Origin of the sequence: Lentzea rhizosphaerae, from assembly GCF_042649515.1 — a bacterium.
In the GTDB taxonomy this organism is placed as follows: Bacteria; Actinomycetota; Actinomycetes; order Mycobacteriales; family Pseudonocardiaceae; genus Lentzea; species Lentzea aerocolonigenes.
Map to the genome: position 1 here is coordinate 111,012 of NZ_JBHRZI010000021.1, position 57,671 is coordinate 168,682.

The 57,671-nt window shown below is 69.3% G+C and carries 40 protein-coding genes, 1 pseudogene and 1 riboswitch (1 of these 42 only partly in view); of the genes and pseudogenes, 22 read left to right on the plus strand and 19 right to left on the minus strand.

From position 1 onward, the window contains the following. The first annotated feature begins 322 nt into the window (after nucleotides 1-322). The 3 genes from ACFOWZ_RS25735 to ACFOWZ_RS25745 all read left to right on the plus strand — a co-directional run bounded on the left by ACFOWZ_RS25735 (nucleotide 323) and on the right by ACFOWZ_RS25745 (nucleotide 3,773). The gene (locus ACFOWZ_RS25735) at nucleotides 323-1,105 is read left to right on the plus strand and encodes a hypothetical protein (RefSeq protein WP_382376448.1); all 783 of its coding nucleotides are present in this window, start codon (nucleotides 323-325) and stop codon (nucleotides 1,103-1,105) included. 75 nt (nucleotides 1,106-1,180) lie between these two features. Further along, complete coding sequence (locus tag ACFOWZ_RS25740) at nucleotides 1,181-2,533, plus strand: gamma-glutamyltransferase (RefSeq protein WP_382376449.1); 1,353 nt, start codon at nucleotides 1,181-1,183, stop codon at nucleotides 2,531-2,533. 64 nt (nucleotides 2,534-2,597) lie between these two features. After that, a complete protein-coding gene (locus ACFOWZ_RS25745; RefSeq protein ID WP_382376450.1) occupies nucleotides 2,598-3,773 on the plus strand; it encodes an MFS transporter in 1,176 nt (391 codons plus the stop codon). On the opposite strand, the gene ACFOWZ_RS25750 is transcribed toward ACFOWZ_RS25745, so the two are convergent. After that, complete coding sequence (locus ACFOWZ_RS25750; protein ID WP_382376451.1) at nucleotides 3,751-4,860, minus strand: hypothetical protein; 1,110 nt, start codon at nucleotides 4,858-4,860, stop codon at nucleotides 3,751-3,753. The genes ACFOWZ_RS25745 and ACFOWZ_RS25750 overlap by 23 nt on opposite strands. 335 nt (nucleotides 4,861-5,195) lie before the next feature. Between ACFOWZ_RS25750 and ACFOWZ_RS25755 the strand changes: the two genes are divergently transcribed. Next, nucleotides 5,196-6,110 (plus strand): hypothetical protein, encoded by a 915-nt coding sequence (locus tag ACFOWZ_RS25755; RefSeq protein WP_382376452.1) that lies wholly within the window; start codon nucleotides 5,196-5,198, stop codon nucleotides 6,108-6,110. Continuing rightward, complete coding sequence (locus ACFOWZ_RS25760; RefSeq protein ID WP_382376453.1) at nucleotides 6,107-6,637, plus strand: histidine phosphatase family protein; 531 nt, start codon at nucleotides 6,107-6,109, stop codon at nucleotides 6,635-6,637. Before ACFOWZ_RS25755 ends, ACFOWZ_RS25760 begins: the two co-directional genes overlap by 4 nt. Here ACFOWZ_RS25760 and ACFOWZ_RS25765 read toward each other — a convergent pair. Continuing rightward, entirely contained in the window at nucleotides 6,624-7,778 is a 1,155-nt protein-coding gene (locus tag ACFOWZ_RS25765) for a metallophosphoesterase (RefSeq protein ID WP_382376454.1), read from the minus strand. The genes ACFOWZ_RS25760 and ACFOWZ_RS25765 overlap by 14 nt on opposite strands. A gap of 145 nt (nucleotides 7,779-7,923) precedes the next feature. Between ACFOWZ_RS25765 and ACFOWZ_RS25770 the strand changes: the two genes are divergently transcribed. Beyond that, nucleotides 7,924-8,313, plus strand: coding sequence for a hypothetical protein (locus ACFOWZ_RS25770; RefSeq protein ID WP_382376455.1), 390 nt, complete (start codon nucleotides 7,924-7,926; stop codon nucleotides 8,311-8,313). A gap of 186 nt (nucleotides 8,314-8,499) precedes the next feature. Continuing rightward, entirely contained in the window at nucleotides 8,500-11,490 is a 2,991-nt protein-coding gene (locus tag ACFOWZ_RS25775; protein WP_382376456.1) for an amidohydrolase family protein, read from the plus strand. Nucleotides 11,491-11,663: 173 nt separating this feature from the next. On the opposite strand, the gene ACFOWZ_RS25780 is transcribed toward ACFOWZ_RS25775, so the two are convergent. Beyond that, nucleotides 11,664-11,861 (minus strand): hypothetical protein, encoded by a 198-nt coding sequence (locus tag ACFOWZ_RS25780; protein WP_382376457.1) that lies wholly within the window; start codon nucleotides 11,859-11,861, stop codon nucleotides 11,664-11,666. 105 nt (nucleotides 11,862-11,966) lie between these two features. Here ACFOWZ_RS25780 and ACFOWZ_RS25785 point away from each other — a divergent pair, with 105 nt between their 5' ends. Continuing rightward, nucleotides 11,967-12,905, plus strand: coding sequence for an aminoglycoside phosphotransferase family protein (locus ACFOWZ_RS25785; protein ID WP_382376458.1), 939 nt, complete (start codon nucleotides 11,967-11,969; stop codon nucleotides 12,903-12,905). Here the strand turns inward: ACFOWZ_RS25785 and ACFOWZ_RS25790 are convergent. The 3 genes from ACFOWZ_RS25790 to metH all read right to left on the minus strand — a co-directional run bounded on the left by ACFOWZ_RS25790 (nucleotide 12,896) and on the right by metH (nucleotide 19,548). After that, nucleotides 12,896-14,818 (minus strand): putative bifunctional diguanylate cyclase/phosphodiesterase, encoded by a 1,923-nt coding sequence (locus tag ACFOWZ_RS25790; protein WP_382376459.1) that lies wholly within the window; start codon nucleotides 14,816-14,818, stop codon nucleotides 12,896-12,898. The two genes, ACFOWZ_RS25785 and ACFOWZ_RS25790, sit on opposite strands and share 10 nt — an antisense overlap. Further along, nucleotides 14,815-15,849 carry a sugar ABC transporter substrate-binding protein gene (locus tag ACFOWZ_RS25795; RefSeq protein ID WP_382376460.1) on the minus strand — a complete coding sequence of 345 codons (1,035 nt, stop codon included), beginning with the start codon at nucleotides 15,847-15,849 and terminating at the stop codon, nucleotides 14,815-14,817. Before ACFOWZ_RS25795 ends, ACFOWZ_RS25790 begins: the two co-directional genes overlap by 4 nt. A gap of 126 nt (nucleotides 15,850-15,975) precedes the next feature. Continuing rightward, nucleotides 15,976-19,548 (minus strand): methionine synthase, encoded by a 3,573-nt coding sequence (gene metH, locus ACFOWZ_RS25800; RefSeq protein ID WP_382376461.1) that lies wholly within the window; start codon nucleotides 19,546-19,548, stop codon nucleotides 15,976-15,978. A gap of 13 nt (nucleotides 19,549-19,561) precedes the next feature. Further along, nucleotides 19,562-19,643: riboswitch (S-adenosyl-L-homocysteine riboswitch) on the minus strand. A 64-nt stretch (nucleotides 19,644-19,707) separates the two neighbouring features. Here metH and ACFOWZ_RS25805 point away from each other — a divergent pair. After that, a complete protein-coding gene (locus tag ACFOWZ_RS25805) occupies nucleotides 19,708-20,538 on the plus strand; it encodes a patatin-like phospholipase family protein (protein ID WP_382376462.1) in 831 nt (276 codons plus the stop codon). A 113-nt stretch (nucleotides 20,539-20,651) separates the two neighbouring features. Beyond that, the gene (locus tag ACFOWZ_RS25810; RefSeq protein ID WP_382376463.1) at nucleotides 20,652-22,340 is read left to right on the plus strand and encodes a glycosyl hydrolase family 8; all 1,689 of its coding nucleotides are present in this window, start codon (nucleotides 20,652-20,654) and stop codon (nucleotides 22,338-22,340) included. Nucleotides 22,341-22,371: 31 nt separating this feature from the next. On the opposite strand, the gene ACFOWZ_RS25815 is transcribed toward ACFOWZ_RS25810, so the two are convergent. Genes ACFOWZ_RS25815 through ACFOWZ_RS25835 form a run of 5 tightly spaced genes read right to left on the minus strand, consistent with a single transcriptional unit; the run spans nucleotide 22,372 to nucleotide 26,433 of the window. Then, nucleotides 22,372-22,716 carry a hypothetical protein gene (locus ACFOWZ_RS25815; RefSeq protein ID WP_382376464.1) on the minus strand — a complete coding sequence of 115 codons (345 nt, stop codon included), beginning with the start codon at nucleotides 22,714-22,716 and terminating at the stop codon, nucleotides 22,372-22,374. Continuing rightward, nucleotides 22,713-23,297 (minus strand): toll/interleukin-1 receptor domain-containing protein, encoded by a 585-nt coding sequence (locus ACFOWZ_RS25820; RefSeq protein WP_382376465.1) that lies wholly within the window; start codon nucleotides 23,295-23,297, stop codon nucleotides 22,713-22,715. Before ACFOWZ_RS25820 ends, ACFOWZ_RS25815 begins: the two co-directional genes overlap by 4 nt. Next, nucleotides 23,279-23,758 (minus strand): nucleotide exchange factor GrpE, encoded by a 480-nt coding sequence (locus tag ACFOWZ_RS25825; RefSeq protein WP_382376466.1) that lies wholly within the window; start codon nucleotides 23,756-23,758, stop codon nucleotides 23,279-23,281. The genes ACFOWZ_RS25820 and ACFOWZ_RS25825 overlap by 19 nt, the downstream gene beginning before the upstream one ends. Next, entirely contained in the window at nucleotides 23,759-24,913 is a 1,155-nt protein-coding gene (locus ACFOWZ_RS25830) for a tetratricopeptide repeat protein (protein ID WP_382376467.1), read from the minus strand. A gap of 2 nt (nucleotides 24,914-24,915) precedes the next feature. Beyond that, nucleotides 24,916-26,433: an Hsp70 family protein gene (locus tag ACFOWZ_RS25835; protein ID WP_382376468.1), complete on the minus strand. Its 1,518-nt coding sequence runs from the start codon at nucleotides 26,431-26,433 to the stop codon at nucleotides 24,916-24,918. 176 nt (nucleotides 26,434-26,609) lie between these two features. Between ACFOWZ_RS25835 and ACFOWZ_RS25840 the strand changes: the two are divergent. From ACFOWZ_RS25840 to ACFOWZ_RS25880, 9 genes and pseudogenes are all read left to right on the plus strand, one after another. Further along, nucleotides 26,610-26,933, plus strand: a pseudogene (locus tag ACFOWZ_RS25840) (serine hydrolase domain-containing protein); the annotation flags it as partial. A 28-nt stretch (nucleotides 26,934-26,961) separates the two neighbouring features. Then, nucleotides 26,962-27,285 (plus strand): hypothetical protein, encoded by a 324-nt coding sequence (locus ACFOWZ_RS25845; protein WP_382376581.1) that lies wholly within the window; start codon nucleotides 26,962-26,964, stop codon nucleotides 27,283-27,285. A gap of 61 nt (nucleotides 27,286-27,346) precedes the next feature. After that, on the plus strand, nucleotides 27,347-28,231 hold the full coding sequence (locus ACFOWZ_RS25850; protein WP_382376469.1) for a DUF5829 family protein: 885 nt from the start codon (nucleotides 27,347-27,349) through the stop codon (nucleotides 28,229-28,231). Between the two features lie 98 nt (nucleotides 28,232-28,329). Then, on the plus strand, nucleotides 28,330-30,837 hold the full coding sequence (locus ACFOWZ_RS25855; RefSeq protein WP_382376470.1) for a helix-turn-helix transcriptional regulator: 2,508 nt from the start codon (nucleotides 28,330-28,332) through the stop codon (nucleotides 30,835-30,837). Nucleotides 30,838-30,877: 40 nt separating this feature from the next. Beyond that, complete coding sequence (locus tag ACFOWZ_RS25860; protein ID WP_382376471.1) at nucleotides 30,878-31,852, plus strand: alpha/beta fold hydrolase; 975 nt, start codon at nucleotides 30,878-30,880, stop codon at nucleotides 31,850-31,852. A 69-nt stretch (nucleotides 31,853-31,921) separates the two neighbouring features. Next, a complete protein-coding gene (locus ACFOWZ_RS25865; protein WP_382376472.1) occupies nucleotides 31,922-34,606 on the plus strand; it encodes an AfsR/SARP family transcriptional regulator in 2,685 nt (894 codons plus the stop codon). A 106-nt stretch (nucleotides 34,607-34,712) separates the two neighbouring features. Beyond that, on the plus strand, nucleotides 34,713-43,496 hold the full coding sequence (locus ACFOWZ_RS25870; RefSeq protein ID WP_382376473.1) for a LamG-like jellyroll fold domain-containing protein: 8,784 nt from the start codon (nucleotides 34,713-34,715) through the stop codon (nucleotides 43,494-43,496). Continuing rightward, on the plus strand, nucleotides 43,474-43,980 hold the full coding sequence (locus tag ACFOWZ_RS25875) for a hypothetical protein (protein WP_382376474.1): 507 nt from the start codon (nucleotides 43,474-43,476) through the stop codon (nucleotides 43,978-43,980). The genes ACFOWZ_RS25870 and ACFOWZ_RS25875 overlap by 23 nt, the downstream gene beginning before the upstream one ends. A 15-nt stretch (nucleotides 43,981-43,995) precedes the next feature. Continuing rightward, the gene (locus tag ACFOWZ_RS25880; RefSeq protein ID WP_382376475.1) at nucleotides 43,996-48,366 is read left to right on the plus strand and encodes a ricin-type beta-trefoil lectin domain protein; all 4,371 of its coding nucleotides are present in this window, start codon (nucleotides 43,996-43,998) and stop codon (nucleotides 48,364-48,366) included. 51 nt (nucleotides 48,367-48,417) lie between these two features. Here ACFOWZ_RS25880 and ACFOWZ_RS25885 read toward each other — a convergent pair whose 3' ends face one another. From ACFOWZ_RS25885 to ACFOWZ_RS25905, 5 genes are all read right to left on the minus strand, one after another. Next, nucleotides 48,418-49,737: a M28 family peptidase gene (locus ACFOWZ_RS25885; protein ID WP_382376476.1), complete on the minus strand. Its 1,320-nt coding sequence runs from the start codon at nucleotides 49,735-49,737 to the stop codon at nucleotides 48,418-48,420. A gap of 243 nt (nucleotides 49,738-49,980) precedes the next feature. Beyond that, on the minus strand, nucleotides 49,981-51,144 hold the full coding sequence (locus tag ACFOWZ_RS25890; RefSeq protein ID WP_382376477.1) for an HNH endonuclease signature motif containing protein: 1,164 nt from the start codon (nucleotides 51,142-51,144) through the stop codon (nucleotides 49,981-49,983). Between the two features lie 81 nt (nucleotides 51,145-51,225). Next, a complete protein-coding gene (locus ACFOWZ_RS25895; RefSeq protein ID WP_382376478.1) occupies nucleotides 51,226-52,224 on the minus strand; it encodes a YbaB/EbfC family nucleoid-associated protein in 999 nt (332 codons plus the stop codon). Nucleotides 52,225-52,391: 167 nt separating this feature from the next. Then, the gene (locus ACFOWZ_RS25900) at nucleotides 52,392-53,684 is read right to left on the minus strand and encodes a PepSY-associated TM helix domain-containing protein (protein ID WP_382376479.1); all 1,293 of its coding nucleotides are present in this window, start codon (nucleotides 53,682-53,684) and stop codon (nucleotides 52,392-52,394) included. A 62-nt stretch (nucleotides 53,685-53,746) separates the two neighbouring features. Continuing rightward, on the minus strand, nucleotides 53,747-54,259 hold the full coding sequence (locus ACFOWZ_RS25905) for a hypothetical protein (protein WP_382376480.1): 513 nt from the start codon (nucleotides 54,257-54,259) through the stop codon (nucleotides 53,747-53,749). Between the two features lie 73 nt (nucleotides 54,260-54,332). Between ACFOWZ_RS25905 and ACFOWZ_RS25910 the strand changes: the two genes are divergently transcribed. Continuing rightward, on the plus strand, nucleotides 54,333-54,731 hold the full coding sequence (locus ACFOWZ_RS25910; RefSeq protein WP_382376481.1) for a GNAT family N-acetyltransferase: 399 nt from the start codon (nucleotides 54,333-54,335) through the stop codon (nucleotides 54,729-54,731). On the opposite strand, the gene ACFOWZ_RS25915 is transcribed toward ACFOWZ_RS25910, so the two are convergent. Both ACFOWZ_RS25915 and ACFOWZ_RS25920 read right to left on the minus strand, forming a co-directional pair. Then, entirely contained in the window at nucleotides 54,728-55,036 is a 309-nt protein-coding gene (locus ACFOWZ_RS25915; protein ID WP_382376482.1) for a hypothetical protein, read from the minus strand. The two genes, ACFOWZ_RS25910 and ACFOWZ_RS25915, sit on opposite strands and share 4 nt — an antisense overlap. 15 nt (nucleotides 55,037-55,051) lie before the next feature. Beyond that, entirely contained in the window at nucleotides 55,052-55,624 is a 573-nt protein-coding gene (locus ACFOWZ_RS25920) for a PadR family transcriptional regulator (protein ID WP_382376483.1), read from the minus strand. A gap of 57 nt (nucleotides 55,625-55,681) precedes the next feature. On the opposite strand from ACFOWZ_RS25920, the gene ACFOWZ_RS25925 reads away from it, so the two are divergent. Next, nucleotides 55,682-56,077: a nuclear transport factor 2 family protein gene (locus ACFOWZ_RS25925; RefSeq protein WP_382376484.1), complete on the plus strand. Its 396-nt coding sequence runs from the start codon at nucleotides 55,682-55,684 to the stop codon at nucleotides 56,075-56,077. On the opposite strand, the gene ACFOWZ_RS25930 is transcribed toward ACFOWZ_RS25925, so the two are convergent. Beyond that, the gene (locus tag ACFOWZ_RS25930) at nucleotides 56,078-56,545 is read right to left on the minus strand and encodes a nucleotidyltransferase domain-containing protein (RefSeq protein WP_382376485.1); all 468 of its coding nucleotides are present in this window, start codon (nucleotides 56,543-56,545) and stop codon (nucleotides 56,078-56,080) included. It lies immediately after the preceding gene. Nucleotides 56,546-56,725: 180 nt separating this feature from the next. On the opposite strand from ACFOWZ_RS25930, the gene add reads away from it, so the two are divergent. After that, nucleotides 56,726-57,671 carry the 5' portion of an adenosine deaminase gene (gene add / locus ACFOWZ_RS25935; RefSeq protein WP_382376486.1) on the plus strand. Its footprint extends 59 nt past the window's final position, so only the first 946 of its 1,005 coding nucleotides appear in the window; the start codon lies at nucleotides 56,726-56,728; the stop codon falls past the right edge of the window.

The window sequence follows — 57,671 nt, forward strand, 5'->3', positions numbered from 1 at the left end:
CGAAGTCCTCAGTCCACCCGATATGTCCGGTGAGAGCGTGCACACGCGCCAGGTGTTGTTGATGAACGGAACTTTCATCGACCTGGGGTGGATGAAAGTTCCGTTCATCCACCACCACAGGGCTCATCTCGGCAGCCAGGTCACTCCCGTGCCGACGCCGTCCGCCTCGCGCTCAAGCTCCGATGAATCGTGTCAAATTTGGTCATACTGTGTCACTTTCGTTGACAATGCAGTGCGAGACCTCCTACCTTCAGTGAGGGCATCGCTCCGCCGCCCGATGTGCTCCCCCTGTCGTACGCCGCCAGGAAGGACGCACCGAACGATGGAATCGCGCATCACCCGCAGGGCGGCTCTCACCGCTGCCGCCCTGATGCTCGTCAACGTGAACCCCGCGCAGGCAGCGCCCGCGTGGCATCCGAACCCCTCGACCGACGGCCTCAGGGCGTTCGAGGGCATCGAGGTCGACCGCGGCAACAAGTTCCCCGAGCGCAAGGGCAAGTACATCGTCGTCCAGGGCGACCACTACCGGTTCAACATCTGGAAGAACGACCGCGACACCACTGGCGGCGGCGACCGTCAGCGCACCGAGTCCAAGGGGATGGTGAGCGGCGGCAACGCGCTGAAGATGAAGAACGGCGAGACGTGGGTCATCTCGTACGAGATGTACATGCCGTCGTCGTTGCACGGCACCAGCAAGTTCACGCACATCTTCCAGACCAAGACACCCTCCACCAACGGCGGCCCGTGGACGACCTTGTCGCTGAGCCGCAGCGGTAGCACCGAAACGATCCGAGCGCGCGCGTTCAGCACGTCCGGCGCACCGGACATCGCCTCCACGAACCTGGCCCCGCTGCGAGACAAGTGGGTCACGGTCGAATGGACGATCACGCCCGGTTCCAGCGGCACGGTCGGTTTCGTGCTGCGCAACGGCACGGGCGCCAACGCGCCGATCGCGGTGCAGGGCAAGCGTTCCGGCGTGAGGATCCCGGACGAAGGTGACTACGTGCGGCCGAAGTGGGGCATCTACCGGTCGGTGGAGAGCGCCTCGTCGGACATCCTCGACACGTACATCAACTTCCGGAACTACACCGCCACGAAGAAGTAGACACGCCGGGGTCGGGTGGCCCGCTGATCGCGTACGGGTCTACCGTTGTTTGCCTTCTCTTCATGGAGGTCGACGGTGCGAGGCGCGATCGCTGCGGGCCACCCGCTCACCGCACAGGCGGGAGCGGCGATGCTGCGCGCCGGGGGAAACGCCGTGGACGCGGCCGTGGCGGCGATGCTGACTTCCTGCGTCACGGAACCGCTGCTGACCGGGCTCGGCGCCGCCGGGTACATGATGATCGCGCCGGCCGGCGAAACCCCTGTGCTGCTGGACTTCTCCGCCGCGGCCCCCGGCCGCGGCCGCACCGGCGACAGGGCTCCCCTCGAACCGATCACCGTCCACTTCGGTGACGCGCAGCAGGAATTTCACGTGGGACCGTCATCCGTCGCGGCCTACGGCCTGCCCGCCGGTGCCGCGAAGGCCGCCACCTACGGCCGGGCGCCGCTCGACGAGCTCGTCACCGTCGCGGTGAAACACGCCCGGGAAGGCCACCGGGTCAACCGGTACCAGGCCTACGTCACCACGTTGCTGCTGCCGCTCGCCCACAGCGCGGGCCTGAACGCCTTCGAGGAAGGCGAGCTGCTCGTCCAGCCCGAGCTCGCCGAAGCTCTCGAACGGCTCGGCAAGGACGGTGCCGCGCCGTTCTACACCGGTGACATCGCGGCCGCGATCGCCGGCACGATCGGCGGGGACGGCGGCGATCTCACCCGAGCGGACCTGGAGGCCTACGAGGTTGCCGTCAGGGAACCGTTGCACGTGCGGCACCGCGGCCGTGACATCCACACGAACCCACCGCCGGCCGCTGGCGGTGCGTTGCTCACGCAGATGCTGGAAGCGTTGCCGGACAACCCTTCGCAGCAGGACCTCATCCGCGCGATGGCCACGCCGAAGACCCACCTGAACCGCCTCGGCTCCACCACGCACATCTCGGTCCTCGACGCCGACGGCACGGCGTGCTCGGTCACGACGACCAACGGCGCGGGCTCGGGCATCTCCATCGCCGGCGTGCACCTGAACAACATGATGGGCGAGGAGGACCTGTCACCCGACGGGTTCTTCAGCCACGCGCCCGGCGACCGGCTGCCGTCGATGATGGCGCCGACCGTGGTGACCAACGGCGGCGGCGCCGAGCTCGTGCTCGGCAGCGCCGGTTCCAGCCGGATCTGCGGCGCCATCCTGCAGGTGCTCGTGAACGTCCTCGACCGCGGCATGCCCGCCCAGGAAGCGGTCGACGCGCCACGCCTGCACCTGAGCGGAGATCATCTCCACGTCGAACCGGGAATTCGACCGGAAAGCGAACTCCCGGTGACGAGATTCCGTGCCCCGAGCATGTTCTTCGGCGGCTGCCAGGTCGTCGAGATGACCGGATCCGGCCTGCTCAGAGGTGGTGCAGATCACCGTCGGGACGGCTCGATCGTCGTGGTGTGAGATCTTGCCCGCATAATGGGATATCCGTTTTCCTGATTCACGAGTCAGGACGCACGATGGAGCGGTGACGGCTCTTCGCGAGAGAACATCCTCGCCGCTCCTTTCCCGCACGTTCCTCCAACTCTCCGTCATCAGTGTCGTGTCCGGCGTCTCCATGGCGTTCGCGATGCCGTTCAACTCGCTGTTCCTGACCTCGGAGATCAAGGTCACCCCGGTCCAGCTCAGCGTCTTCCTGCTGGCGAGCCCGCTCGCGTCCGTGGTGGCCAGCACGATCATGGGCAAGCTGTCGGACGGCCGGGTGCAACGCCGCTACCTGCTCGTGGCCGGCGGTGTCGCCGGTGCGATCGGCTACAGCCTGTTCGCCGTCCTGCGCGACTACTGGTTCCTGCTCGGCACGTCCGTGGTCTTCGTGGCGATCACGTCGTCGCTGCTCCCGCAGATCTTCGCGTACGGCCGCGCGGTGTCGCGGGGACCGTCGATGATGGTCAGCGTCCTGCGCACGCTGCTGTCCGTGGCGTGGGTGGCCGGACCGCCGCTGGCCGCGCTGATGGTCGCCAAGACCGGCTGGGTCGGCCTGTTCACGGCCACGGCGCTGCTTCAGCTCGGTGTCGCGGTGCTCGCCTTCACGCTGCCGGTTCCCGTTGCCGTGCCGGAGGAGAAGGCCGAGGAGGAAGCCGGGCCGTCGCGTGCCGGCATGTCGGTCGTCGCGGCTGCCTTCGTGTTCCTCCAGGGCTCGGTCGGGCTCGCGGTGAGCGGTCTGCCGTTGTTCGTCACGACCCAGCTGCACGGCACGGCGGGAGACGCCGGACTCGCGATGGGGCTGTGCGCGGCGCTGGAGATCCCGATGATCCTGTGGTTCGGGTCGCTGGCGAACCGGATGTCCCAGCACAAGCTCGTCCTCGCGGGCGCCGTGATCGCGTTGGGCTATCACGGCTCGATGCTGCTGACGGACTCCGTCTGGCAGGTGCTCGCCCTGCAGCTGCTGCACGCCACCGTCATCTCGCTCGTGATGGGTGTCGGCCTCACGTACTTCCAGAGCCTCGACCCCGCCCGTCCCGGCCGCGCCTCGACGATGTTCAGCAACACCCAGATCGTCGGCGGCATGATCGCGGGCGCGCTCACCGGCCTCTCCGCGCAGCTCGGCTTCCGCTGGATCTACGGGTTCAGTCTGACGATGGTCGCGCTCGGACTGGTGCTGCTGCTCGTCGCGGGCAGGCTCACTGGATCGTCGAGGCGGTGACCTTCGGCTTCTCCCCGGTGCCGAGGTAGAAGATCCCCTTGACGGTCTCGAACCCGAGGCTCGGGTTGCGGCGCAACGTGGAGCCCTCGACCGACATCGAGCCCGAGTGGTCGTTGCTGACGAAGAACACCGCGCCACCACCCTCGTTGGCCTGGTTGTCCTCGATCAACGACCCGGCGATCCGCAGCGTGAACGTGTTGCCGTCGTTGTAGATCGCACCACCGCTGCCACCGCCCGGCGTGCCTGCGCGCGCGGGGTTGGCGCCACGGCCGATGGCCTTGTTGCCCTTCATCAGGCTGTTGAGCACCACCCACGACGCACCGATGCTGCTCAACGCACCGCCGTTGGAGCACACACCGCCTTCGAACGTGCTGCTGGTGATGTAGATCGGTACCTTGTCGGCCCAGTCGGTCACGCGGATCGCGGCACCACCGAGATCAGGACCGTTGGTGTCGCACCTGTTGCCGGCGAACCGGGAGTTCACGACCTTGAGCTGACCGCCGCGCACCATCACCGCGCCACCGCCCCCGCCGTCGGAGCTGTCACCGGTCGAGTTGCCGTCGGCGAGCGTGATGTTCTGGAGCACCAGCCTCGGTGCGTTGTGGTCGAGCACCCGGCGCTGTCCCTGACCGCTCAACGTGATCCGGCCGCCGCCGTCGAGGACGGTCTTCGCGCGGACCTTCGCGGTCGCGGCCAGCGGGATGGTGAGCGGGTTCGGCCCGCAGTTGAACGTGACGACCCCACCGGCGGCGACCGCGTCGATCACGGCCTGCGACGTGCAGGTGGCGGGCGCGCCGGTGCCGATCACGCGGGTGGGCTTCGAGGCGTCCTCCGCGGCGGCTTCCGGTGGGACGGCGGCGGTGCCGTTCGGGTTGCCGAACTTCGCGACCGGTGGCGGCGGAGGTGGGGGAGCGGCGGACGACGGGGGAGCGGCGCTGCTGCTGCTCGGCGGTGGCGTCACCACGGACACGGTCTGCGATGGCGACGCCGTGGGTAAGGACGGACCGGGGACCGGGGAACCCTGGATCGTCGTGCCGCAGCCGGCCACGAAGGCGGCGAGCAGCACGACTGCCTGTCTACCTGACATGGCGGGCACCCTAAACCTCCTGGCACAGCGGGCAAAGCACCTCGCGAATCGCCACGAGATCAAGGCGTTCTGCAGGTGTTTCCCGACCGTGACCCGCGAAACCGGCACAAGATCCGGTTGTTCACGTTCCCAGAACCGGTGTCCGCAGGTGCGGGACGGTCGTTAGCCTGACTCACGAGTCAGCTTTCATGCCTCCGCTGGTCCGGTCGTTGTGACGGAACGTCGACAAAATGGCGTATCGGCCTACACGGCGTGCGGTTAGTTGCATCCAAATGACACGTTCGTGAAAGAACCACGCGTTCGGGTGGCCCTGTGTCCCTGGCACACTGCGCTCCGTGCCCACCCACTTCCCCGACGAACCACCGACCGAGCGCCACCTGGCGCCCGACCCGGCGTTGATGGAGGCCGCCCGCGCCAGGGGTCGCGAACGCTGGGCCGCTGCCGGTGACGTGCCGGTGCCGGAGGAGAAGCCGCCGGGCCACCCGCTCAAGCCCCGCATCGCCGCGATCGCGGCCATCGCCGCACTCCTCGTCCTCGCGGGAGTCGCCATCCTGACGTTCAGCGGTGGATCGGGTGACGGCGGTGCGGACGTCGCACAGCCGTCGCAGAGCTACATTCCCGGCCTGATCACGCCGCCGGAGGAGCTGCCGGAGGAGTCGCAGCCGAACAGCGCGAACCCGACGCTCGCCTCGTCCATGCTCGGCCTGATCCCCACGACGACGACGGCGGCCGCACCGCCGCCCGCCACCGACGGCAACCGCGCGCCCAGCGGTGCCAAGTCCTTCACGACCGGCCCCGGCTGCGGCGGCTACACCAGCGTCGGCCTGTACCGCGACGGCAGGAAGGGCTGGGTCGACCACGGCGACGGCAAGTGCGGCTCGACGTTCGTGTCGGTCCCGATGTCCGGTGACGCCCGGCGCGACGACAACTCCGCGTACGGCATGTGGACGTTCTCGGTCTCCGGCACGTGCGACGTCTCGGTGTTCATCCCGAACGGCAACCTGGAGGAGGTCGGGGGTAACCCGACCGTGTACTACGTCTTCGACCGCAACGGCGTCGGCGGCACCCCGATGGCGTCGTTCGCGATCAAGCAGGTCGAGAAGCGCGGCCAGTGGGTGAACGCGGGGAAGTTCAAGGCCAGCGGAAACCTCACCGTGCAGCTGCTCACCCGAGGTCAGGACTGGAACAACTCCGGACCCACCTACGCCCATCACGCCGCCAGCGCGGTCAAGGCAGACTGCACGGCGTGACGAGAGATCTGCATCTGGTCCGGCACGGCGAGGCGACGAAGGACGAGTCACGGCTGACCGCGCGCGGTCGCAAGCAGGCCGAGGCGGTAGCGGAACGGTTGCGGGGCACGGGTTTCGCGGCCGTGCACCACGGTCCGCTGCCCCGTGCGGCGGAGACGGCGACGATCATCGCCGGCGTGCTGCGCGTGCCCTGCCGGGTCGAGGCCGCCGCCGGTGACTACGTGCCGCACTTCGTGCCCGACCACGACGAGTTCTTCGACCAGTTCCCCGAGTCGGAACGCACGCGCGGCCCGGCACTGGCGCACGAGGCGGAGACGCGGTTCGCGCGGCCCGGCGACGGCCCGGTGCTGGTCGTGACGCACTCGTTCCTGATCAGCTGGCTGGTCCGCGACGCGCTCGACGCACCGCCGGAGCGGTGGCTGACGCTGAACCACGACAACGCCGCGCTGACCGTGATCCGTTACACGACCGGCAGGTCACCGCGGCTCGTCAGGTTCAACGACGGCGGGCATCTCAGCGGGATTTGAGCGTCAGCAGCGTGATCTCGCTCGGTGCGAACACGCGCATCGGCGGGCCCCAGAACCCGGCGCCGCGGCTGGTGTAGAGCTGCGTGCGGTCGCTGTGCCTGCTCAGACCGGCGACGACGGGCTGCTGCAACCGCACCAGGTAGTGGAACGGCCAGATCTGGCCGCCGTGCGTGTGCCCGGACAGCTGCAGGTCGACGCCCGCGTCGACGGCCTTGCGGATCTCCGACGGCTGGTGCGCGAGCAGCACGACCGGGGCGTCGGAGTCGGCGCCGCGCAGGGCCAGGGCGAGGTCGGCGGTGTGGCCGGGCTCGCCGGAGTGGTCGGCGGTGATGTCGTCGATGCCCGCGAACACCAGCCGGGCACCGTCGCGCTCGAGCGTCTCGTGCTCGTTGTGCAGCGCCTTCCAGCCCAGTCGGGTCATGAGGTCGATCCAGCCCTGCGCGTTCGAGTAGTACTCGTGGTTGCCGGTGATGTAGAAGCGGTGCTTCGCGTTCACGTCACCGAGCGGGCTCGCTTGCTCCAGGCGCTGCTCGGCGGTGCCGTCCGCGATGTCACCGACGTGCACGGCGACGTCGGCGCCCAGGCCGTTGACCGCGTCGACCACGCCCCGCGACCACTTCGCGCGGTTGATGGCGCCGTAGTGGGTGTCGGTGATGACGGCGACGGTCAGGCCGTCGAACGCGGGGTCGAGGCGCGGGAGGGTGACGTCCTGGCGCTTGATCCGCGGCACGCGCATGGCCTCGTAGACGCCGTAGACCGTCACGGTGACGATGATTCCGGCCAGCAGGACCGCGATCAGGCGGGAGCGGAACGGGTTCTCGACGCCGCCGAGCGCGAGGGCGAGCCTGAGCACGTCGGTGATCAGCGTCCAGACGAACGCGATCCAGACGAAACCGAGCAAGAACTGCGAGATCCGCGCGGCGCGGTCGCTGGTGCGCTGGGTGAACAGGGCGATCATGGCGACGGCCGCCGCGAAGAACACGACGGCGGCGATCGGCCGGACCGGGTCGGGCCACTGGGCGCTCGCCGCGAACAGTCCCTCGAACGGCACCCAGAACAGCAGTGTCGTGACGGTGAACAGGACGAGCGTGAAGACCACCCGCCGTACCGTGATGCGGGGCCGGGTCGCCGTGGTCGTCATGCGTGTCCTCCTGAGTCGCTCAAACCCTCTCAACGCACGGAGGCCCCCGTTTGTTCGCTTGAGGTCCGTCACACGCCCGTGACGCAACCGCCGGGGTCACGGGGAGTCCTCCTAGCAAGAACTCCGACGACCTAGAGTGGGCCACATGATCTTCTACACCGACGAGGAGAGCCGGACGCTGCGCACCGCCGTGTACGGCGCGATGCTGCTGGTCTCCCACGCCGACCCCGGCCCCGTGCTGGAGGAGCGGTTCGCCGGCCTGCGCGCTCTCACGAACCTGTCGCCTGACCTGCGCGGCGTACTCGGTGCGGCCCGCCCGTCCGTGCCCGCCGGCACGGACGAGGAGATCGAGCCGGTGGTCCTGGAGGCGCTGCGCTCCTCGATGAAGACGCTCACGGCGCGCTCGCCGGAGGACGCCGCGGACTTCCCGCGCGCCGTGCTGGCGATCTGCCGCGAGGTGGCCGAGGCCGACGGCGTGGTGGTGGACTCCGAGGACGCGATGGTGGCCCGCATCGAGGGTGCGCTCGCGCTCTAGCCCGTTCATTTTTGGCGCGAAAAGCACGTTCGGGCCATCTATCGGCCCGAACGTGCTTTTCGCGCNNTCCCCCGCCAAAAATGAACCGTCCACTGGGTGGGCGCTGCGCCGAATGGCCGATAGCGCTTGCCCGGGGCGGTGGCAGGGTGGATCTCCTATGGGGATCGACATCGGGGGAGCGCCACCATGGAACTGTCGCGTCGTGAACTGCTGACCCGCACCGGCCAGGCCGCCGCCGTCGCCACCGCCGCCTCCACGCTCACCATCGGCACCGCGCAGGCCGGCGCGGGGGTGAAGCTGACGCAGGGCACCAACATCTCGGTGTCGCGGTCGTCCGACGGCAGGTGGCTCGCGATCGACCTGGTCACGGCGATCTGGGTGCTGCCGGCGGCCGGTGGGGCGGCACGCAAGCTCACCGACGAGCTGCAGGACGCCACGCTGCCGTCGTTCGGGCCGGGCAACAGGATCGCGTTCCAGTCCTATCGAGACGGCAACTACCACCTGTACCTGATCGGGCTCGACGGCAGCGGGCTGACGCAGCTCACGCGAGGGCGCTACGACCACCGCGAGCCCGCGTTCTCGCCGGACGGCACGAAGATCGCGTTCGTCAGCGACCGGGCCGGCAGCTACGGCGTGCACGTGCTGGAGCTGGCCACGGGCGCGATCACGCAGCTCACCGGGGTGCCGGACGAGGCAGCGGCGCCGCAGTGGTCGAAGGACGGCAGGCGGATCATCTTCGTCACCGGGAACGCGGCGGTCGAGGTCGTGTCCCTGGACGGCAAGCGCGAGAAGCTGGTCACGGCACCCGCGGGGGCACAGCTGTTCGGTGCCGCGTTCGGGCCCGGCGACCAGCCCAGCTACACGTTGATGCGGCCCGGGCAGGCCGATCTGATGCTCGGGTCCACGGCGGTGGTGACGGGTCAGGACGTCTTCGGGTTCGCGCCCGTGTGGGACGGCGACAGCGTTCTCTACACCGCTGACGGCAAGATTCGGTTGCGCACCAACGGGTCCACGAAGGACATTCCGTTCGAGGTTTCGGTTCCGGTGCGCAAGGTCGAGCGGCACCGTACGAGGAACCTCAGCGGTGGCCCGGTGAAGGGCATCGCGGGACCGGTCGTCTCCAGCGACGGCAAGATCGCGTTCCGGGCGCTCAACGCCATCCACCTGCTGAGCAACGGCAACGTCACCAAACTGACCGACGGCAGGTACTTCGACTCCGACCCCGACTTCTCGCCGGACGGCACCAAGCTCGTCTACGCCAGCGACCGCACGGGCGTCGCGCAGCTGTGGGTCCGCGACCTGAAAACGGGCGAGGACAAGCAGTTCGCGCCTTCCGCCGGTGCGCAGACCACGCCGCGGTTCTCCCCGGACGGCACCAAGGTCGCCTACGTGGACCAGGACGGTCAGGTCTGGATCGCCGACACCGCCGGGCGCAGGCAGATCACCCCGACGCTGTTCCAGCCCGGCCGGCCGACGTGGTCGGCGGACGGCACGGTCGTCGCGCTGGCCGCGGTCAAGCCGTTCTCGCGCCGCTTCCGCGAGGGCACCAGCCAGATCCTCTCCGTCGACCTGGCTTCGGGCGAGCTCAAGTACACCGAGCCCATGCCGTTCCGCTCGATCGCGACCCGCGGTGACGACGGCCCGGTGTGGTCGCCCGACGGCAAACACATCGCGTTCGTCGTGGAGAGCGTCGCCTGGGTGGTACCCGTCGACGCGAAGGGCACCTTCACCGGTGAGCCGCGCCAGGTCACCCGCGAGGTCACCGACTCGCTGGCGTGGCACGGCAACGACGCGTTGGTGTACCTGAACAACGGCAGGCTCAGGAAGTCCACTCTGGACGGGAAGACCTCCACGATCCGGGTGAACCTCAACTGGGCCAAGCCCAAGGCGCCGGAACGGAAGGTCGTCCGCGTCGGCGCCTACTGGGACGGCGAGGCGCACGAGCTCAAGCGCAACGTCGACATCGTCGTGGAAAACGGCTCTGTCAAGGAGATCCGGCCGCAGCACGGCCGTGCCGACGTCGACGCGTCCGGACTGACCGCGATTCCCGGCCTGATCGACGCCCACAACCACTGGCACCTGCGCGGCCGCCAGTGGGGTGCGCGGCAGGGCAACGTCTGGCTCGCCTACGGCATCACCACGGTCCGCTCACCCGGTGACCCGGTCTACCAGATGGTCGAGACCCGCGAGGCCCTCGCGGCCGGAACCCTGACGGGGCCGAGGTTCTACGCCACCGGTGAGGCCGTCGACGGCTCCCGCGTCTACTACAACTTCATGCGCCCGACGCTGTCCAAGGCCCAGCTCGACCTCGAACTGCGCCGCGCGCACGAGCTCGGCTACGACATGATCAAGACCTACGTGCGCCTGCCGGTCGAGCTGCAACGCGCCGCCGTGCAACGCTCCCGCGTCCCGCTGTCGTCGCACTACCTCTACCCGGCGGCCAACCTCGGCATGGACGGCATGGAGCACGTCGGTGCCACCAACCGCCTCGGCTACTCCCACACCGTCAGCCGCCAGGGCAAGGCGTACCAGGACGTCGTGTCGCTGTTCACGAGCTCCGGCATGTCGATGACGCCCACCCTGTTCCACAACCGTGCGTTGTTCGCCGAGGACAAGTCGCTGGCCCTGGACGAACGCACCCGCGTGCTGTTCCCGCCGTGGGAGTACGAGCGCTACCTCGCCGACGCCAACAGCGGCGGCGGCACCTCGTCGGCCTACGTGCTGCGCAACTGGGTCGAGTTCGCCCTGGCCGTGCACCGCGGCGGCGGCCTGGTCATCTGCGGCACGGACGCACCCCTGGACGCCCCTGCCGCGGCCACGCACATGAACCTGCGCGCGATGGTGAAGTACGGCTTCACGCCACGGGAAGCGCTCATCACCGCGACCCGGAACCCCGCTCGCTGGCTGGGCCTGCCGATCGGCGCGATCAAGCCGGGCTCGCCGGCGGACATCTCGTTCGTCTCCGGCGACCCGCTCGCGGACATCAAGGCGGCGGCGGACGTGCGGAAGGTCATGGTCGGCGGGCGCCTGCACGAGATCGCCGACCTGCTCGCGCCGTACCGGAACCAGCCTCAGCTCATGTCCACTGTGGAAGCGCTGGAACCGCTGGCGTCGGCGAAGAACGAGCACTGGTGGCACGAACCGGAGTGGTCAGAGCACGTGTGCTGCGATCACTGAGCAGCTCGCTGGAAGTCTTGTCCGCACTTGCGGTTGATCTTTATGAGGGGATCGGCCTGGGCGCGGGTGTAGTCACGGAGTTGGTGGTAGGCAAGGTGATCAGCAAACGATTGCGTTCGCCGCCAAGTACAGCCAACCCGCAGGCCCACGCCGTGAGAGCGCATACATCAAGATCAAAGCAGCGTGTTGTTCATCGGCGCTCCCGTCAGCCGGAACCCCGCCGGCTGGACGAGCACCGTCCAGCCGCCGGACGTCAGGGCGCAGACCACGTCGGGATAGCCGTGCTCGTAGTCGTGCAGTGCGCTGATCTGCTCGCCCAGGAACGGTTCGTCGCCAGGATGCGCGTCAGCCCAGGAATGTTTTCGCAGCACGTGATCCCCCAAGATCAGCTCGATCCCCCGACCCTAGCGCGCAGGTCCGAGCGCCGGAGGAGAAATGATCTGCGCTGCCTCGGGCGGTCGTGACACGATCGTGCGATGACCGACTTCGCGACCCCCGAAGACATCGCCCACCGCACTGCGGCGGCCAGGAACGCCGCCGTCGCGGCAGGTCGCGCCCTCGGCCTGGAGATCACCGAGGGCGTGGTCCTCTACGAACTGTTCTCCGTGGTCGTGCATCTGAAGCCGGCACCGGTCGTCGCCCGCATCCCGACCGTCCTGCCGCACACCACGACCCCGGAAAGCCAAGCGCTGCGCCAGCGGCAGGAACTCGACGTCGCGCAGTGGCTGCACGACCAGGGCACTCCGGTGATCCCGCCGAGCCCGCTCGTCCCACGCGAACCCGTGCAGCGCGACGGCTTCTCCATCACCTTCTGGCCGTTCACCGACGAGGACAAGAGCAAAGAACCGGACTACGTCAAGAACTCCGAGCTCACCGCCGACCTGCACGCGGCGCTCAGAACGTATCCGGGCGAGCTCGACTTCCTGTTGTCGGCAGAACCGCTGTTCGTGAAAGAAGCCCTCGACCGCCTCGAAAGCCGTCCCGACGTCGTCGCTCCCGAAGACCTGCGACGGGCTGAGCAGGAGTGGCAGGTCCTGGAACCGCTCGTCACCGACGAGAACGAGTTCCGCAAGGCGTTCCCCGGTGTCGAGCTCCAGCCCGTCCACGGCGACTCGCCGCCCGCCAACATCTTCGCGAGCACCAACGGCCCGTTGTTCTCCGACTTCGAGCTCATCACGCGAGGCCCGGTCGAGTGGGACCTCGGCGGCCTCGGCCCCGAGCACGAGGCCGCCTACGACCGCGGCGCCGCGAAGAACGGGCTGCGGGCACTCGACAAGGGCGTGCTCCGGTTCGTCAACGCCGTCGCCGCGATCCGGGTCATCGCCTACCTGTCGTGCGCGGACCAGCTGCCCGCCATGGTCGAGTTCATGCAGCCGTTCATCAACCAGTGGCGCGACACGGAGCCCTACGCGTGAGCCGCCGCCCGATCTCCTAGCCAGGACACGACTTCCTCGGCGGGCAACGGCTCGCTGAGGAAGTAGCCCTGCACGACGTCGCACCCGGCCTCGGCCAGCGCGGTCCAGGTGTCCTGGTCCTCCACGCCCTCCGCGACGGCCTGCAACCCGAAGTTGCGGGCCAGCGCCACCAGGGCGTGCACGATCGCGCTGTCGCCCGCGTCGGTGCACATGTGCGTGACGAACGAGCGGTCCAGCTTCATCTCGTGCACCCGCATGTTGCGCAGGTAGGAGATCGACGAGTACCCGGTGCCGAAGTCGTCTATCGACAGCCGCACACCGAGCTCGGTCAGGCCGCGCAGGACCTCCACCGCGCGGTCCGGGTCCGAGATGATCGCGGACTCGGTGATCTCCAGCGTCAGCAGTCGCGCGGGCAGGCCGTGGCGCTTGATCAGGTCGGCCACGTCGCCGGGGAACTCGGTGTGGTGCAGGCAGGCCGCGCCCACGTTCACCGACACCGGGACCTCCCAGCCCGCGTCCTGCCACACGCGGCACTGGCGCAGGGCCGCGTCGATGACGTAGCGAGTGAGCGGCTCGATGAGGCCGTTCTCCTCGGCGATCGGGATGAACTCGTCCGGCCGGACCAGGCCGCGGGTCGGGTGCTGCCAGCGGGCCAGCGCCTCGACGCCGCACACCGCGCCCGTGTTGGCCAGTGCCTTCGGCTGGTAGTGCAGGAAGAGCTCGCCGCGGTCGATCGCGTGCCGCAGCTCGGTGACGGCGGTCAGATGCGCGGCGCCGCGTTCGTGCAGGCGGGCGTCGTACACGGCCACACCCGACTTCTCGCGCTTGGCCGCGTACATCGCGATGTCCGCGTGCCGCAGCAGCTCGTGGCCGTCGCCCGAGTCCGACGGGCACAGCGCCACGCCGACACTGCCGGCGATCTCCAGCTCCAGGCCCTCCAGCGTCACCGGCATGGCGAGCGCGGACAGGATCTTGTCCGCGACCATGCGGGCGTTCTCGGCCGAGCCGACGCCGGGCAGCAGCACGGCGAACTCGTCACCGCCCAGACGCGCCACCAGGTCGGTGTCGCGCACGGCCCAGGAGAGCCGGTTCGCGACCTGGCGCAGCAGCAGGTCGCCGCAGTGGTGCCCGAGCGAGTCGTTGACCTCCTTGAACCTGTCCAGGTCCACGATCAGCAACGCGAGCGGCTCGTCCTTCTTGCGTGCCTTCAGCACGGCCTGGTCCATCCGCCGCGCGAGCAGCGTCCGGTTGGCCAGACCCGTCAGGGCGTCGTGGTGGGCCTCGTGCTCGTTCTTGGCGGCCTGGCGCAGGATCTTGCGGCGGTGGCCGAGCAGGACCATGCCGAACAGCGCGACCAGGAACGCGTCCAGCACGAACGCCACGATCTGGGCGATCCGCAGCCGCGCGTTCTGCTCGTCGGCCGCACGCAGGTACTCGGTCGTGTCGAGCCTCTTGGTGCCGATCGTGGAGGAGATCTGGCGGCGCAACGACGAGTGCGCCAGCCCCGCCTGGTCGGCCTGCAGCGGGTCGCCGGACGCGATCACCTTGCGCAGGATGTCCGTGGTCTGGTCGTAGAACGGCAGCAGCTTGGCGGCGGCCGTGGCGTCGGACGGTGTGCCGTTGGCGCTGAGCCACTCGAGCTCACCGCGTGCGGTGCCCACCGAGTTCTGCAACGGCTGGACTGTCTGTTCGGTGCGCTTGGCCTGGAGGTCGCGCAACGCGTTGTCGGCGACGTTGACGTGCTCCAGCACACGGCTCCACCGCTCGCTGGTCTCGTTGAGCTGCCGCACGTGCGCGGTCGTGGACTGCGCGCTCACGCTGCTCCACAGCGCCAGCCCGGCCAGGACCAGCAGCCCGCCCGTCAGTCCCGCCGTCGCCACCCGTGCGGTGCCGCGGCCTTCCCAGAAGCTCACCGTGCCTGCTCCAACGGTCGCACCCAGCTCGCCGGGTCGTCGACGAAGCTGTCGATCTGCGGCTGGAAGAACTCCTTTCGGGCCTTCTCGGACTCCTGCCGGTGCAGGATCCTCTCGAGGTTCGAGGTGGTCACCGTGAGGCCGGGTGTCTCGACCCAGCCGGTGGGTAACGCCGCCCCGTCCTTCGCGTGCCGGGCGAGCAGCCAGCCCGCCACGGCACCCTTGAGGTAGTGCTCCGGCGAGATCGTCGCCACCATCGCGCCGTCCCGCACCGCCTGCAACGTTCTCGGGTCGACCCCGAAACCGCCCACCAGCCACCTCGCCGACTTCTCGGTCCTGAGCGCGGCGAGGTTCACGCCGTCGCAGTCGCCCGTACCAACGAACGCCAGGGCGTCAGGGTTCGCGGCGACCAACCGGCGCCACGCGTCCCGGTTCGCTTCGTCGTCGCGCTGCGTGTCGAACGGCCCCAGCACCAGTACTCCCGGTAGCTTTTCCGCGAACCGCCCTCGAATGCCTTCTGCCCGGTCGTCGAACCCGGCGAGCCCCGGTGCGGTGTTTCCCAGCACCACTGTTCCGGTCGCGTCCGAGGGCAATCGGCGCATCAACTCGTCAGCCAGCTTTTCGCCGAGTTCGTAGTTGTCGTTACCGATGTGCAGTTTCACCCCGGAACTCGCGGTGAGTCGCATGTCCACGCCGAGCACGGCGACGTGCTGACTCAGCGCGTCACCGATCGACGGCGCCATCAGCGCGGGTTCCGACGTGGCGACGGCGATTCCGCCTTTCGCCGCGAGCGTCAAATCGCGGAACAACTCGACTTCCTTGTGCCCGTCCTGCCCAGGAGGCCCGGTCACGGTCGCGCTGACGCCACCGATGCGGCCGACGCCTTCATGAAACCCGCTCGTCATCTCCTGCGCGAACGATCCGCCTGTGCGCTTCACCACGAAACCGACGTGCGGGAGCGCCTCGGACCTGGCGGCGCCACCGCACCCGGCCAACAGCAGCAGGCCCAGCACCAGCACCGCAGCTCGCATGGGGGTGACCTCGGGTCGCTAGGGAAGACGGTGATCGAACTCCGGAGCGGCCGATGCTACATCGCTTGGCACCAAATCGGGATAACGCCCATCAACAACGGGAAGCGCTTTCACGTTGCGGATGCGTCAGGAAGGTTCATAACCCAGGTTCGGGCGCAGCCACTGCTCGACTTCCGCGACCGTTTTGCCGCACCGGCGCGCGTAGTCCTCGACCTGGTCGCGGCCGAGCCGTCCGACGGTGAAGTACTTCGCGTCCGGGTGCTGGAAGATCAGGCCGCTCACGCTCGCCGCCGGCGTCATCGCGAACGACTCGGTGAGGTCGACGCCGACCTCCTCGGCGCCGAGGAGGTCGAACAGCTGGCGCTTGACGGTGTGGTCGGGGCAGGCCGGGTATCCGAGCGCGGGCCGGATGCCGCGGAACTTCTCGGCGTGCAGGTCGGCCAGCTCGGGCTCGGCGTCCGGCTCGAACCAGTCGCGGCGGGCCCGCAGGTGGATCCACTCGGCGAACGCCTCGGCGAGCCTGTCCGCCAGCGCTTTCACCATGATGGCGCGGTAGTCGTCGTTCTTCGCCTCGTACTGCGCGGCCAGTTCGTCCGCGCCGAGGATCGTCACCGCGAAGCCGCCGACGTGGTCTCCTTCCGGGGCGACGTAGTCCGACAGCGAGCGGTTCGGGCGCGAGACCTGCTTCTGCGTCTGCTGCCGCAGCATCGGGATCAGCACGCCGTTGCCGAGCTGGATGTCGTCACCGGCCGAATGCGCGGGCCAGAACCCGTAGACGCCCTTTGCGGTGAAGGAACCATTGGCGATGATTTCGTCCAGCAACGTGTTCGCGTCGTCGAAGAGTTCGCGCGCGACGGGCTGCTCGAGGATCGCCGGGAACTTGCCTTTCAGCTCCCAGGCGAGGAACAGGAACGTCCAGTCGATGAACTCGCGCAGTTCCGCCAGTGACGGGGTCATCGTGCGAGTGCCGGTGAACGCCGGGGTCGGCAATTCGGCGAAATCGACCTTTTCCGAGTTCGCGCGGGCCGCTTCCAACGAGAGCAACGGCAGCTGCTTGCGGTTCTCGTGCTGGTGGCGCAAACGGGCCTGCTCGGCGCGGTTCGCGATGTTCAGCTCGTGCGCGCGCCGGTCGTCCAGCAGGTCGGAGACGACGCCGACGACCCGTGACGCGTCGAGCACGTGCACGACCGGTTCGTCGTAGACCGGGGCGATCTTCACGGCGGTGTGCTGGCGGGACGTGGTGGCGCCGCCGATGAGCAACGGCAGCTTCATGCCGCGCCGCTGCATCTCCTCGGCGACCGAGACCATCTCGTCCAGTGACGGCGTGATCAGCCCGGACAGACCGATGACGTCGGCGTGCTCCTTGATCGCGGTGTCGAGGATCTTCGCGGCCGGGACCATCACGCCGAGGTCGATCACCTCGTAGTTGTTGCAGCCCAGCACGACGCCGACGATGTTCTTGCCGATGTCGTGCACGTCGCCCTTGACCGTGGCGAGCACGACCTTGCCGTTGCCGCCGGCCGTCGACTTGGGCTCCGCGTCCATGAACGGTTCCAAGTAGGCGACCGCGCGCTTCATGACGCGGGCGCTCTTCACGACCTGGGGCAGGAACATCTTGCCCGAGCCGAACAGATCGCCGACGACCTTCATGCCGTCCATCAGCGGACCCTCGATGACGTCCAGCGGCCTCGGCAGCTGCTGACGTGCCTCCTCGGTGTCCTCCTCGATGAAGTCGACGACACCGTGCAGGATCGCGTGTTCCAGCCGCTTGCCGACCGGGGCCTCGCGCCACGACAGGTCGACGACCCGCTTCTGGCCGGGGCCCTTGACGGTCTCGGCGTGCGCGACGAGCCGGTCGGTGGCGTCCTCGCGGCGGTTGAAGATGACGTCCTCGACCAGTTCCAGCAGCTCCGGATGGATGTCCTGGTAGACGACGAGCTGGCCCGCGTTGACGATGCCCATGTCCAGGCCCGCCTTCACGGCGTGGAACAGGAACGCGGAGTGCATGGCCTCGCGGACGACGTCGTTGCCGCGGAACGAGAACGACAGGTTCGAGATGCCACCGCTGGTGCGCACACCCGGACAGCGCTGCTTGATCAGCGGCAACGCGTCGATGAACGCCTTGGCGTACCCGTTGTGCTCCTCGATGCCCGTGGCGACCGCGAGCACGTTCGGGTCGAAGATGATGTCCTCGGCCGGGAAGCCGACCTGCTGCGTCAGCAGGTCGTACGCGCGGGCGCAGATCTCGACCTTGCGTTCGGTGGTGTCGGCCTGGCCCTGCTCGTCGAACGCCATGACGACGACGCCGGCGCCGTAGTCGCGGATCGTGCGGGCCTGCTCCAGGAACGGGCGCTCGCCCTCCTTGAGGCTGATCGAGTTGACCACGCCCTTGCCCTGCACGCAGCGCAGACCGGCCTGCAGCACGCTCCACCGGGAGCTGTCGATCATCACCGGGATGCGGGCGATCTCCGGCTCGGTCGCGATCAGGTTCAGGAACGTCGTCATCGCCTGCTCGCCGTCGAGCAGGTCGGCGTCCATGTTGACGTCCAGCAGGTTCGCGCCGCCGCGGACCTGCTCCAACGCGACCGCGAGCGCGGCCTGGTGGTCGTCGGCCTCGATCAGCCTGCGGAACTTCGCCGAACCCGTGACGTTGGTGCGCTCACCGATCATCACGAACCCGGTGTCGGGGCCGATCTCGAACGTCTCCAGCCCGCTGAACCTGGTGGTGTTGCGGGGTTCGGCGACCTCGCGCGGCTGCTCGGCCCTGACCGCCTCCGCGATCGCCCTGATGTGCGGGGGAGTGGTGCCGCAGCAGCCGCCGACGACGTTGACGATGCCCTTGCTCGCGAAGTCCTTCAGCAGGGCCGCGGTCTCGTCGGGGGTCTGGTCGTAGCCGCCGAACGCGTTGGGCAGCCCGGCGTTCGGGTGGCAGGCGACGTAGGTGTCCGCGAGGCGGGCGAGGTCGGTGACGTGCGGGCGCATCTCCTCGGCGCCCAGCGAGCAGTTCACGCCGACGACCAGCGGCTTCGCGTGCTCGACCGAGTTCCAGAACGCCTCGACGGTCTGGCCCGACAGCGTGCGGCCGGACAGGTCGACGATCGTCACCGAGATCCACAGCGGCAGGTCGGGGGCGACCTCGCGGGCGGCGGTGATGGCGGCCTTGGCGTTGAGGGTGTCGAAGATCGTCTCGATCAGCAGGAGATCGACGCCGCCTTCGTGCAGCGCGGCGATCTGCTCGGCGTAGGAGGCCTTGACCTGCTCGAACGTGACGGTGCGGAACGCCGGGTCCTCGACCTTGGGGGAGAGGGAGAGCGTGACGTTGAGCGGGCCGACCGACCCGGCGACGAACCGGCCGCCGAGCTCGTCCGCGGCCTGCCGGGCGAGCCGCGCGCCAGCGATGTTCATGTCGCGCACGCGGTGTTCGAGCCCGTAGTCGGCCTGGGCGATGGACGTGGCGGTGAACGTGTTGGTGGTCGTGATGTCCGCGCCCGCCGCGAGGTACTGCCGGTGCACGTCGAGCACCAGGTCCGGGCGCGTGAGGTTGAGCAGGTCCGGGTCGCCGACGACGTCGGTGTGGTGGTCGGCGAACTCGGTGCCGTGGTAGTCGGCGGGGGTGAGCTTCACCTGCTGGAACATCGTGCCCCAGGCGCCGTCGAGCACGGCGATCCGCTGGTTCAGCAAGGACTTGAGACCAGCCACGTGCGCTCCCGAGAAGTCGGAAGCGCCCTTGTTTCGTGGTGGTGCGAGACCGAGCGTGGCAGGCGTGGTGGCCTGTTGCAGCGCTTCTCGGCCTCGTGGCCCACGTTACCAAGACCGACCATTCCCCAGGAACCCGTCCCACTCCCTAGGATGACGACCGTGACGGAGAAGCGGGCGTTGGTCCTCGGCGGTGGTGGTGTCACCGGAATAGCTTGGGAGACAGGGGTTCTGCACGGGCTGGCCGAACAGGGCGTCGACCTGGCCGGGGCCGACCTGTTCGTCGGCACGTCGGCCGGGTCCGTGGTGGCCACGCAGCTCGCGGGCGGTGTTCCGCTCGCCGACCTCTACGCGAGCCAGCTCCTGCCGCCGGACGGGGAGATCCCGGCACGGCTGACCCCGTGGATGATCGTCAGGTACGTCCTCTCCTACGCGATGCCCGGAACCGCGGCGGCGAAACGGGCCCGGCTGGGCCGTGCGGCGCTGAAGGCCCGCACGCCGTCCGAGGCGTCGCGGCTGGAGGTCTTCGAGCACCGACTGTCCATTCAGGACTGGCCGGACCGGGCCCTGAAGGTCACCGCCGTGGACACCGCCGACGGGAAGTTCGTCGCGTTCGACCGGGACAGCGGGGTGCCGCTGGTGAAGGCGGTGGCGTCGAGCTGCGCCGTGCCGCTGGTGTGGCCGCCCGTCACGATCGACGGCCACCGGTACATGGACGGCGGCATGCGGTCCGTGGCCAACGTCGACCTCGCCGCCGGGTACTCGCGGGTCGTGGTCGTGGCGCCGTTGACGCGGTCGGCCAGTCCGGCGGCGACCCCGCAGGCGCAGGCCGCGAAGCTCGGCGTGCCGTCGATCGTCGTGAGCCCGGACAGGACCGCGCTGGCGGCGATCGGGCCGAACCTGCTGGATCCCGCGCGCCGCCGCCCGGCCGCCGAAGCGGGTCTGGCGCAGGCCGCGTCGGTCGCCGAGGCGGTTCGCCAGGTCTGGAACTGATCACTGTTCGAACGTGCAACAAGTGGTCGGTACCTCTTGTTCAGGCGTGATGACCTGCTTACCGTCGCCGGACTCGCATTGTCAGCTTTGTTAACCAATTGCTGGAGGCGGTCGTGGGCGGCAGACGATTGGCGTTGGGAGCGCTCGGGCTCGTGCTCGGCCTCCTCACTGCGGGGACGATCAGTGCATCGGCGGCGGATCCACTGGTCTCCCGCGGCAAGGCGGTGACGGCCTCCTCGATCGAGGGGACGGGGTTCGAGGCGAGCAAGGCGGTCGACGGCAGCACGTCGACCCGCTGGGCCTCGGTGGAGGGGCACGACCCCGAGTGGCTCCGCGTCGATCTCGGCACCGCCCACACCATCAGCAGGGTCAAGCTGAACTGGGAGGCCGCGTACGCCAAGGCCTACCGCGTGCAGACGTCACCGGACGGGTCGGCGTGGACCGACGTCTACTCCACCACCACCGGTGACGGCGGCGTCGACGACTTGACGTTGTCCGGTTCGGGCCGCTATGTCCGGATTTACGGCACGGCTCGGGGAACGTCCTACGGCTACTCGTTGTGGGAGCTCGAGGTCTACGGCGTGGACGGCGGAACAACCCCGCCGACGACGACCACGACACCCCCGACGACGACCACGGCGCCACCGTCGGGCCTCGGCTACCCGTTCGGCAGCAGGCAGCAGCCCTACGCCGCCGGCATCCTGCGCCCGTCCGGCAGCACGTCCGCCCTGGACGCCGCCGTGGTCGACTACTACCAGCGCTGGAAGTCCGCGTTCGTGCGGCACAACTGCAACAGCGCCTGGACCCAGGTGCTCGCGACGGACGCCGACCACACCTACGTCGCCGAGGCGCAGGGCTACGGCATGGTCGTCGTCGCCACGATGGCGGGCGCCGACCCGGACGCGAAGAGGATCTTCGACGGCTTCGTGAAGTGGAAGATCGACCACCCGTCGTCGATCGACCCCGACCTGATGGCCGCCGAGCAGGACGACAGCTGCCGCAGCGTCAACGGCAGTGACGCCGCGACGGACGGCGACATGGACGTCGCGTACGGGCTGCTGCTCGCCGATCGTCAGTGGGGCAGCGCCGGCACGTACAACTACAAGCAGCTCGCCATCAAGCACATCAACGCGATCAAGCGCAGCGAGATCAACCCGTCGACGAACCTGCTGCGGCCCGGCGACTGGGCCGACTCGGGCGACCCGCGCTACTACGTGACGCGTTCGTCGGACTGGATGGCCGACCACTTCCGCGCGTTCCGCAAGGCCACGGGCGACTCGGCGTGGGACACGATCCGCACCGCCCACCAGAACCTGATCAAGACGATGCAGCAGAACTTCGCGCCGAACACCGGCCTGCTGCCCGACTTCGTGGAACGGACCAACTCGACGCCGCGGCCGCCCGCCGGTGAGGTGCTCGAGGACCCCAACGACGGCAAGTACTGGTGGAACGCCTGCCGCGTGCCGTGGCGCATCGGAGCGGACGCGGCGACCAGTGGTGACGCCACCTCGCTCGCGGCGGCGCGCAAGCTCAACACGTGGGTGAAGTCGAAGACCGGCGGCAACCCCGGCAACATCAAGGTCGGCTACCAGCTCAACGGCACGCAGATCTCCAGCGACGTCTCGGAGGCCTACACCGCGCCGTTCGCGGTGGCGGCGGCAACCGATCCCGGCAGCCAGGCGTGGCTGGACGCGTTGTGGAACAAGATGGTGGCGACGCCGATCGGCGGGAACGACTACTTCGCGTCGAGCATCCAGCTCCAGGTGATGATCACGGTGACCGGCAACCACTGGGTGCCGTGAGCCGATCACAACCGCCGATCACAGCCGCCGATCACAACCTCTGGCGGAACCAGCGGCGGATCAGGTTGATCGTGACGCCGAGCATGACCAGGTAGGCGATCGACCTGATCCCGTCGCCGGTCGTGTCGCGGCCGCCGGTGTACGCCGACGCGCCGTAGATGAAGAAGATGACGTCGGCGGCGAGCATCACGACGACGGCCCAGCCGGTCCACGTCCGGTACTTCGCGTTGATGTTGGTGGTGCTGTTGTCGATGTTCATCGAGCCAGGGCCCTGGTTGATGTTCATCGGGCCGTCGCCCTGGTTGTTGAAGATGTTGCTGTGGTCGGACGCGCGGTTGCGTGCACTGCGTCCGAAGGGGTCCTCGGGGCGGTTCATCGGGGACCCCCACCGCGCTGGTCGATGTTCATCGCGCCGTCGCCCTGGTTGGCGAAGATCGTGCTGCCCGATGACGCGGTGTTGATCATTTTCCGGCTCGGTCCGCGCTCGGCGGGCGTGTCCCGCGTGCCGCCCTCCAGGTTCTCGATCAGGCCGCGGACGTCGGACTCGAACGTCCGGTGCCGCACCTGCCAGTACATCGAGAGGCCGACCAGCGCGATGTCGGAGGGCAGCTGGGAGGGGGCGGGCAGCGGGGTGTCGTCGAGCAGGATCGGCACGACCGGCATTTCGCGTTCGAACGCCATCCGCAGCTCGGTGCGCACCCAGTCCCGTTCGTCGTCCAGGCAGCGCACACCGTTCTTGTTCTTGATGGTCAGCCACGACGGGCCGATCACCGCCAGCACGACGTCCGAGCGTTCCAGCTCCCGCCGAATCCGCCGCGGGTACACGGCGCCGAGCGGCAACGAGTCGCGGTCGCGGAACACGTTGTCCGGGCCGTAGTGCCGGACGAGCAGGCTGGAGATCGCCGCCGTCGCGTGCACGCTGTCCTTGATCCGGTAGCTCAGGAAGACGCGGCGCACGGCTCACCTCCCGGCACCGGCGTGAACCTGCCGACCTCGACCTCGGCGGCCCGCAGGACCTTGTCGCCGTGCAGGTAACCGCCGCGCAGCTCGCGCAGCACGAGGCCGTCGTGTTCGGCGCTGCCGACCTCGGCGACGCGGACGGCCTGGTGCAGGCTCGGGTTGAACGGCGTGCCGACGCACGTCATCCTGCTGACGCCTTGGCGCACGAGCAGTTCCTCGAGCTCGTTCGAGATGGAGTCGACGTCGCAGCACTGCGGTGCCGAGGAGATCCGGTCCAGCACGAGGATCACCTGCCGCAGCACCGGGGTGAGGATCTGGCGGACCCTCTCCTCGCCGGCCTGGTCGAGCTGCCGGCACAGCTCGTCGTACATCTGCTTCTGCAGCCGGTCGTTGAGCAGCCTGCGCTGGAAGAGGTCGCGCAGCTCGGCCAGCTCCTGCTCGACGGTGCCCGCGTCCACCTAGCGTCCCCTCCGCTCGACCCTGCCGAGTGCGGTCGCCGCCTTGAGCACGTGCTTCCAGTTCGGCTTGTACCGCAGCACGTAGAACAGGCCGCCGATCGCGACGATCATGAGGAAGCCCATGAAGGCGGCGCCGGGGCTGCCGGAACCGATGCCGCTCAGGAACGGCATGATGCCGACGATCAGCAGGGCCAGGAACCACTTGTGCCAGTTGACCCAGTCCCACGTCTGCTTCTGGGCCTTGCTCGCCATCTCGCGCAGCTCCGCGACCATCGTGTTGACGTCGGGGTCGCCGGTCTTGAGGTTCGCGATGTTGTCGGCGCGCTTCGTCACCAGAGACGCCTGTTCCTCGGACAAGATGTAGAAGCCACCTTCGTTGATCACCTCGCCGTAGGCCACCAACGGCCGCAGCTTGCCGAGGTGGTCGAGCAGCTCGTCGTGCAGGGCGATGGCGAGGTAGTAGCGGAACGCCGGGTTGTCCGGGTGCTCGCGCACCACGGACTCCATGATCTCCAGCGCCTTGCCCGCCATGTCGTTCTGCAGGAACACCTGCGCGATCGACGTACGGTACTCGGGGTTGCCGGGGTCGAGCCGCAGCGCTTCCTCGTACTTGCGCATCGCCTGGTGCCACTTGGCCATCGCCGCGTACGCCTCGCCGAGCCCGTAGTGGTAGGCGGCGTTCTGCGGGGACAGGCGGATCGCCTCGGCGAACTCGTACTCGGCGTCACCGGCGTTGCCCATCAGGAACGACGAGTGGGCGCGCAGGAACCAGGCCGCGTCGTCGTTGCCCCGCAGGTTGATCGCCTCGCGGGCGGCGTAGTTGGCCGCGTTCGGGTTGTCCTGGTCGAGGTAGGCGCGGGCGCGGTCGAGCCAGTCGATGCCGTTGCCCGCGGCCGCGGGCCCCTCCGGCGGCCGGTACTCGGCGAGGTCGCGGTCGAACGCGGCCCGTGCCGCCGGGTCGAGCAGCACCTTCTCCGCGCGGTCGATGTCGCGCACGCGTGCCTCGGCCTCGGCGCGGCGGTCCGGGTCGGCGTTGCCCTGGCGTTTGATCCACTGCCTGCGCTGCTTGGTGATGGCCTTGCGGATCTCGTCGGCACTCGCGGTCTGGCCGACCTGGAGCACCTCGTACAGGTTGACGAATCGGGACGTGGTCATGGTCAGCTCACTTCCAGCGCACGGATCTTGTCTGCTGCCAGGTCCTTCTCCGCACCGTCCATGTTGGACACGTCGTGCACCTCGAACGTGCCGAGAGAGCGGTTCGTGGTGAGGTCGGTGACCTCGATGAAGACCGTCTGGTCGATGTCGTAGGCGAACGTCACGTCGACCGGTGCCCCCGCCGGGTAGGAGGGGATGGGCAGGATCTGCTCGCCGATGACCTTGACGAACGACGGGTCCGCGTCGTCTCCCTGCGTCACCGACACCCTGATCTCGGTCTGGTTGTCGGCGACCGTGCGGAACGAGCTCGTGTGCTTGGCGGGAATCCTGGTGTTGGGCGCGATGATGACGACGTTCTCCATGCCGTGGGTGTCGGCGCGCGCCAGCGTCCCGAGGCCCTGCGAGGTGACGTCCCGGATGATGATGGCGGGCAGCGCCGACTTCGTGCCGGTGAGGTCGACGTCGACGAGGTGCGCCTGCACGGCGGCACCGAGCGCGACGACCTCGTCGGGGTTGACCGCGCGCTCGACCTGCTTGCCGGAGAACGACTCCATCATCGTGCGCACCATCGGCATGCGCGTCGAACCGCCGGCGAGCAGCACTCTGTCCACATCGGACCACGACAGGCCGGCGTCCTCCAGCACGATCGCGGTCAGGTCGCGCGTGCGGCTGAGCAGGCTGGAGGTGGTCTCCTCGAACTCCTCCCTGCTCACCTCGATCGTCTTGGTCACCCCGGCGGCGGACAGCACGACCTTGGTCTTAGCGATGGTCGTCAGCGCGCGCTTCGCGTTCTCGGCCTTCTCCCGCAGATCGGCCTCGGTGTGGTCGTCGTCGAGCAGGTCTGGCCCGCCCTGCTCCTGGAACCGGGAGTTGAGCAGCTGCATCAGCGCGTTGTCCCAGTCGAAGCCGCCGAGGTTGCGGTCGCCGTTGGTGGCGATGGTGGTGAACTCCCGGTTCTCGATCCGCATGACGGTGACGTCGAACGTGCCGCCGCCGAGGTCGTAGACGAGGACCGTGCCCGCGTCGGCCGTGTTCAGGCCGTAGGCGAGGGCCGCGGCGGTGGGCTCGTTCAGCACCCGGTGCACGGTGAGCCCGGCGATCGTCCCGGCGTCCTTGGTCGCCCGCCGCGCACCGTCGTCGAAGTACGCCGGCACGGTGATGACCGCCTGGTCGACGGGTCCGCCGAGGTGCAGCTCGGCGTCCTCCTTGAGCCGTTTGATGATCAGCGCGGAGATTTCCTCCGGCCGGAAGGTGACCCCGTCGGTCGTCTCGAAACGCCACGACGGATCACCCATGGCGCGTTTGACGAATTGCACGGTGTCGAGCGGTGCCATCGCCGCCGACCGTTTCGCCATGGTGCCGACGAGGGTGCTGTCGGATTGGAAGAGCACCACGGAAGGCGTGATGTTCTCGCCCTCGCGGTTGGTGATGATCTCCGGTCTGCCCAGCTCACCCATGACCGCCACGGCCGAATAGGTGGTGCCGAGGTCGATGCCGATCAGGTGTCCCAACCTTGGCACCCCATTTCTGTAGCATTCCTCAACATTGCCGCCATGTCATTTCCCGATGGCTCGGACTGATTCCGGGGACTACATCGCGGGCTCTTATCGGGGTGTTAATGGAAATAGTGGACAGATAGTGGACAGTTGTTCGGTGCTTGACCTTGACCCTGGGGCAAGGTTGGAGGCTTTGCGTCATGAACAACGACTTCGTCGCAGAGACCGCCCGCCACTTCGACATCCCGGGCGCCGCCGTCGGCGTCTTCCACGACGGGCAGGAGCACTTCTTCTGCCACGGCGTGACCAGCGTCGAGAACCCGTTGCCGGTCAACGAGAACACGCTCTTCCTGCTCGGCTCGGTCACCAAGACCTTCACCGCGACCGCGATCATGCGCCTGGTGGCGGCCGGCCGGATCTCGCTGGACGCACCGGTGCGCGAGTACGTGCCGGAGCTGAAGCTCGCCGACGACCGCGAGTTCACCGTGCGGCAGCTGCTCAACCACACGTCCGGCCTCGACTGGGGTGCTGGAACGGTTGCGGGAGCTCGGGGTGAGCGAACGGGGCATGCGGATGGAACGCGACGTCTGGGTGCTCATGCAGACCGTCGCACCGGAAGAGGCGTCGGTGTGGCTCGCGGTCAAGACCGAGGCGCTCGCCGATCCCGAGTTCGGGCAGATCTACCTGGCCTACGACGAGGCGTTCGGGTGGTCGCCCGACGACCCGCGGCTGCCCGCGCTGGCCAGACGCGCGGCGGCGTGGCTGTCGTCACGGCCGCCGCTGCCGGTGGCGGATCCGGGGATCACCGCGCTCGCACTGTCGGCGGCCGGGGTGTCGTCGCCGGCGTGGGACCGGATGGCCGCGCTGGCGCGGTGAGGCAGAGTCCGCCACTGTTTCACTTGAGTCCGGCTTGAGCCGACGGTCATACGATCGGCTCATGGGGACTCGTCGGGTGTTGTGCATGATCTTGGCCGTCGCACTGGTGCTGGTCGCTTCCGGGCCGGCCCGGGCAGGAGACCGGCAGTTGTTGTTCTACAACCACGTTTGGGGCACCTTCGACCGCGCCACCGCGGACGCGGTCGAGCACTCCGCCTACCTCAAGCAGTTCGCGGACTTCGAGGTGCGCACGACGAGGGGTGCGGACGGCAAGGTCTGGACGGCCCGCTACCTGCGCGGCCAGGAGACCTACCTGGAGATCTTCGGTCGCGGTGACGTGCCGGGGCAGGACGGCCAGCCGGGTTCCGCCGGTCTCGGGCTCTCGACCGAGCACGACGGCGACCTCGACGTGCTGAAGGCCCGGCTGCGCGCCGCGGGCTCGACGCCGGAGGAGTCCCTGCAGTCGCGCGACTTCGGTGACGGCAAGCCGGTGCCGTGGTACGACGCCGTGTTCCTGACGGAGAAGTACGACAGGTTCGGCGCGTGGGCCATGGAGTACCGCGACGAGTACCTCCGCGACCCGCGCAGCCAGGTCGGGCCCCCGCGGTTCCCCGGTGACGTCAGCCGTGAGCGCTACCTGCCGGACACCTACCGGGACCGGCTCATGCGCAACGTCACGATGATCGGTGTCGCCGTCACGGCCGGGGATCTGGCGGCCGCCTTGCCGTTGCTGCGGGCGGGAGGGTTCGTGCTGTGGACCGAGCCGGGGGCGGTCGTGGCGACGCGGGGCGGCACGACGATGCGGTTCGACGAGGTGCCGCTGGGCCGGACCGGGCTCAAGCGGGTCGAGTTCGAGCTGAACCGCACCCCGGTGCCGCACGTGGAGCGGCTCGGCGCGTCGACGCTGGTCGTGGGGCCGGGGATGCGTGCGGTGTGGACTTTCTGACGGGGGTGGCTTGGCGTGTCGACGCTGGTGGGTGGGGTCGGGCACGTGCGCGGCCTGGTCTGTCTGACACAGTCTGGTCGTTCTGACACAGTTGGGTCATGTCGCTGGTCGGACGTGAGCGGGAACGGGAGCGGCTGGCCGCGCTGGTCGGGTCGGGTGGGGCGCTGCAGATCGTCGGTGAGCCCGGCATCGGCAAGTCGGCGTTGTTGGCCTGCCTCGACGGGCACCTCGTCGTCGGTGTCGAGGCCGAGCAGGACCTGCCCTACGCCGGACTGCACCAGGTCCTGCACCCGTTCCTGGATCTGTCCACTTTGTCCACCGTGCGGCGCGGTGCGTTGGAGGTCGTGTTCGGACTCTCCGACGGTGCTGTGCCACCTGTGCATCTCGTGGGGCTGGCCGCGCTGGAGTTGTTGAGCGCGGCCAGGTCCGTGGTGCTGGTCGACGACGCGCACTGGCTGGACCGGGAGAGCCGGGACGTCCTCGGGTTCGTAGCGCGACGGCTGTCGGGCGCCGTGCTCGTGGTGACCGCTTCGGCACCCGTGTTCGCGGGTGTGTCCACGCTTTCCTTGAAGCCGCTGGATGGTGAGGCCGCTCCTGCATTGCTGGACGCGGTTGCACCGGAGCTGGACGCCGAACGCCGGTCGTGGGTGCTCGCACAGGCCGCCGGGAACCCGTTGGCGCTCAACGAACTCCCGTTCGGCGGCGACTCGCTGGAGGAGACGTTCGCGGCGCGTGTTCTCGCGTTGCCGGCCGAAGTGCGGGCGGAGTTGCTGGTGGCGGCCCTGGGTGGACCGCGGGTCGTTGTGCCGGTCGCCGGGGTGGTCGGCCGGGACGGGGAGTTCCTCCACCCGTTGGTCAGGTCCGCGATCGTGCGGGCGGCCTCCGAAACGGAACGTCAGGAGGCTCACCGGCGACTGGCGGCTGAGAGCGACGAGCCGGATCGGCGGGCGTGGCACCTCGCTGCTGCGGTGACCGGCAAGGACGAGAACGTGGCTCGCCTGCTGGAGAACACCGCGGATCGCGCACTTCGGCGCGGGGGTGCGGCGGCCGCGGTGAGTGCGCTGGAACGGGCGGCGCTGCTGGGCGACAGGTCTGAGCAGGCCCGGCGGCTGCTGCGGGCCGCCGAGCTGGCGGCGGAGGCGGGGCGGCGTCCCGACGTCGAGCGGATCCTGCTCGGTGTGCGCGGGCTGGACCTCACGGCGCGGGAGCGTGCGCTGGTGACGTGGCTGCCCAGCGCGTTCGACGACGGCGTGGGCGAAGGTGCGGCCGGGCCGGGGGAACTGGTGCGGCTGGCGGAGGCCGTGGTGGCTGACGGTGACGTCGAGCTGGGCATGCGGATCTTCTGGAGCGTCGCGATGCGGTGCTTCTGGGTGGAGCCGGGCGCCGCCGTCCGCGAGCGGATCGCCGCGGTGGCGCGCCGGTTGCCGATCGACCCGCACGACCCGCGGATGCTCGCGATGCTGGCCTACGTGTGCCCGGAGTCGCAGGGTGACGTGGTCGTGGCGGGCCTGCGCGGCTCTTTCGACGCCGTGACGTCACGTCTGCTCGGCAGCGCGGCTCTCCAGGTCGGCGCGTTCGAGGAGTCCGTGCGCTTCTCCGTTGCGGCACAACGGGACTTCCGCGCGCAGGGCCAGTTCGGACTGCTGGCTCGCGCCCTCGCCGTCGAAGCGTGGAGCCGAACCCGCCTGGGCGACGTCGCCGCGGCCGAGCCGGTGGCGTGCGAAGCCCTGCGGCTGGCCGAGGAGACGGGCCAGCCGTACATGCGCGGCCTGGCTGAGGCCGTGCGGTCGGAGATCGCCGCCCTGCGCGGCGACTACACGGCGTCCGCTTCACTGGCCGCGTCGGCCGAACGCATCGGCCTGGCCGCCGGCGCCCGCCCGGTGCTGGCGACCGTGCAGCTGGCCAGAAGCCTCGCCGCACTGGGCGAAGGCCGCTACGCCGACGCGTACGCCGCCGTCCGCCGAGTCCACGACCCGGCGGACCCTGCCCATCAGCTCGCGTTGCGCAGGTACGTGCTGCCGGAACTGGTCGAGGCCGCCACCCGCAGCGGCAACACCGACGAGGCCCGCAGGATCGTGGAGGAACTGGACGTCACCACCCGTTCACCCGCACTGGCCAGTGGATTGAGATACGCCCGCGCTCTGCTCGCCAGCGACGACGACGCCGAGGCGCACTTCCAGGCCGCGCTGGACGCCCGCTGTTCGCCGTGGGAACGCGCACGAACCCAGCTGGCGTTCGGCGCGTGGCTGCGCCGGCAACGTCGCGCCGCCCAGGCCCGCCCGCACCTCAAGGCGGCGGTGGAGGCTTTCGCGGCCTTCGGTTTCCGCGACTGGGCGGAACGGGCGCGGGAGGAGCTGCGGGCGTCGGGGGAGTCGCGCAACGGGTCCGGCGTGCTGACCGAGCACGAGCTGACGATCGCGCGGATGGCGGCGGAAGGGCTGACGAACAAGGAGATCGGGGAGCGGCTGCACCTGTCGCACCGGACGGTGAGCACGCACCTGCACCGGATCTTTCCCAAGTTGGGGGTGGCGGTGCGCGCGGAGCTGGTGGAGGCCTTGCTGGCGTACAGGCCCGGCCCCATGACGTACCCCGACACCGTCACCTGACGCTCGCGACCCTCAAACCCGCACCCCTACCGTCGATCCCATGATCAGCAGGCGACAGTTCTCCCAGGTACTGGCGGTAGCGGGCGTAGCGGCACCCCTCCTGACCGCTACCGCCCAGGCGAAGCCCGCCCGGTGGGGCGAGATCAAGCAGGTCAGGACCAACCTGCTGAACATCGGCTACGCCGAGATCGGCCCGGCGGACGGCCCCGTCACGATCCTCCTGCACGGCTGGCCGTACGACATCCACAGCTACCAGGACGTGGCGCCCGCGCTCGCCGCCCAGGGCCGCCGCGTGCTCATCCCGTACCTCCGGGGCTACGGGCCGACGCGGTTCCTGCACGCGCGCACGATGCGCAACGGGCAGCAGGCCGCGTTGGGCAGCGACGTCATCGCGTTCATGGACGCCCTCAAGATCCGCGAGGCGACCATCGCCGGGTTCGACTGGGGTGCGCGGACCGCGTGCATCACTGCGGCGCTTTGGCCGGAGCGGGTCAGGGCGCTGGTGTCGGTGAGCGGGTACCTGATCGTCAACCTCGAGCAGAACCAGGAGCCGCTCAGCCCACAGGCCGAGCTGGGCTGGTGGTACCAGTACTACTTCGCGACAGAGCGCGGGGTGAAGGGGTACACGCAGAACACCTACGAGTTCAACAAGCTCATCTGGAGGCTCGCCTCACCGCAGTGGAACTTCGACGAGGCCACCTACGCCCGCAGCGCCACGGCCTGGCAGAACCCCGACCACGTCGCGATCGTCGTCCACAACTACCGGTGGCGCCTCCAGCTCGCGGAGGGCGAGCACCGCTACGACGGGCTGGAGCGCGAGCTGCAGACCAGGCCCGTGATCGGCGTGCCGACGATCACGATCGCCAGCGACTTCGACGGGCCCAACAAGAGCGGTGCCGCCTACCGCAAGCAGTTCAGCGGGCGTTACGAGCACCGGGTTCTCGACGGCATCGGGCACAACGTGCCGCAGGAGGCTCCGGAGGCGTTCGCGCGCGCCGTGCTCGACGTCGGATGACCTCTACGTCCCGTTCGTCTCATTTTGATCGTCCACAATGGAATTCGCCCGGCATGCCATGATGCGTCCGTGGGGGTTGAGTTCGAGGTCCTGGGCGAGATCAGGGCACGTGTCGACGGTGTGGTGGCGGACCTGGGGGCGGCGCGGCAACGTGCGGTCCTGGCGGCGCTGGTGCTGGAGCCCGGACGTCCGGTGACGGTGGACCAGCTGGTCGACCGGGTCTGGGGCGACCACGCGCCGGGCACGGTGCTGACCAGCGTGCGCAGTTACGTGTCCAAGCTCCGGACGGTCCTGCGCGGTGTGGACATCGTCGGACGGGCCGGGGCGTACACGGTGGACTACGAGCCGGAAGCCCTGGACGCGTACCGCTTCACCGCCTTGCTGGCCGAGGCGAGGAAAGCGACGGATGACGTTGCGGCCCAACAGGCGTACCGGAAGGCTTTGGAACTGTGGCGCGGTGAGCCGTTCGCGGGGCTCGAGACGCCGTGGTTCGCCGGACGGCGGTACGCGCTGGTCGTCGCGCGGCACACAGCCGTGCTCGACCACGTCGACATCCAGCTGAGGCGGGGCGCGCACGCAGAGGTGCTGCCCGAACTGGTCGAGCTCGGGCGTCAGCACCCGCACGACGAACGGGTCGCCGGTCAGCTGATGCTCGCGCTCTACCACAGCGGACAGCAGGCCGAGGCGCTCGACGAGTTCGACCGGACCCGAAGGCGTCTCGCCGACGAGCTGGGCACCGACCCCGGTCCGGAGCTGGCGAGGCTGCACGAACGGATCCTGCGTGCCGAGCTGCCCACGGCGGTGTCGTCGGTGCCGCGGCAGCTGCCCGCACGGCCGCAGGTGTTCGCGGGACGGTTGCGCGAGCTGGACGCGCTGGCCGCCCACCTCGACGGCCGTTCGACGGTGGTCATCTCCGCGATCGGCGGTGCCGGTGGCGTCGGCAAGACGTGGCTCGCGCTGCACTGGGCCCACCAGCGGCTCGACGCGTTCCCCGACGGCCAGCTCTACGCGAACCTGCGCGGGTTCGACCCGCGCACCGAGCCGGTGCGGCCGGAGGTGGTGCTGCGGACGTTCCTCGAGGCGCTCGGTCTGGAGCCGGACGCGATCCCGGTGGACGCCGACGCGCAGGCCTCGTTGTTCCGCAGCGAGCTCGCGCGCCGACGGATGCTGATCGTGCTCGACAACGCCCGTGACGCCGGGCAGATCGTGCCGCTGCTGCCCGGTGCGGGGCCCAGCCGGGTCGTGGTGACGAGCCGCAACCGTTTGGCAGCGCTGGTCTCCGGGCACGGCGCCTACCCGCTGACGCTGGACGTGCTCGACCGGGCGGACGCGCGTGCCGTGCTCGTCGGGCACCTCGGTGAACGCCGGGTCGCCGCTGAACCGGACGCCGTCGCCGCCGTCCTCGACTACTGCGCCGGCCTGCCGCTGGCGCTCGGGGTCGTGGCGGCACGAGCGCTGGTGCAGTCCGAACTGTCGCTGGGCGCGCTGGCCGACGAGCTGCGCGACGAGCAGGCCAGGCTGGACGCGGTCGACACCGGTGACACCGACGTGAACCTGCGCGCAGTGCTGTCGTGGTCGGTGCGCGCGTTGTCGGCGAACGCGCAGAAGCTCTTCGCGCTGCTCGGCCAGGTGCCGGGCGCGGACATCTCCGAGCACGCCGTGGACTCGTTGTTCGGCACACCCGCCGAGGAGATCCTCGACGAGCTGGAGCACGCCCACCTCGTCTCGCAGCACGTGCCGGGCCGCTATCGGATGCACGACCTGGTGAAGCTCTACGCCGCCGAGCAAGCGGTTGCGGGGGAACAGGCCATCGCCCGGCTCGTGGACCACTACCTGCACACGGCACATGCGGGTGAGCGCGCGCTCTTCCCCGAGCGGCGGGACATCGAGCTGCTCGAAGCGGCGCCGGGCACCGTCGTCGACGAGATCAGCGACACGGCCGCGGCCATGGCGTGGTTCGACGCCGAGGAGTCCAACCTGCTCGCGATCGCTCCCGCGATCGGCAGCGGCGTCTGGCAGCTGGCCTGGTCCACGACCACGTACCACACGCGCACCAGCAAGTACGCGGATCGTCTGGAACTGTGGCTGGCGGCGCTCCCGTTCGCGGACGACATGGACGTGCGAACCCTGACCCTCTCGCATCGTTCGGTGGCCGACGCCTACGCCCACCTCGACCGGCACGACGAGGCGATGGACCACCTGCACCGCGCGCTGGCCGCCGCCGAGGCGTCCGACGACCCGATCGTGGAGGGGCACGTCCACTACGGCATCAGCGCCGCGTACGAACAACGCGGGGACTACGAGTCCGCGGTCAAGCACTCGACCGAGGCGCTCCGGCTGTACTCGACGACCACCAACCAGCTGTCGATCGGGCAGGCGCACGCGGCGGTCGGCTGGCACAGCGCGTTGGTGGAGCGTTACGAGGACGCCCGCGAGCACACCGAACGGGCGGTGGAGATGTTCACCGAGCTCAACGCCATGCAGAGTCTGGGGTGCGCGGTCGACACGCTCGGACTGGTCGCCAACAAGACCGGTGACCACGCCAGAGCGGTGGAGCTCGGCCGGGAGTCGGTGCGGATCCTCGGCGAGGCCGGTGACACCGCGCGAGGCGCCGACGTCACGCTGCACCTCGGTGAGGCGCTCATCGCCGCGGGCGACGTCGAAGCCGGTCGCGCCGCACTGGTCCAGGCGCACGAGATGCTGGTCAGCCAGGGCCGCACTGCCGAAGCGGAGCACGTGGCCAAACTGCTCTGACCTGCGAACCAATCTTTCGCCAACCTCCTGAGCCCAAGATCTCGCGTGTTGCGAACTGGGGTCTGGGGGATGAGCGATGAGAACGCGTGGGCTTTGCGCTGCCTTCGTGGCGGTGCTGCTGGTGCTCGGCCTGGCCTCGTCCGCGGTGCCCGTGCTGCCACCGCTGCCGCTCGGTGCCACCGCGTCGGCGCCGCGGCAGAGCAGCGGGTCGGCGGACGGGCTCGAGCCGCGGAGCAGGTCCGGTGACACGGCGACGGCGTTGCAGGCGCCCGCGCACGACCAGGCGCGTCCGCCCGGTGCGGTGCCCGACACCGCGGAGAGACCTCCGGCCGGGCCGCAGCCGGACGTCACCGCGCCGCGCCACGAAAAGCCTGCCGTGGCGCAGAAGCCGGACAAGCCTTCGATCGACGAGAAGGCGAAGGAACGCCCGCAGGACCGCACCGAGAACACCGAGACGTTCGACAACCCCGACGGCTCACGGACGTTGCGCGTCCACTCAGGACAGTCGAACGTTCGCCAGCCCGACGGTTCGTGGGCACCGATCGACCTCGCGCTCGACGAGCGCAACGACCGGTGGCAGCCGAAGAACTCCCCGCGCGCCACCAGCTTCGGCCGCACCTCCCGTGACGCCGAGCTCGCCACCGTCGCGTTCGAGAAGGGCGGGATCTCCTACCGCCTCGACGACGCCGCCGACTCCCGCGGCACCGCCGACCAGCACACGATCACCTATCCCGCCGTGTTCCCCGGCGTCGACCTCAAGCTCACCGCCACCGAACGGGGGATGAAGGAGGACCTGGTCCTCGCCTCGGCCGAGGCCAGATCCTCCTTCGGCTTCACCGTGCGAGCGCGCGATCTGACCCCGCGCCTGGTCGACGGCACGATCGAGCTGGTCGACGGCGACGAGGTCATCGCGTCGATCCCGCGCGGGTTCGCCCTGGACGCCAAGCAGCAGCGCGTCGACACGAACTACGAGCTCACCAAGAACGCCGACGGCACCTGGGCCCTGAAGCTCGTGCTCGACCCGAAGTGGTTGCGGGATCCGGCCCGCTCGTTCCCCGTCGTGATCGACCCGACCGTCAACTCGTTCGCCGCCGACGACAGCACCTACGTCACGCCGAGCGGCAACGGCAGCGGGGCGATCGACCTGCGCACCGGCTACGTCGACGGCCAGCTCTCCCGTTCCTACCTGCACTTCGACCGCAACGCGCTCAACCGCGTGCGCAACCAGTTCGTGCTCGGCGCCGCGCTCGTCGTCGAAGCCGCCTACAGCACGACGTGCGCGGCCCGGTCGGTCTCCGTCTACGAGGTCACGCAGCCGTGGGACGCCGGCGGCATGCGGTGGCCCGGCGCGGCGGTCGGGAAGTCTTTGTCCAGCAAGGCCTTCGCGCACGGCGGTCCGTCGTGCCCCGGTGCGGCGTGGGAGAAGCTGCCGCTCGACTACGACACGATGACGCGCTGGACGCACGGCCAGGCCCTCCAGCACGGACTCGCGTTGCGCGCCTCGGACGAGAAAGACCGCAACGGCATGCGCTTCGGCTCGGTCAACTCGCCGAACAAGCCGTACCTGGAGATCAGCTACGTCCCCGAGGGCGTCTCGTTCGAGGTGACCGACGTGACGCTCCCGTCGGCCAGCCGCGCCGGGAACATGAAGGTCGAGGTCACGAACTTCGGTTCCACGACGTGGACCAGCGGCGGTGGCTGGAAGTTCGGCTACATCATCAACCAGGGCAGCACCAGGATCCGCACCGCCTGCTGCTGGACGCAGAACGTGGCACCGGGCGCCACGGCGCTGTTCGACGTGCCGATCGACCCGATCAACCCCGGTGACTACTCGGTCTTCCTGACCATGTTCAACCCGCAGAACAACGACTTCTTCGTCGCCTACGGGGTGCCCTACGGCCGCTTCGAGATCACCGTCCGCAACACGCCGCCGACGTCGAACCTGCAACAACCCGGCGGTGGCGCGATCGTCCCGACGACCACCCCGACGCTCTACGCGGAAGGCGTGGACGACGACAGGTATCCCGGGAAGGGCCTGACCTACAAGTTCATCGTCTGCACCAACGCCGACCTCGACCAGGGCTGCCAGGAGTCGGGCTGGGGCGGGCAGTCGTGGGCGCCGTCCGGGTTGTTCTGGAACCGCACGTACTTCTGGGGTGTCAAGGTCTACGACACCGTCGACGCCACCCCGTTCTGGGTGAGCGCCAAGGACAACGCGCGGCTCATGTTCACCCCGCGCACCCAGCAGCCGGAGATCACGTCGCACCTCGCCGGCAGCCCCAGCACCACGATCGGGCCCGGCCTCGACCCGCAGATCGGCAACTACTCGGCGGTCGTCACCGACGCCGACGTCGACACCGTCGGCCCGGACCTCACCATCGGCCGCACCTACAACAGCCTGGACCCGCGCCGTGACACCGCGTTCGGTGTCGGTTGGTCGTCCAGAGTGGACATGCGGCTCACCAAGGACCAGGACGGCAGCGAGAACGTCGTCATCACCTACCCGACCGGGCGGCAGGGCAGGTTCGGGCGCAACCCCGACGGCAGCTTCGCACCACCGTCCGGCCAGAACGCCGACCTGGTCCTCAACACCGCGACCGGGCAGTACGTGCTGCGTGACGCCAGCGCGAGCAAGTGGACGTTCGACATCCTCGGCAGGCTCGTCACGATCACCGACCCCGCCGGGCTCACCGAGACGCTGACCTACGACACCAACGACCACGTCACCACGATCACCAACGACACCAGCGGCCGCAGCCTCGCGCTGACCTGGCAGGGAAACCACGTCTCGTCGGTGTCGGCCGCGGCACCCGAGACCGGCGGCCAGCCGCTGACCTGGACCTACACCTACGACGGCGACAAGCTCACCCAGTCCTGCGCTCCAGGCCAGGCCTGCACGACGCTGAAGTACCGCGCCGGATCGCACTACCGCAGCTCCGTGCTCGACGACAGCCCGTACGGCTACTGGCGGCTCGGCGAGACCAGCGGTGACACGTTCGCGAGCGTCGCGGCCCGCAGGCCGGGGACGGACGCGGGGCAGCGGCACGGTGTCGTGCTCGGCGGTGACGGCGCACTGGCGGGAAGTTCGGACAAGGCGGGCACGTTCGACGGCGTCAGCAGCTACGTGACGCTGCCGGACAACATCACCAACCAGACGATGTCGCTGGCGGCCGAGCTGTGGTTCAGGACCACCGCCGAGGGCACGTTGCTGAGCTACGCCGACCAGAGCTTCCCCACGGCGGCGGGCACGTCGACGCCGATCCTCTACGTCGGCACGGACGGCCTGCTCTACGGCGGGTTCGCGCGCCAGAACGCCTCCGGACCGAGGCAGATCGTCACCACCAGGAAGGTCGACGACGGCCAGTGGCACCACGTCGTGCTCTCGGCCGCGATCAACACCCAGACCCTGTACCTCGACGGCACGGCGGCGGGAACGCTCGCCGGGTTCATCGACCACGGCAAGCAGGGCAGGCTGACGCTCGGCGGCGGTAGCGGCAAGGACTGGCCCGCCGGCAACAACGCCGACTTCTACTTCAACGGCGCCATCGACGAGGTCGCGGTCTACCAGCACACGCTGGGCGCCCACGCCGTCAGCCAGCACTACGAGGCGGCCAAGTCGGCCGACGAGCTGACCGAACACCTGCTGCCACAGGACAACCGCAAGTACGTCACCCTCACCTACGACGACGTGAACGATCGCGTCCGCACCCTCACCGACCACGAGGGCCGCACCTGGCAGCTGGACACGCCCGCACGGCAGGACGCGGTGCGCACAGCCGTGTTGCGCGGACCGGCGGGTTACGGCGCGTGGACGTACACGTTCGACGCGGACAACGGCGGCCGGCTCGTCAGCCGCACGCACGACAACGCCACCGCGAAGATCGAGTACAACACCTCGGGCTTCGCGTCCGCGACCGTCGACGAGAACAACCACCGCACCGAGTTCACCACCGACGAGCGCGGCAACGTCCTGAGCACCAAGAGGTGCCGCACCGCCGGATCCTGCAACACCAGCTACGCCACCTACCTCAAGCCCACCGGCCCGCTCGATCCGCGTGCCGACCGGCTGGAGTCCACAACGGATGCCCGCTCGTCCGGGCCGGCCGACACGCGCTTCCGCACCACCTACAGCTACGACGCGCTCGGCCGCCCGACCGGCGTGAAGTACCCGACCCCGAACGGCCTCACCGCGGCGCCGACCGAGAGCACGACCTGGTCCAGCGGCGCGGAAGACGCCGTGGGCGGCGGAAAGGTGCCCGCGGGTCTGTTGATCCGCAGCACGGGCAAACGGAACCAGGTCACCTCGCGGCGCTACACCGCCAAGGGCGACCTCGTCGAGCTCGTCGACCCGGCCGGGCTGACGCAGCGCTACACCTACGACCTGCTGGGCAGGCAGAAGACCGTCAGCCAGGTCAACTCCGGTGGCGCGACGCTCGGCACGTCGACCTACGAGTACACGCCCCGCGGCCTGGTCTCGAAGGTCACCTCGCCGACGATCGTCAACGCGGTCACCGGCGTCAGCCACACGTTGGTCACCACCCACAAGTACGACGCCAACGGCAACACGACCGAGACGACGTTCGCGGACACCACACCCGGCGAGACCGCCCGCACCACGAAGTTCGGCTACGACGCCAGCGACCGGCTGGTGCGCACCGAGTACGCGGACCAGGGCGTGGAAACCCGTTCCTACACCGACAACGGGCTCACCGAGTCGGTCACCGACGTCCGCGGCACCAGGTGGACCACGCGGTTCAACGAGTTCAGCAAGCCTCTCACCCGCATCGCCGAAGGACCGGGGGTGAACCCGGAGAACCCGGACGCCACCTCGCTGACGCTGGAGTCGCGGTCCTACGACCCGGCAGGGCGGCTCGCGTTCGTCACCGACGCCATGGGCAGGCTGACGAAGTACGGCTACTACGACGACGATCTGCCGGCGACGACCCAGGTCGCGAACGTGGTGGTGGACCAGCGTTCCTACGACTCGGCGGGCAACCTCGTCGAGCAGGTCGCGGCGGGTGGCGCGAAGACGACGTCCGCCTACGACCCGGCGGGCAACGTCGTCACGACCACGTTCGACCCGACCGGTCTGAAGCGGTCGGTGTCGGCGAGCTACGACGCCGACGGCAACGCGCTGACGGTCGAACGCCGTGGTGCCGCCGACCCGAACCGCGTCGAGAAGACCGCCTACACCTACGACCTCTCGAACCGGCAGACGCGGGTGGACACCTACGTCGACGCCACCACCGTGCTGTCGACCTCGGCCACCTACGACGAACGCGGGCTCCTGGTCGAGAGCAACGACCGGCGCGGACTCAAAACCACCTTCGAGTACGACCCGTCGGGTGCGCTGTACCGCACCACTTCACCTGGCACGGACGCGTGGGTCGCGGGAGTGCGCACGGCCGGGTTCAAGCGCACGGAAACCATGGGCTACAACGCGTTCGGCGAGATCACGCACTCCCGTGACGCGGCGGGCAACGTCACCACCACCGAACGCGACGTGCTCGGGCGTGCCACGGCGGGCGTGCTGCCCGACTACACGCCGCCCGGTGGCACGACGATCAAGGGCGCCGCGACCCGCACCGAGTACGACCGCGCGGGCAACCCGGTGAAGTCGACCGACGCGTTGCAGCGTGTCCTGCAACGGACGTACGACCCGTACGGGCGCGTGCTGACCGTGACGCTGCCGCAGGTCGGGGACAGCCCGAGCGTCGTCACGATGCACTACGACAAGGTCGGCGAGCTCGTCTCGCAGACCCGGCCGGGCGGAGTGGAGACCAGGTACACCTACGACGACCTCGGCCGTCAGGTGACCAGCACGCAGGTCGACCGCTCGTCGGGCAGGACCGCGTTCTTCACCACGACGACCGGGTACGACGAAGCGAGCAACCCGCTCACCGTCACCAGCCCGCTCGACCACGTCACGTCCTCGACGTTCAACGCCGCGGGCGAGGTGACGTCCACAAAGGACGCGACGAACCGCGAGACCAAGTTCGGCTACGACATCGCCGGGCGCCAGGCCTCGGTCACCGACCCGTCGGGCATCACCGCGGCCACGACCTACGACCTCGCCGGACGTCCCGTACGGGCGGCGACCGTGGTCGGCGGGCAGGAGAAGCGCGCTTCGAGCACGGCGTTCGACCCGGCGGGCAACGTCGTGCAGACGACCAGCGCGCAGGGCCGGGTCGTGGCCTACGGCTACGACGAGCTGAGCCGGGTGGTGCAGCAGATCGAGAAGGTCGACGCGGCCCACTCGATCACCACCTCGACCGGTTACGACAAGCTCGGCAACCGCAGCCGGTTCGTCGACGGCAACGGCCACGCCACGACGTTCACCTACACGCCGTGGGGAATGCCGGAGTCGGTGATCGACCCGCTCGGCGCGACCTTCACGACGTCCTACGACGCGGCCGGTCAGGCGGTCGCGACCAGCAAACCCGGCGGTGTCACGACCGCGAACACCTTCGACGCGCAGGGAAGGCTGACCCTCCAGACCGGTTCGGGCGCGGAGGCGACCTACGACCGCACCTTCGGCTACGACCCGGCGGGACGGTTGAACAGGGTCGGCGGTCCGAACGGTGACAGCACCTACCGCTACGACGACCGCGGCAACCTGCTGGAGACCCACGGCGCGGGCGGCGAGGCGAGTTTCACCTACGACGCCGACGGCATGATGATCGGCCGCGTCGACGTCACCGGCACCGCGACGTTCGCCTACGACGCGGCCGGCCGGCTCGCCGCGGTCCAGGACCCGCTGACCGGCCGGACCGCCGACTACGGCTACGACCTCGGCGGCAGGCTGTCGACCATCGCCGACCGCGTGGTGGCGGCCAAGACGTCCCGCGTCATCACCTACGACGAACTGGGCCGCACGGCGAAGGACCGTGTCGTGCAGTCCATCGACGTCGGCGTGCCGCCGCGCACGCTGATCGGCACCGAGTACGGCTACGACCTCGACAACAAGATCACGTCGAAGAACGGCAACACCTACTCCTACGACGGTGCCGGTCGGCTCGCGTCGTGGACCAGCGGAACCACCACCACGGCCTACGGCTGGGACGACGCGGGCAACCGCACCTCGGTGGGGGACAAGACGTTCGTCTACGACGAGCGCAACCGCCTGACGTCCGGCGACGGCGCGACCTACGGCTACTCGGCCCGCGGCACGCTGCAGACGACGACCCGCGGTGGCACCACGACCACGACGAAGCACGACGCGTTCGACCGCATGACCGCGATGGGCGGGGTGTCGTACACCTACGACAGCCTCGACCGGGTCAGCGACCGCAACGGCACGAAGTTCCAGTACGCGGGCCAGTCGAACGAGGCGGTGACCGACGGCAGCCGTTCCATCAGCCGGCTGCCGGACGGAAGTGCCTTCTCGGACAAGGGCGCCGGGGTCGCGCGGATGCTCTACACCGACCAGCACGGTGACGTGACGGGCCGGTACCTGAGCAACACAGTCGACGGGACGCGCACGTTCGACCCGTTCGGCACGGTCACGGCCTCGTCCGGCGACACGTCTTCCGTTGGCTACCAAGGGGACTGGACCGACTCGGAGTCGGGCGCGGTCAACATGTCCGCGCGCTGGTACCAGCCGGGGACGGGCGGGTTCGTCAGCCGCGACGACTGGACCGTGGATCCTTCGCCGTCCGCGGCGGCGAACCGGTACTCGTACGGCGCGGGCGACCCGATCGCGAACAGCGACCCCGACGGGCACGACTGGATCAGCAACGTCTGCGACCTCGGTGTGAAGGGCAAGGGGAAGGCCGTCGGCAAGTGGGTGAAGCGGGCCGTGAAGGCCGGCACGGTCGTCGGCGTCGTCCTCGACGAGATGATCTGCAACGCCCCGTCCGTCGCAGGAGAGTGCCGCTCCACCATCTACGACTCGATGCACCGCGTCTGCCCCGGCAAGGAGTGGATGGTCCCGCACTACTGGAAGGGCGGCAACGAGGAGCCCATCCGGATCGGTGACTGCCGGTACTTCGTCGGCGGCTGCAAGTCCGGCGGTTCGACCGCCGGCCCAGTGGGTCCCGGAGGTCGCGGCAAGGGCCACAAGGTGGTTCCGCCACGCGTCAAGCCGAAGCCCCCGCCGCCCCCGCCGTGGGTCGACCTCATCGGCCGCCCGCTGCCGCGCCCGCCGCAGGGAGTGGGCCTGGTGCCGGCACCTCCGACCGTCGACCCGACCGGTCCGCTGACCAGGATCATCGACCTCACCGGCAAGTTCCTCGAGAACGCCACCCAGGTCACCGGGGTGCTCGTGGGAGTCGCCCACGAGATCATCTCGACGATCCAGGACTTCTCGGACCTGCTGCCCGATCCGGGTGACGCGAAGGGCGGGGTCGCCGAGGACCTGACCGAGGACGAAGAGAACTGCTTCGAGTCCACACAGGACACCGTCGAGAACGATCCGGCCCAGCAGATCGACTTCAAGGGCCCCGGTGCGTACCCCGGCAAGCGGCGCGGCAAGCCCGCGATGAGGGCCACGGGCGGAACCGCGTGCATCGGTTCTCTCAACGGTGACAAGCGGAAGAGTCCGTTGACCCCGGTCGGCTACATCTCGGGACAACACGACCGCAGTCACCTGATCGGGCACCAGTTCGGCGGCAGCAACAAGCGGATCAACATGGTGCCGCTCGACAAGGAGGTGAACGAGGTGGACATGCTCGGCGTCGAGAACCAGGTCGCGAAGGCGATCGAGGACGGCAACCGCATGTACTACCGGGTGGTCGCGAACTACGCCAAACCCGACGACGCGGTGCCGATGTCGATCACCATCCACGCCCGCGGCAGCAACGGCTTCCGGTGCGACGTGATCATCAAGAACCCGCATCCGGCGACCGGATATCCAGGAGGAAAGCTCAATGGCACCCGCCCGGCCTGTTGACGAACTCGTGGAACTGACGGGGTGGGCCGGCCGTGTCGAGGCCGGATCCGCCTGGGACGCGGTGGAGTCCGCGCTGGGGCTGAGGCTTCCGGCGGACGTGAAGGAGCTCTCTGAGCGGTTTCCCACCGGCACGTTCTGCTCCTTCGTCGAGGTCTACGCGCCGCCGGAGGCCTTCCTCGCGGAGCTGCGGGACGCCCTGGAGCTGCTGCGGGAGCAGGACGAACTGCCGTATCCGGTGCATCCCGCGCCCGGCGGGTTGCTGCCGTGGGCCGGGACGACGGAGGGCCACAGGCTGTGCTGGCTCACCGCGGACCCGGATCCGGACCGCTGGTCCGTCGTCTTCTGCGACGACGAGTTCGAGCAGTGGGGTGAGCATCCCGGCGGTGCGGTCGCCTTCCTGCGTGACCTGATGTCGGGGCGGTTCCGCCACGACCTGTTGGACGAGCACCTCGAAGGGTGCGATCCCGTGTTCGACCAGATCTAGGAAATGGACCCGATGATGAGAACACTGCGACGTGCGGTCATTCTGACCGTTGGGGTCGCGCTTGCGGTGTCCGGTGCGGTCGCGCCGGTGAACGCGGCGCCCAGACCCGCGCTGCCCGTGCACCAGGGGGAGGAGGTCGCGAAGGACAAACGCGGCCGCGTCCTGCTGGAGGTGCGGGGCAGCCGGCTCAAGGAGGCGGCGGCGGTGCTCGGGGGCGAGGTGACCGTGCAGCGGGACGACCGCGCGCAGATCGCCGTGCCGGAGAACCGCGTGGCCGACCTGGTGAAGAACAAGTCCGTTGTGGACGTTCGCCGGCCGGAACGTGCTGTGCCCATGGCGTTGTCCGAGGGCTTCGACGCCTCCGGTGCCCGGCAGTGGGTCACGGCGGGCAAGACCGGGCAGGACGTGAAGGTCGGCGTCATCGACGTCGGGTTCTCGCGTCTGGACGAGGCGAAGGGCGAGGGTGACATCCCCGCCGACGTGCAGGTCGACAACTCCGGCTGTCGCGACGCCACCAAGAACGAGGAGCACGGCACGGCGGTCGCCGAGGTCGTGCACGACATGGCGCCGGGCGCGAAGCTGTTCCTCGCGTGCATCGACGGGCCGCTGGACTTCGGGCCCGCCACTGACTGGCTGCGCCAGCAGGGTGTTCAGGTGATCACCGCCGCGATCGGGTTCCTCACCTCCGGGCGCGGTGACGGCACCGGCGAGCCCGGCAGCCCCGCGGACGTCGTCCGGCAGGCGCGCCAGGCCGGTGTGCTGTGGTCGGTCGCGGCGGGCAACCTCGGTGAGAGCCACTTCAGCGGCAACGCGGCCGACGCCAACGGTGACGGGTTCGTCGAGTTCAGCGGTTCGGCGCAGAACAACGGGTTCACCCTCGGCAACAAGCAGACCGCCACCATCGGCCTGCACTGGGACGCCTGGCCGAAGACCACCGAGGACCTCGACCTCTACGTCATGAAGGGCGCCCAGGCACCGACCGGGCCGTCCGATCCGCAGATCATCGCGTCGTCGCTGAACAACCAGCGCGGCGTCGTGGGCGGCGCCCCGCCGACCGAGGAGGTGACCTTCACCAACCCGGAAAACAGCTCGCAGCCGTACTGGATCTACATCAAGAACAACACGGCGAAGTTCACCACCCGCCTCGACCTCTTCGCCGCCGTTCCGAAGAACGACGATCAACACCCGTTGAGCTTCAACACCCCGGCCGGCAGCGTCACCGAGCCGGCGACCTCGCCGTACGTGATCGCGGTCGGCTCCACCAATCAGGGCACCGGCGTCGTGCCGACCTACTCCGGCCGCGGTCCGACGATCGACGGCAGGACGAAACCGGACATCATCGGGTTCGACAAGGTCACCACCACGATGTACGGCCAGGAGGGCTTCTACGGCACCTCCGCGGCGGCGGCGCACGTGGCGGGCGCGGCGGCGTTGTTCAAGGGCGCGTTCCCGGCGCTCGACGCCTCGCAGATCCAGACCGAGCTGCAGGCGCGGACCAACCCGCGCAAGAACGACAACACGTGGGGCAGCGGCGTGCTGGCCATGGGATCGCCGAGCAACCCTCCGGCCACCACCGGCTCCGCCTACAACCCGTTGCAGACGTCGGTGCAGATCCAGGGCAGGACGTACGCGGCGAACGAGGTCTTCACGCTGCCCGTCCCGAACATCACCAACGACGCCACCGCCGTGGTGTTCAACCTGGCGGCGAAGACCGACGGGTCGTCCGAGGTGGAGAGCGGCATCGACGTCTTCCCCACGGACCCGGCGTCCTCCACGTCCAAGGCCGCGACGGTGCGCGTGCGGCCGGGTGGCGGGTACGTGTCGACCCTGGTCGTCGCGAAGATCGGCCCTGACCGCGCCATCCGGTTGCGTGCGGGGGCCGGCCCGGTGAACGTCCAGCTCGACATGCTCGGCTACTTCAGCCCCACGGCGAACTCGACGTACGTGGCGAGCCCGCAGCCCATCCGCGTGCTCGACACCCGCGGCTACAACGGCAGCCCGCGCGCGACCAAGCTCGGTTCCGGCGAGGTGCAGCTCATCAAGGCCCGTGGTGCCAACGGAATCCCGGACAACGCCACCGCGGTCGTGGTGAACCTGACCGGCAGCGAGTCGACGACCGGCACCGGGTTCGGCCTCTACGCCCAGGACAACTCGGGCACCTCGCTGAACGTCGGCCGCAACGAACGCCGCTCCAACACCTCCATCGTCACGATCGGCGCGGACGGCAACTTCCGGCTGCGCAACGGCGTCGGCCAGGTGCACGCGATGGTCGACATCCTCGGCTGGTTCGTCGCCGGTGGCGGGGGAGCGCGGTACGTGCCGCTCACCGAGGCGACCCGGATCGCCGACACCGCAACGGGAACCGGCGGCCGAACCACCCCGCTGGGCCAGGGCGAGACCACCACGTTCCAGGTGACCGGCGCCGCGGGCATCCCCGCGAACGCCACCTCGGCCGTGCTCATGCCGTCGGTGCAGGACGACCTGCTCGGCACCGCACTGTCGGTGGCACCGGCGGAGATCGGCACCGCGCCGGCCACCGTGATCACGACCAGGCAGCGGGAACGCCTGTCCACCACCGCGTTCACGCCGCTGGGCGCGAGCGGCAAGGTGGCCGTGCGCAACGAACGCGGCAGCTCGTTCGTCTCGCTCGACGCCCAGGGCTACTTCGTCGGCGGGGCACAGGTCGGTGGCGGCGACTGCGCCGCACCGGTCAACGAACCCGGCTACACCAGCGCGTTCGACGGCAGGCTCGAGTCGAACCTGGCGGGGTGGCGGACGGCGGGCACCAATCCGGTGCAGGCGAACGGGTGCGAGCTCATGACGAACTCGTCCCGCGACGTCACGTGGTACGCCGCCCGCACGATGGGCATGGACTACACCGTGAAGCTGGACTGGATGGTCACCAGCTCGACCGCGGAGTCCGGTGTCGTGGTGCTGTTCGACGACCCGGGATCGGTCGCCACGGCGCCCGTGGACCGGGGTGTGCGGGTGCCGATCTCGTCGCTGTCGACGGGCGCGATCGAACCCGGCAAGAAGCAGGACTTCGAAGCCGCCAAACCGGTGGGGCAGTGGAACACCTTCGAGATCACCGTCGCGTTCAACACGGTGACCGTGGTGCTCAACGGCCAGCAGGTCAACCGCCACACGGTCACCGACCTGAACCGCGTGCACAACGACGGCTTCATCGGCCTGCAGAACTCGGGCAGCACCCCGGCCGTCAAGTTCCGCAACGTCAGGGTCAAGCGCAACACCGCCACGCGCAACGGTGAGATCGTCGGCGTCAACAACCGGTGCCTGGACGTTCCCGGGTACAGCACGTCCGTCGTGCAGCTGCAGATGTGGGACTGCAACAACTTCCCGAACCAGCGCTGGACGCTTCTCGGCGACGGCCGCATCACCAACCTCGGCCGCTGCCTGGCGCTCGAGAACGGTGGCACGGCGGCGGGCACGGCGGTGACGTTCCAGAGCTGCCGGGCGGAGAACCTGATGCTGTGGGTGGCCCGCCCGGACGGCACGATCGTCAGCGTCCGCTCGGGCAAGTGCCTCACGCCCGCGAACACCAACGCCGGCGCGTCGTTGAAGATCCAGGACTGCACGGGCGCCGCGACCCAGGTGTGGCGGATTCCGGACCAACATGGTCAGTGGGGCGCGTTCTACGGCCTCGCAGGCAAGTGCTTGGACGTCCACAACAACGACGCGAACAACAAGAAGGTCCAGCCGTGGGACTGCAACGCCGGGGCTGCCCAGTGGTGGAGCATCGTCGGCGACGGCCGGATCGCGTCGTCGGGCCGCTGCCTGGACCAGACGAACGGCGCGGTGTCGCTTCAGGACTGCAACGGCTCTCGCAACCAGAAGTGGACCACCCGGCCTGACGGAACCGTGCTGAACGAGGCGTCGAACCGCTGCCTCACCGCCGCGTCCGCCACGAACGGCGCCGCGTACACCGTGCAGGACTGCACGCGCACACCGTTGCAACTCTGGAGGTTCAGTGCCACGTCCCTGTGGACCGGAGTCCTGGCAGGGATCGGCGGCAAGTGTGCCGACGTCAAGGGTGAGAACCCGGCCAACGGAATCATCTGGCTGTGGACGTGTTTCGGCCCGCCCGGCGAGACCTACGGGGGCATGCCGGACGGAGACATCCGCACCATGGGTGTGTGCACCGACGTCGGTGCTCTCACCAACGGCACCGCTGTCGGCGTCGCCAACTGCCACGGCGGCCTGAGCCAGCAGTGGTCGGTCCGCCCGGACGCCACGATCGTCAACGTCGAGTCCGGCCGGTGCATGGACGTGCAGGCGGGGAACACGGCTGACGGCACGAAGATCCAGCTGTGGGACTGCGTGGGCACCCCGCAGCAACGGTGGTCGGTTCCGCTGAGCGCGAGCTGATCACCGGCGTGGGAGGCGGGCCGAACCCCAGGCCCGCCTCCCACGTTCTGGCTACCTCTGGCAGGCGAGCCGGTACGCGGCCGAGCCGATCAGCTCCAGCGACACCTGGAGGCGTTCCGGGCTGATGTTGTCCCGGATCGTGTCCTCCGGCGTGTGGTAGATCGGTTCCAGCTGCGCCGGCCCGCCCTCGCCGCGCCAGCTGAAGTTGGCCGACGCCATGCCCTTCTCGTGGAACGGCACGTGGTCGCTCGACCCGCGCGCCACCGGTCCGTGCACCCGAGGGTCGTACCCGAGCCGTTGCGCCGCAGCGCGCACGGCGGCGGTCGTGGCGTTGTCGGCGCCGTCCACGGACAGCAGCCAGTACGCCGTCGCCGGGTCGTGGCTCGTGGCGACCATGTCGTTCTGGAAGACGCCCTTGATCCGCGCGATCTCCTCCGGCGCGAGCTGCGAGACGTAGTGCCGCGACCCGAGCAGACCCTGCTCCTCCGATCCCCACAACGCGAACCGGATCGCCTTGTGCGTCGGCAGGTAGCGCAACACCCGCGCGAGCTCCAGGCACAGCACCGTGCCGCTGCCGTCGTCGTTGGCGCCAGGCGAGCCCGGCACGCTGTCGTAGTGCGCGGTCACCATGACAACGCCGTTGTCCTGCCACGGAAAGGTCGCCGGCCGTTCCGCGATCACGTTGTAGGACGTGAGGTTCGGGTGGTGCGTGGTGCTGATCGTCAGCTCACCGGACCCCTGCGCGCGCAGCTTCTCGGTGTGCACCTGGGCGAGTCCGATGACCGGCACGGGGACGTTCCGGTCGAGGGTGGGGGAGAACGCGCTGGACTTGCTCGCCGTCGCGGAGACGCGGCCGAGGACCACGGCCACGGCGCCGCGCTCGATCGCGGCGTGCGTCGGCGCGGGGCCGGTGGGAGCGTTGACGTAGAACGCGATCTTGCCGGTGAGGTCAGGCAGCTGACCGTCGGTGACCTCGACGAACGGTGCTTCGACCGTGACGCCGAGCGCCCCGAACCGCGAGGCACCGGCCTGCCACTGGCCGTTGATCTCGGCCAGGTACTTGTCCGGCACGGTGAACGGCTGGGTCGTCACCTGGTATCGCAACGCCTTGAGCTCGCGCACCAGGTAGTCGCGGGCCCGGTGCTCGGACTCGGTGCCGCCGATCCGCGGGCCGATCCTGTCGCTCAGCACCTTGAGGTGTTCCAGCGCTTTGCGGGCGCGGACCCGTGCCACGACTGGGAAGTCACCGAGGTCCAGGTCGGGCACGTGCGAGGCGCCCGGCTTCTGGCCGGTGGCCGCTCGTGCGCTCGCGGGGTTGGCCACCACGGCGGCTGCTCCGGCCGCTGCGGCGAGGAAGTGACGTCTGCGCATTTCGTCCCCCATCTTCCGATCTCGTCTGAACGTAGGCAGGCGTGGCGTGGCGGGGCAACCGACTAGTGGTTGGTTCCGAGGTGACGGCACGGCTTCGCCGACCCGGCACATGCCCTCCTTCGTCGGGCGTGTGCCGGACCGAATTTCTGTGGTCACCTTGCTGGGGTGGTTGCGGGGCGTGGTCGAGTGCCGTGCGGTGGCCGCCGGTTGCGGTGGTGGTTCTTAGGTGCGGGTTGCGAATTTTTAGAATGGTGGTGGGTCGCCGAGTACTGGTTCGGGGTGGCGTTCGTAGGTTTTTCCTGCGGGGCTGCGGAAGCAGAATCTGCCAGGGTTTGGTTGGCTCACCTGCCAGGCCGTGCGGTGTTTGACGCGGTGGTGTCTGCGGCAGAACGCGCCCAGGTTCGCCGCCGAGGTCGTGCCGCGCGGGAACGGGATCGTGTGGTCGAGGTCGGACTCGTGCGAGGGGTGCATGCAGCCGGGGAAGCGGCAGGTCCGGTCCCGCGTCCAGACGAAGCGGCGCAACGCTGCGGGTGGGCGGTAGGTGCTGGTGCCGAACTCCAGAGCCTCGCCGGTGACCGGATCGGTCAGCAACCGTCGCCACGTGGCGTCTCCGGCGAGGTTGCGGGCCAGTTCGGCGGTGATCGGGCCATAGCCAGCCAACTCGCCGGGCTGTGAGGACAAGCCCATCAGCGTGGCGGCCGAGACGGTCACGTACAGCTCGACTTTGACCGCGCTGGTCTTGTCGGGCGTGGCGAGCAGCAGGTCGGCGAACACGTCCGCGCGAACCTGATCCAGCGTGCGCGGATCAGACGGCGTGTGCGCCTGACGCGCGATCGCGTCAACCCGAGCCGAGCACGCGGCGGCCAGGTGCGCGGGCAGGAAAGCCCAGATTCGCGCCATGTCGTCCTCGACCGCGTCCAGACCGGTGCAGCGCTGCTGCTTGCGTTCCTCAGCGCGCTCCCGGTGGCCTTCCGGGTCGACCTTCATCACCACGCGGCGCGTGAGCTGGCGCATCTGCGCGCCGGTCTGGCCCGCGGCCTTGGCCAGCACGCGGGCCTCCACCTCGGCGGCCAGGTCGGCCGACAGCGGCATGGTCTGGTCGTGCAGCACGCGGGCCTTGTAGAAGTCGATCTCCCCCTTCTCCAGGGCATCGAGCGTCTGCGGCAGCCTGGACGCCAGGTCCAGCGCCAGCGCGATCTGGTCGGTGGTCCAGCGCGACGTCCAGCGCATCGCCGCCGCGATCTCGGCGTCGAAGAACTCCTCGCCCTCACAGGCGATCGCGTACTCCGCGAGCACGCGCAACGACTGCGCCTGGTGATAGGCAATCTGTTTGTGGTGATAATCGAGAGCATCGAGGACCTCGACCGCTTCCATGCCCACAATTTTATTCGTGATCAAAAACCGCAAAGGGGGGCTCAGGGCCTCACGATCGAGTGAAAGTGCGGTCCAGTCAACGAAAACGAGCCTGTCCGCACAGGATCAACGATCTCAGTGGCCGGCCTTCACTGCGGCGTGTTCCAGCACCAGGTCCTCGACCTGCCTGCGCGCGTCCGACCGAGCCTTCTCGACGCATGCCATCAGGTGCGTGGAGAGCACGTCCGGTTCGAGATCGCGCACCGCCGGGCTGAACGAAACCCCTGTCGTGACACCGTTCGAGTCGACCGTCACGGTGACGCCGCCGCGCGATGCCTCGCCGTTGACGGCCGCCAGCAGCCGCACGAGTTCGTGGTAGCGCTCCTCGGTGGCGTCGCGGCCCTCCTCCCACCACGCGAGGCGGCGGCGCAGCAACGCCTGTGCGGTGGCCGGGTCGGACACCGGGACCGTCCACGCGCCAGAAGCGGTGTGCAGCACGATCGCGTTCGCCTGCGCTGTCACGTGCTGGATCCTGGCGAACGTGACGCCCGCGTCGACGCGTCCGCCCTGCCGCGTGGTCCAGTCGACGCGGTCGCTGCCGATCACCAGGCGCGAGCCGTGCCCGTCCAGGACCAGCGGGAACGCAGTGGACCCGAGTTCGAGGACGGGCGCCGAGAGCAGTGAGCGGTGGGCCAGCCGGGCGAGTGAGCAGGCCGAGCCCGCGCCGAGCACTCCGGCCGCGCACAACGCCTTCACCGCGATGGCCGCGCCGGGGCTGAGCCGCAGCGCGATGCCCGCGCCCGGCAGCACGCCGAGCACGAGCTGCGTGCCGGTCATCAGGGTGGTGGCGGGCAACCACGAGTGCGGGTCGCTCAACCCGTTGCGGCGCAACCAGGACAGCAACGCCCACGCGCACGCTGCCGCCGCCACGGCCGGAATCGCCGACCACCACGGCATGATCCGCTGCCCGGCCGAGGTCATCCCGGCGAGCGCGACGCAGACCAGGCCGATCGCGACCGGCAGCACACCGGTCGACAACAGGAGCAACGTCCTGGTGCGCCGCCATCGGTTGGCGAGAGCCCGCACGACCTCGGGATCGTTGATCAGAGGGATGGCGTGGGGAATGAGTGTCATCGGCGCGCCCCTCGTCAGCTCACCGCCGTCACGCGATGTGACGTGCGGGCCGACCAGGCTTCCCGGCTCACCAGGCGTAAATATGCCGTAAATGTCCTGATCAGGCAAGCCTTGTCCACAGTGGACGGTGATGGCGGCAACCAGTCCGCCACCACCGTTCCGTTGTGTCAGGCCGTTTTCGCCCGCCGTCCGAGCAGCAGATCGATCACGAAAAACGCCACCAGGCTGATGCCGAGCAACGGCACGAACCACCCCACGACCAGCGTGCCGAGGCCGAGCCCCGCCAGCGCGGCCGGCGGGACCTTGCGCCACTGACCGCGCGGCGTCGGGCGGCCGAAGCCGCTGGTCGGCCTGCGTTTCCACCACATCCGGTAGCCGAGCACGACCAGCGTGACGAGCCCGCCGCCGATGAGCAGCAACAGCAGCTGGTTGGGCCACCCGAACAGCACACCCATGTGCGCGTCGATGCCCCACCTGCTCAGCTTCGCGGCGATCGGGTAGTCGGCGAACTTCACCGAGCTGACCACGGCGCCGTCCTGGATCGCCACCGCGTCGACCTGCGTGGGCCAGCCGCGGTCGACCTCGGCGACCTTCCAGGCGCCGTCGGGGGAGGTGGGAAGGCTGATCTCGACCGGCTTGGCGTCGATGCCCGAGGTGCGCGCGGCCCACAGCACGGTGTCGATGTCGCGGTGCCCGGACCCGGACGAGGTGTGCTCGCCGTGTTCGCTGTGATCACCGCCGCCGCTGCCGGGCATCTTCAACGACGGGGTGGTCCAGCCGAGGGTTTCGCGCAGCGAGGCGACGTTCTCCCCGGCGTACGCGGACCACGTGAGGCCCGTGGCGGACAGGAACAACGCGCCGCCCAGCACCCACACACCGATCAGCCCGTGCGTGCGAGCGCGCTTGCTCTTGCGCGGCCTGGTGATCCACAGCACCAGGCCGCCCAGTGCGACGACCCACAGCCAGGAGGCGGCGAGCTCGCTGTAGAGGCGGCCGGGTTCACCGAGCAGCAGGTTGCGGTGCAGCTGGCTCAGGGTCATGCGCAACGGCAGGCTGCCGCTCGATCCGTAGACGACGAGGTCACCGGTGACCCTGCCGGTGCCGGGATCGACGAAGACCGCCCGGCGTTCGGACTCGCCGAGACCCTTCTCGGAGAACAGGACACGGGTCGTGGCACCGGGTTCGGTCGCTGGCCGGACCGCGACGAGCGAACCCTGCGGCGACGTCCCGAGCGCCGCGTCGATCTGGGTGGAGAGCGGGAGTTGCTGGGAGGAAACGGGAACGCGGAGCTTGTCGGAGTAGACCCACGACTCCAGCTGCGGAGTGAGGGCGTAGAGAACACCGGTCAACGCGGCGATGAGCACGAGCGGGCCGACGAGCACTCCGGCGTAGAAGTGCAGGCGCAGGAAGAGTCCCCGCCACGCGAAAGACGTGCGTGACGGAGTGGCAGTGGTGGTCATGACACTCCAGATGGGCGTGAACAGGTGCAGGACCGCTGGTCGGCGGCCCTGTGAAGGGGAATTCAGACCTGTTCAGCCGGAGGACCGCGCCACGACAGCACGTCCAGGAAGACGATCGCGGCCGGCACGCGCGCGGGCGTGGCGACGACCAGCGGTGCCGAGGCGGGCAGCGGCACGTGCCTGCGGGGGAGCACCGACGCGACGGCGCGGGCGAGCGCGAGCACCGTTTGTTCGGCGACGGCGAGCACGGCGACGGTCAGCGCGGTGGCCACGACGTGCGAGGCGACCATGCGCGACGGGTCGGGTTCGTGCACGTGCCGGGACGCGGCGAGCGACAGCATGAGGTGCATCGCGAGCTGTCCGCCACCGACCACGACGAGCAGCCGCGACGGGGTGAGCTCGTGCCGGGCGAACCCGGTCGTCGCCCACGTCAGCAAGGCCACGAGCGAGACGACCAGGCCGGCGTCCGGCAGGTGGCCGTCCGCATCCGTGTGCGCGAGCACGGCGAGCGCCCCGGTGACGACACCGACGGCTGCACAGCGCGCACGGCGCAGCGGAGCTGTCGGCAGGGTCATGCACCGCAGCCTAGCTGGCAGATCGCCGGAAACCAGCTGTACGAAAGTTCGGGGGAAACGGTTCAATGCGGCGGTGATCTCGTACAACACCGATGTCAGCGAACTCAGTGAGGATGATCTCGCCGGGTTCTTCGTGGGCTGGCCCACACCGCCGTCACCCGCCCAGCACCTCGCCGTGCTGCGCGGGAGCTACCGCGTGGTGGTCGCGCGCTCGCACGACACGGTTGTCGGCTTCGTGAACATGATCAGCGACGGGGTGCTCACCGCGTTCATCCCGTGGCTGGAGGTGCGGCCGGAGTTCCAGGGACAGGGCATCGGCACCGAGCTGATGCGCCGCGTCCTCGCCGAGGCGGAACACCTCTACTCCGTGGACCTCGTGTGCGACGAGGAGCTGCGGCCGTACTACGAGCGCCTCGGCGGGGTCGCGCTGACCGGGATGATCTGGCGCAACCGCGCCGCGTGTGAAGGCTAGATCCCTTCGAGGTCCAGCGTCTGCTGGTGCGGGCCGCCGGTGAACGAGCTCGTGAGCAGCCCGGCGGACCGGCACCGCCCGCACGTCACAGGTGAGGTCGTCGGCTTGAACCGGGTGAAGTCCCAGCTGCCCGTGCCGACGTGACAGCCGGGGCCGGGCACCTCCAGCCCGAGCCAGCCCTGCAGCCGCACGGCGTGCACGACGTCGGATCCGTCGAGATATCCGTTGAGCCGCCCCGCGAACCGGTTGCGCGCCTCCTCCGCGGGCGCGCTGAGTGCCTCCTGCAACACCGAAATGCCGTTCATGGACCCGATTCAACCTCACGGGGACGCGTCGAGCCGCGCACCACGCCGCTCCAGCACCGCGAGGCAGCGCGCGCACCACCGGACGTTGTCCCGCTCGAACGACAAGCCCCGCAACAACGTCAGGTACGGCCCGACCCGAACGGCGGTGGTCAGGAACTCCTCCTCGGTGCGGCCGTCGAGCAGTTTGGCCCTGAGGCGCTCGTACCGCGTGATCTTCGCCTCCGCCCACTGCTTGCGCTCGCGGATCGACGCCTTCACCGCCTCGGTGTCACCGGAGTCCGCGGCCATCACCGCCACCAGCAGCTCGTCGCGGATCGCGGTGGGCTTGTGCGGTTCGGCGGTGAACCTCGTCAGCTCCTCGCGACCCTCGGGCGTGAGGGAGAACAGCCGCTTGTTCGGCCTGCGCTCCTGCTCGACCGTGCGCGCCGCGATCAGACCGTCGGCCTCCATCCGGTCCAGCTCGCGGTAGAGCTGCTGCGGCGTGCACATCCAGAAGTTCGCCACGGACGCGTCGAACGCCTTGGCCAGGTCGTAGCCGGACGCCTCCCCGTCGAGCAGGGTGGCCATCACGGCGTTGCGCAGCGACATATCAGCAGGTTACGGTGCCTCGACCTAGTCAACAAGTTGAGTATGTGAGGGTCTGCTGTGAACGCATTCCGCAAGGCAGTCGAGGCACGCGACACCGACGCCATGGCGGCCTGCCTGGCCGAGAACGTGGTGTTCACCAGCCCCGTCGCGTTCGCCCCTTACCCCGGCAAGCCGATCACCGCGGCGATCCTGCGCGGCGTGATGCGGGTGTTCGAGAACTTCCGCTACGAGCGCGAGATCGCCGACGGCGCCAACCACGCGCTCGTCTTCCGCGCCGAGATCGGCGGCAAGGAGATCCAGGGCTGCGACTTCCTGCACCTCGACTCCGACGGGCTGATCGACGAGTTCACCGTGATGGTGCGGCCGCTGTCCGGCGCGCAGGCCCTGTCGGCGGCGATGGCGGCGCAGTTCGAGCAGATCAAGGCCGAGGCGATGGAGGCGTACAACTCCTGATCAGGCCAGGTGTCGCAGCAGTGCGAGGTCGTGCAGGTCCCGTTCGCGGGGCTCGTAGCCCTGGTGGAAGTGCAGCTGCTGCTCGGCCGACAGGCACGGCACGGTGACGCCGAGGATCGTGCCGGTGACGAAGCACCTCGCCGGGTAGCGGAACGGTTCGCCCGGCGTGAGCGAGGACTGCTCGGCGCTGCCGTCGGCGGCGAACCGCAGCGGGTGCAGGTCGATCTCGCGGCCGGACGGGTCGGTGACCACGAACCGCACCGGGCGCCACGACAGCGTTTCCGCGAAGCCGAGCTTCGCCAGCGCCGCGAGGACCTGTGGTTCCTGCTCCTGCCGGTGAAGGAGGTCGAGGTCCTCGTGCGGGCGGGTCTGCCTGCCCGCCAACGCGTCGACGCCCCAGCCGCCGGCGACCCGGACGTCGGTGCCGTCCAGCGCCGCCAGGATCTCGAGCACGTCCTCACCGGTCACGCCTCGGCACGGTAGTGGTCCTCATTGACTTGGCGCACGCGGATTTGCTGCTACGTTGGGACTCGTGCCGGACTTCAAGCTGCCGCTCTACGGCGCTGACACCGAACGCGGCGACCTCGCTCCCTGAGTCGCCCCGTTCGCCTCCGACACCCTTCACCCGTTTTCCCAGGGAGCTTTGCCATGCACTCGTTCATCCGCGCGCTGCCCAAAGTCGAGCTGCACGTCCACCTCGTCGGCTCTGCCGGTGTCGACACGGTTCTGGAACTGGCTCGCCGTCATCCCGAGGCCGGTGTGCCGGCCGACCGGGCCGAGCTGGAGCGCTTCTACGCGTTCCGGGACTTCGACCACTTCCTCAAGGTGTACTGGGCGGTGCAGTCGATGCTGAAGGATCGCCACGACATCCACACGCTCGTCGTCGGTCTGGCTCGCGAGCTGGCCCGCCAGAACGTCAGGTACGCCGAGGTCACCGTGACGCCCCACAACCACGTGACGGACGGCATGTCCGGGGACGAACTGCTCGCGGGGCTGGAGTCCGGGCGTGCCTTCGCCGCGAACGCCGGTGTGGAACTGGCCTGGTGCTTCGACATTCCAGGAGAGAAGGGCCTGAAGGCCGGCCGGGAGACATTGGCGTTCGCGCTGACCGAACGTCCCGACGGCCTGGTCTCCTTCGGACTCGGCGGTCCCGAGGCCGGCGTCGGCCGCGCCCAGTTCGCGCCTTTCTTCGACACCGCGAGGGAAGCAGGACTGCACTGCGTTCCGCACGCGGGGGAGACGACCGGGCCGGAGACGATCTGGTCGGCGTTGCACGACCTGCGGGCCGAGCGGATCGGGCACGGCACGAGCTGCACCGAAGATCCCGCGCTGCTCGAACACCTTGCCGCGAAAGGGATTCCGCTGGAGGTGTGCCCGACCTCGAACGTCCGCACCCAGCAGGTGCCGTCGATCGACGCGCACCCGGTGCGGCGGATGCTCGACGCCGGTGTGGTGGTCACGCTGAACACCGACGACCCGCCGTTCTTCGGTGCCACGCTGGAAGGTGAGTACCTGGCGGTGGCCACGACGCTGGGACTCACGCACACGGACGTCGCGCGGCTCGCGGAGAACGCCGTGCTGGCCTCGTTCCTGC

What these genes read in the sequence shown, in the direction of transcription:
- ACFOWZ_RS25735 (WP_382376448.1), top strand. Translation starts at nt 323, where the DNA reads ATGGAATCGCGCATCACCCGCAGGGCGGCTCTCACCGCTGCCGCCCTG.
- ACFOWZ_RS25750 (WP_382376451.1), bottom strand. Translation starts at nt 4,860, where the DNA reads ATGTCAGGTAGACAGGCAGTCGTGCTGCTCGCCGCCTTCGTGGCCGGC.
- ACFOWZ_RS25765 (WP_382376454.1), bottom strand. Translation starts at nt 7,778, where the DNA reads ATGACGACCACGGCGACCCGGCCCCGCATCACGGTACGGCGGGTGGTC.
- ACFOWZ_RS25770 (WP_382376455.1), top strand. Translation starts at nt 7,924, where the DNA reads ATGATCTTCTACACCGACGAGGAGAGCCGGACGCTGCGCACCGCCGTG.
- ACFOWZ_RS25775 (WP_382376456.1), top strand. Translation starts at nt 8,500, where the DNA reads ATGGAACTGTCGCGTCGTGAACTGCTGACCCGCACCGGCCAGGCCGCC.
- ACFOWZ_RS25785 (WP_382376458.1), top strand. Translation starts at nt 11,967, where the DNA reads ATGACCGACTTCGCGACCCCCGAAGACATCGCCCACCGCACTGCGGCG.
- ACFOWZ_RS25795 (WP_382376460.1), bottom strand. Translation starts at nt 15,849, where the DNA reads ATGCGAGCTGCGGTGCTGGTGCTGGGCCTGCTGCTGTTGGCCGGGTGC.
- ACFOWZ_RS25815 (WP_382376464.1), bottom strand. Translation starts at nt 22,716, where the DNA reads ATGAACCGCCCCGAGGACCCCTTCGGACGCAGTGCACGCAACCGCGCG.
- ACFOWZ_RS25830 (WP_382376467.1), bottom strand. Translation starts at nt 24,913, where the DNA reads ATGACCACGTCCCGATTCGTCAACCTGTACGAGGTGCTCCAGGTCGGC.
- ACFOWZ_RS25850 (WP_382376469.1), top strand. Translation starts at nt 27,347, where the DNA reads ATGGGGACTCGTCGGGTGTTGTGCATGATCTTGGCCGTCGCACTGGTG.
- ACFOWZ_RS25855 (WP_382376470.1), top strand. Translation starts at nt 28,330, where the DNA reads ATGTCGCTGGTCGGACGTGAGCGGGAACGGGAGCGGCTGGCCGCGCTG.
- ACFOWZ_RS25860 (WP_382376471.1), top strand. Translation starts at nt 30,878, where the DNA reads ATGATCAGCAGGCGACAGTTCTCCCAGGTACTGGCGGTAGCGGGCGTA.
- ACFOWZ_RS25875 (WP_382376474.1), top strand. Translation starts at nt 43,474, where the DNA reads ATGGCACCCGCCCGGCCTGTTGACGAACTCGTGGAACTGACGGGGTGG.
- ACFOWZ_RS25880 (WP_382376475.1), top strand. Translation starts at nt 43,996, where the DNA reads ATGAGAACACTGCGACGTGCGGTCATTCTGACCGTTGGGGTCGCGCTT.
- ACFOWZ_RS25885 (WP_382376476.1), bottom strand. Translation starts at nt 49,737, where the DNA reads ATGCGCAGACGTCACTTCCTCGCCGCAGCGGCCGGAGCAGCCGCCGTG.
- ACFOWZ_RS25895 (WP_382376478.1), bottom strand. Translation starts at nt 52,224, where the DNA reads ATGACACTCATTCCCCACGCCATCCCTCTGATCAACGATCCCGAGGTC.
- ACFOWZ_RS25900 (WP_382376479.1), bottom strand. Translation starts at nt 53,684, where the DNA reads ATGACCACCACTGCCACTCCGTCACGCACGTCTTTCGCGTGGCGGGGA.
- ACFOWZ_RS25905 (WP_382376480.1), bottom strand. Translation starts at nt 54,259, where the DNA reads ATGACCCTGCCGACAGCTCCGCTGCGCCGTGCGCGCTGTGCAGCCGTC.
- ACFOWZ_RS25915 (WP_382376482.1), bottom strand. Translation starts at nt 55,036, where the DNA reads ATGAACGGCATTTCGGTGTTGCAGGAGGCACTCAGCGCGCCCGCGGAG.
- ACFOWZ_RS25920 (WP_382376483.1), bottom strand. Translation starts at nt 55,624, where the DNA reads ATGTCGCTGCGCAACGCCGTGATGGCCACCCTGCTCGACGGGGAGGCG.